A 56,365-nucleotide genomic window follows, 5' to 3' on the forward strand; every position below is an offset into this window, starting at 1 on the left:
CCAACCCGACCGTGAACTCCTACAAGCGCTTCGGTCCCGACACGCTCGCGCCCTGGCTGATCGACTGGGGGCTCGACAACCGCAGCGCCATGGTCCGCATCCCGCCGGAGCGCGGCAGCGGCGCCCGCATCGAGCTCCGCCTCGGTGACGCCAGCGCCAACCCCTACCTGCTGATCGCGGGCACGATCGGCGCCGCACTGCTCGGCGTCCAGGCAGGCGAGGAGCCGCCCGCCCCGCTGGAGGGCTACGGCTACGACACCGCCCGTTCCGCCCTGCTGCCGACGAACCTGGCCGCCGCGCTGGACGCACTCGAGGCGGACACCGCCCTGACCGGCGTCCTCGGCAAGGACTTCACCACCTCCTTCCTCACGTACAAGCGGGACGAGCTCGAACGCTTCGGCCGGCATGTCACCGACTGGGAGTTCACCGAGTACGCCTACCACCTGTGATTCCGCCGAAGGCCCGAGCCCTCGTCGCCCGTCGCCCCCGCCCAGGAGATCCACGACCATGACCAGCCCCACCGCCCCCGCCGTCCCCGTCACCCGGGCCGAACTGCGTGCCGCCCTCGACGAGCCCCTGCCGCTCGACCAGGTCGACCTCGCCGATCTCGACAACTTCGCCGACGGCATCAAACCGTGGCGGATGTTCCACACCCTGCGGCACGAGGACCCGGTGCACTGGCAGCCCGAGGAGGCCCCCAACTCCGGTTTCTGGGCGGTGACCCGGCATGCGGACATCGCTCGCGTCGACCGCGACCCGGAGACCTTCACCTCGGCGAAGTTCGTCAACCTCGAAGAAGTCGACGAGGACCAGATCAAGAAGCGCGCCTCCATCCTGGAGCTGGACGGCGTCCGCCACCGCGCCCTGCGCAGCGTGATCCAGCGCCAGTTCGGTGCGGCCGTCATCAACAGCTACAGCGACTTCCTGCGCGGGCTGACCGCGAAGACGCTGGACGCGGCCCTGGCCAAGGGCACCTTCGACTTCGTCGCCGACGTCTCCGCGGACTTCCCCATCAACGTCCTGGCCCGGCTGCTGGACATACCGCCGGAGGACAACCAGCGGCTCATCGACTGGGGCAACCGCATCATCGGCAACACCGACCCCGACTACGCGGACGTCCTCCTGCACAGCGCGGAGAGCGAGAAGTACCGCGATCTGCCCTTCCGTTCACCCGCGTCCATCGAGGTCTTCGAGTACGGCCGTGAACTCGCCCGGCAGCGGCGCGGCAAGGACGGCACGGACCTGGTCTCCAAGCTGGTCAACACCACCCCGCGCGACGGCGTCCCGCTGTCCGCGCAGGACTTCGACAACTACTTCCTGCTCCTGGTGGTGGCCGGCAACGAGACCACGCGGCACACCATCTCCCACTCCATGCTGGCCCTGCTCCAGCACACCGAACAGCTGGCCAGGCTCAAGGACGACCCGTCACTGATCCCGACGGCGGTGGAGGAGTTCCTGCGCTGGGCCTCCCCGGTCTACCACTTCCGTCGCACCGCCACGCGTGACGTCGAACTCGGCGGCAAGCAGGTGAAGGAGGGCGACAAGGTCGTCATGTGGTTCGCCTCGGGCAACCGCGACGAGGAGGTCTTCGGCAACCCCTACGACTTCGACGTCACCCGTGAGAACAACGACCACGTCACCTTCGGCAAGGGCAGCCCCCACCTGTGCCTGGGCAACCTGCTCGCCCGCACCGAGATCCGCATCATGTTCGAAGAGCTCATCCCGCGCCTCGCGGACATCCGCCTGGCCGGTGACGTCCCGCGCGTGCGGTCCAACTTCGTCAACGGCATCAAGAAGCTGCCGGTCGAGGTGACGTTGGCCTGACCGACTCCACTCCGAGTTCCGCGCGCCTCGCGACCCGGGGGCGCGCGGAGTCCTGGCTGCTTCGGCGGCTGCGCCCTTGCCTTGCTTATCGACTATCGATAGATTTCCATCGTGATTCGATTGAGGGAGGGCTGATGGGAAAGCTGACGGTGCTTGCGCTGCGAGTCGTGCTCGCGGGGCTGCTCGCCGGCTCGGTGTTCGTCCAGGCGGTGATGGTGCCGCTGCTGGCCAGTGACCTGGAGGACCTCGACGCCGACATTGCGCACCTGCGCACCCCGACCCTCCTGATCGTGGTCCTGGGGATGGTGACGGTTCAGGTCGTCCTGGTCTGCGTGTGGCGGCTGGTGACCATGGTGCGACGCGGAACGGTGTTCTCCCACGCCGCCTTCCGGTACGTGCACATCGTGATCGGCGCGACGGTGACGGCGGCGCTCCTGGTGTTCGCGCTCGGAGTGGTCCTGGCGCCGGGCGAGGCCGTGCCCCCGGGCATCGTGCTGCTGATCGGCGGGGTGGGCCTGGCGGTCCTGGGAGTTGCGCTCATCGTCCTCGTGCTGCGGATGCTGCTCGCCCAGGCGGTGGCACGCGACGTCGAGGCGGCACAGATGCAGGCCGAACTGGAAGCGGTGATCTGATGCCGATCGCCGTCGACATCGACGTGATGCTGGCCAAGCGGAAGATGTCCGTGGGCGAACTCGCGGACCGCGTCGGGATCACGCCCGCCAACCTGGCCGTGCTCAAGAACGGCCGCGCCAAGGCGGTGCGCTTCACGACCCTCGCCGCGCTCTGCGAGGTGCTCGAGTGCCAGCCGGGTGACCTACTGCGCTGGGAAGCCGACAACGCCGCGCACGACTGACGCGCCGCCAGTTTCCGGATCAGAACACGGCTGTCGCCAGCAGAGCGATCGCCGGCGGCAGGCCCTGGCCCAGGGCGCCACGCCACAGGCGTGGGAAGGAGATGACGAAGACGATCGCGGAGGCGATGAGGAACACGCACAAGTAGACGATCAGGGAGCGGCCGACGGTGGCATCGCCGGTGTGGAGGGCCACGACTCCGGCGACGAGACCGAGGCCGAGAAGGATGTTGTAGACGGCGACCCCCGAGCGCCACAGGGCGACTTCGGGTGCGTCGGCGGGGGAGGTCGTGAGGAAGACGCGGACCGCGGCACGGTCGTAGAAGAACCGTTCCAGAATTCCGACGACGAGGTGGGTCAACGCCGCGACGAGGGCGAAGACCTGTGTCACGAGGTTCACGGTCCGGAGTGTCCACCTCTTCTCCGGTCTCAGCAAGAGCGCGCGCCGGATCCCGCGCACCCTCCGCGCTGAGCGGCGAACGCCGGGGCGGCCCGCCGGGGGTGGGGCGGGCCGCCGGCACGTCCCCCAGTGTCAGCGACGGCGCGGGCGGGAGGTTCCGAGGCGGAAGCGGAACCGGTCGGCACTGCCAGCACGGATCCCGCCGCGGCGACAGCCAGGACAACTGGCCCGGCAGGGTGTCTGCGTATACGTGTACGTGTACGTGAACGCACAGCGTGTTCCTCTCAGTCGGGTATGAGCCAACTTTCGACGGGTGTGACGGCTAAAGTTCCATGTCCTGAACCCCGAACCGCTTCAGCTCATCGTGACCCGATGGCTCAGGCCCGATACACCGGAGAGCACCCGATGAGGATCCACCTCACCAGCGTCTTCGTCGACGACCAGGAAAAGGCCCTGCGCTTCTACACCGACGTGCTGGGCTTCGTGAGGAAGCACGACGTCCCGCTGGGCAAGGACCGATGGCTGACCGTGGTCTCGCCGGAAGATCCCGACGGAACGGAACTGCTGCTGGAGCCCTCCGGCCACCCCGCGGTGCAGCCGTACAAGACGGCGCTGGTCCAGGACGGCATCCCGGCCGCCTCTTTCGCCGTCGACGACGTGCAGGCGGAGTTCGGCCGGCTGCGTGAACTCGGGGTGCGGTTCACCCAGGAGCCGCTGGAGATGGGCACGGTCACCACCGCGGTGCTGGACGACACCTGCGGCAACCTGATCCAGATCGTGCACAGCGAGTAGGGCTCCGGCCCAGGCGCCCGCCGCGATCCGCTGACCGCAGCGGCGGCTGCGGGTGACGGTGCGTCAGGCCGGGCCGATGACCTTCTTGCGCAGGTGTCCGCAGACCACCGACGTCCGGACGTCGGCGAGTTCCGGGCGCTTCGTCAGCTTTTCCAGGACCACTGCGTGCAGATGGTCGGTGTCCCGGACGGCGACGTGCACCAGGAAGTCGTCGTTCCCGGTGAGGATGAAGATCGAGATGACCTCCGGTATCCCCTCGAGGAAGGCCTGGAAGGCCTCGATCACCGCAGGTGTCGGTGGGCGGACCCGTGCGGCGATCACCGCCTGCAGCCCGCGGCCGATCGCCGTGAGGTCCGCCTCCGCGTGAAATCCCGTCAGGATGCCGCTCCTGCGCAGGGAGCGGATGATATGCGCGTACGAGGAGGAGGGTCCGGTGGGCGCCGGCCCACGGTGTGGGCGGTGTGTGCGGTCATGGCGGCCGCGCTGTTCTGGAGCAGTTCCTACGCGGTGACCAAGCGGGAAGGAAGCCTTCCGGGACCGCGACCACTCGGACCACCTCGGAGGCGGGGCCCCTGCCCGTCAGGGCGCGAGGTCAGGGCCGGCCGAGGGCCTCCTTCGCCGTGCGCAGCTCGGAGGAGCGGATGAAGGCCTCGCCGCGGTGAGCCACCAGTGAGCGAGGGTCCCGGGTGCCCATGGGGAAGGGCCAGTCGCTGCCGAGGACGATGTGGTCGGCTCCGAAGGTGGTGACCGCGAGGTCCACCACGGCGGGGTCGTGGGCGAGGCAGTCGACGTAGAAGCGGCGTACGGCGGTGCGTGGGGATTCCGTCAGGTCGGGGACGCCGGGGCGGTGGGTGTCGGCGCCGCGCTGCCAGCGGCCGACGACGGCGGGCAGCAGGCCGCCGCAGTGCACCAGCACGAACCGCAGGCGAGGATGTGTGGCGAGGACGTCGCCGAAGACGAGCTGGGCGGCGGCGAGCGCTGTCTCGCCAGGGTTGCCCAGGAGGTTGGCCAGGTAGAACGGGGTGAGGCGGGGGTCGGGGGCGGTTCCGGGGTGCAGCAGCAGGGTGCGGTCGTCGGCGTCCAGGGCCTTCCACAGCGGGGTGAGCGCGGGATCGGCGAGTGAGTAGGAGCCGCCGCCGGCCGCGGCGGTCAGTCCGGCCCACCGCTCGTCGTCGCGGATGCGCGCGTACTCGTCGAGTGCGAGACCGGGGTGTTCCAGGGGGAGGTAGGCGAGCGGGGTGAGCCGGTCATGGCGGTCCAGTGCGCTCAGCAGGCCGTCGTTGACGGAACGCACCCAGTCGCGTGCCGTGTCCTCGTCGAGGTCCTGCCGGAAGAAGGGAGGCGGGATGGTGACGACCGCTTCGTCGAGGTCCGCCGCGTCGAGGTACTCCACCAGCCTGTCGGGCCGGTGGAGATCCGGTGGGCCGACCGGGTGTCCGTCGATCAACACGAGGCCGTCGGTGTTGCGAGCGTGTTCGCCGAGGTCCGGGGCGAGGTGGGTGTGCAGGTCGATGCCGGGCACAGTGACACTCCGATCGCGCGAGGTAACAGATCAGGCCAGGGCCGCCGCGCCCCGCAGTACTTCGGCGATGGCCCGGTTCGCGACCTCGCGGGCCACGCGCTGGCCGACGCTGGCGGCCGGTCCGCGGAGCGCCAGCTCGGCGGACCAGGTGACCCGACTGCCCGACTCCCCGGCGGTGAAGGCGAGTTCGATGCGCACGTCCACGGCGTGCTGGGCCCGTACGGCGTGCACCGCGAGCACCGCTCCGGACGCGTCGGCGCGTTCGGTGCGGATGCGGGTCCGCAGGGGGAGCGGGCCGAAGGGGGTGGCCGGGGTGAACAGGGCGCGCACCGCGCCGTCCGCGTCGGTCGTCACCTCGTCCAGGGTGGCGACGGCCTTCAGTTCGTCGGTGCGGCCGGCCAGCGCCGCGAGTGCGGCGCCGGACCCGGCGGTCGTGAACTCTCCGGTGAGGCGCATCAGTCCACCTTGACCTTCTCGGCATCGGCGCCGCGCAGGGCCCGGAGGACATGCTCCGGGGGGTTGTAGGAGTCGAGGATCATTCCGTGGTCGCCGACGGCGTCCTGGATCGCGGCACAGATCGCGTGCAGCGGCGCGCCGCCGCCCTCGCCCATGCCCTTGGCGCCGATCGGGGTGAACGGGGAGGGGCTCACCACGTTGTCGTAGCGCAGGCTGGGCATGTCGTACGCCGTCGCCGCGTGGTAGTCGTAGAAGTTCGCGGCCGTGAGCTGGCCGTCCGCGTCGTAGCCGAAGTGTTCGAAGAGCGCGGCCGAGATGCCGTGCGCGGTGGCCCCGTGCACCTGGCCCTCGATCACCATCGGGTTGATCGGCGTACCGCAGTCGTCGACCATCCCGTAGCGCAGGATGGCGGTCTGGCCCGTCTCCTCGTCGATCTCCAGGACGCAGGCGTGGATCTGCGTGGCGTAGGTGAGGGTCAGATTGCCGAACTTCTCTTCCAGGTCGGGCAGTTCGAACGGCGCCCGGTAGACGGCGCGTCCGACGAGGCCCACCTCGTCGGCCACCTCCGGCGGCAGGGAGCCGGGCGCGAAGTGGACGATGCCGGCGATCGCGTCGAAGGGCAGGGCGCGTTCGGCGTCGTCGCGGACCTTGGCCAGGCCGCCCTCCAGGACGATGTCCTCCGGGGCGGCGCCGAGCACCGCGCCCGCGACGAGCTGGATCTCGTGGCTGAGTTTCCTGGTCGCGTTGATGATCGCGCCGATGCCGGTGACCGCGAACTGCGAGGCGTACGAGCCGGAGAAGCCGGTCTGCGCCGACAGGGCGGAGTCACCGCCCCGGTGCACGGTGATGTCGTCGTACGTCAGGCCCAGCAGGTCGGCGACGACCTGGGCGACCGTGGTCTCGTGGCCCTGCCCGAAGGCGACGCCGCCGGTGACCGCGTACACCGTGCCGTCCGCGCCGAGCCGCACCAGGCCTCCCTCGGTGTTGCCGGCGAACGGCAGGTGCGGGTTGATCAGGCGGGCCTGCGCGAAGTTGTTGGTGCCGGAGTCGAGGGTGGAGCCGATGCCTATGCCGATGCGCTTGCCCGTGCCGCGTGCCCGCTCCTGAAGCCGTCTCGCGTCCTCGTAGTCGATCAGGTCGAGGGCCTTGCGCAGGGACAGCGGCAGGTCACCGGAGTCGTACACGCAGCCGTTGACGGTGGTGTACGGGTACTGGTTCGGCTGGACGTAGTTCTTGAGGCGGAACCCGACCGGGTCGAAGCCGAGTTTGTGGGCGGCGATGTCCATCATGCGCTCCACGACCCACATGTGCTGCAGGCGTGAGTAGCCGCGGTTGGGGTGGACGGGGCCCTTGTTGGTGTAGACGGAGCGGTAGCGGACCTTCAGATGCTTAAGCTGGTACGCGGCATTGGCGACCTGGGTCCAGATGGCGGCGCCGAGCGGCTCGTAGCGGGTGTACGCGCCCACGTCGTCCAGTGCCTCGTAGGTCAGGCCGAGGACCGTGCCGTCGTCCTGCACCGCCAGCTTGACGTCGCGGAACCAGCGTTCGTTGCCGTGGCCGCCCATGTAGTGGTGCTCGGTGCGGGTCTCGGTCCAGCGCAGCGGGCGGCGCAGCTTGCGGGCCAGAAGGGCGACCGCGGTGGCGGGCACGTACATGCCGATCTTCACGCCGAAGGAGCCGCCGATGTCCTTGCTGACGATACGGATGCGTTCGGCGGGGTGCCTCATCGCGGACGCCATCATGAGCGTGGTGATCTGCGGCATCGCGCAGCCGCCGGTGATGTGGAAGAAGTCCGTGCCGGGGTCGTACTGGGCGGTGACGACCATGCACTCCAGGGGAGTGGAGCTGAAGCGGTGGAAGTGCAACTCGTCGACGCTGATGACGTGGTCGGCGTGTTCGAGGGCGAACTCCACGTCGCCCCAGTCGTACAGGCCCTCCCACGCCACATTGGTCTTCGTCTGCGCGTGGATCACCGGAGCGTCCGGGGTGACCGCGTCGCGGGCGTCGACCACGGGCCTGAGCGGCTCGTAGTCCACGGCCACGGCCGCGGCGGCGTCTCGGGCCGCCTCGCGCGAGTCCGCGGCGACGGCGACGACCGGCTCGCCCACGAAGCGGACCACCCCTCCGCCGGCCAGGCAGCGGTCCACCTCCGGCTCGGCGCCCTCGGGCGGCCCCTGGATCTCCATGAACGGCTCGGTGAGGGACGCCGCCTCCTCCGGCAGCAGACAGCCGAGGTAGCCGGGCACCCGGGTCGCGGCCGAGACGTCGATGCCGGTGATGCGGGCATGGGCGTACGGGGAGCGGACGAAGAAGACGTGTCCGAGCCGGTGGATCGGCGTGTCGTCGCCGAACTCGCCCTCGGCGCGCAGCAGCCGGTCGTCCTCCTTGCGGGGCATGGCCCTGCCGGTCCATGCCCGGGTGCCGGTCTCGGTAGAGGTCTGGGTGGTCGTGCTCACTGTGCCTCGCCCTCCTCGTGGCCGTGGGGCTTCTGTACGTCCTGGCCGGCGGCGGCGCGGATGGCGCGGACGATGTTCTCGTAGCCGGTGCAGCGGCAGATGTTGCCCTTCAGGGCGCGGCGCACCGACCGGTCGGTGATCTCCTCGCCGGACTCCAGGAGGTCGGTGGCGGTCATCAGCATGCCCGAGGTGCAGTAGCCGCACTGCAGGGCGTGGTGTTTCTTGAAGCACTGCTGGAGGTTGTTGAGGGTGCCGTCCTCGGCGGCCAGCGAGGCGGCCGTGTCCACCTCCGTGCCGTCCGCCTGGACTGCCAGGATCATGCAGGACTTGGCGAGACGGCCGTTCCAACGGACTGTGCAGGCACCACAGTTGCCGGTGTCGCAGCCGATCTTCGGGCCGCGTTTGTCGAGTTCGTCGCGGAGCCAGTGGACGAGCAGCGTACGGGAGGAGACGGTGCCCTCCTCGGTGCGGCCGTCGACGACGACCTCGATGGCATGGACGTCGGGAGCCGGGCTCTCGACGGTTGTGTGGTCGGCGACGGTCATGCCGCGACACTCCTTTCCACCGCGTCGTCGAGCGCGCGGCGCAGCTGGACCCTGGTCATCTCCAGGCGGTAGGCGGCGGAGGCGTGTGCGTCGCCCACGGTCTCCACGTCTGCCTCGTCGAACGCGGTCAGGGCCGCGTCGGTGAGCCGGGTGTCGGCGGGGTGCCCGAGCAGTGCCTGCTCCACAGTCGCGAGCCGGAGCGGCGAGCCGGGCACCGCGCCGAGGACGACCCGGGCGTCCTCCACCCTCCCGTCGATCACGTCCAGCCGGACCACAACCCGGGCCAACGCCCAGGAATCGGCCGCGAGTTGCAGGTGCCGGTGCACGATGCGGGTGCCTTCCGGCAGTGGCTTGAGACGGACGGACATCAGCAACTCGCCCGGCCGCAGCGCGGTCGCCAGGCTGCCCGCGAAGAGCGTGTCGGCGGTGATGCTGCGCCAGCCGGCCGTCGACGTGATGTGGAACCAGGCGCCCAGCGCGGTGAGCAACGGGGGGAAGTTGTTGGTCGGGTCGTTCAGGCAGCAGTTGCCGCCGATGGTGCCCCGGTTGCGAACCTGCCTGTCCACCAGGCCCGCCGCCATGTCGGCCACCGACGGCTGGTGGTGCCGTACGACAGGGGAAGCGGCGATCTCGGCATACGTGGTGGCCGCGCCGATCACGAGCGAGCCGTCGTCGGCGACCTCGATGCCACGCAGCTCTTCGAGGCGATGGACGTCGACGAGAGCCGTCGGCTGGACCAGATCGAGCTTGAGAGCGTTGATCATGGTCTGGCCGCCGGCGAGCACGGCCGCTCCGTCGATCGCGGCGAGCAGACTCGCCGCCTCGGCCACGGACTGGGGGCGCACATAGCGCACGGGAGGAAGGATCATCGGGGCCTCACTCGGTCACAGGTCGGGGTGTTTGGCGGCCAAGTGGTAGAGGCCGGAGTGGAACACCAAGGGCTCCCCGCCGGGCGCCTCGTACGCCTCGACCTCGCCGATCACGACGACGTGGTCACCGACGTCGAGGCACTGCACCGTCCGGCACTGGAAGCGGGCGACGGTGCCATCCAGCAGCGGTGTACCGGCGATGCCCTCGGTGACGGCGCTACCGGCGAACTTGTCGTCGGCCGGAGTGGCGAACCGGCGGGAGAGGTGGTGCTGGTCGGCGGCGAGGACGTTGACCGCGAAGTGCGAGGCCGCCGTGAACGCGGGCGTGCTCGGTGCGTTCCTGCCGGGGCACCAGAGCACCAGCGGCGGGTCGAGCGACACCGAGGTGAAGGAGTTCGCCGTCATCGCCACCTTGCGGCCGTCGGCACCCCGGGCGGTGATCACGGTGACTCCGGTCGCGTACTGGCCGAACGCCCGCCGCAGGTCACGTACGTCGAGGGACGAGTCCCGCCGGGCGCCCTGCTCGGCCAGCAGCCGCTCGGTCTGGTCCGGCTCGGACCACCAGGGGTAGAGCGTGCGGGGGTCGTCGAACCCGTTCACCACCGCGCTCGCCACAGCGGGAATCCCGGCAGCCTCGGTGAGGAGCCGCCGCTGGTGCGGACGGAGTCCCTCCAGCAGGGAGTTGGTCCAGGCGACCGACCACTGGGCCCAGCCGCGCCAGTATCCGTCGAACGTGCGCCGCATCCAGGCGGGCGTGAACTCCTCGGTGCCGTGGCGGACGATGCCGTCCAGATAGTGCTCGGCCGCCTGCGCCGCGTTGTTGGAGCCCTGACCGGTGATCGGGTCGCACAGGACCACAGCGTCGGCCAGACCCAACACGTGCCGTCCGGAGGGGAGTTGGGCGACCGGACGGCGCACGGTGGGGGTGAGCCGCCCACGCAGGGCCCCGCCGTCGTCGGTCAGCCTCGCCGCCCGGCAGCGCTGGTACTCGTCGGGGAAGTGGTGCCGCAGGATCTCCAGCGAGCGGGCCAGATGCTCGTCGGGGGTGCGGACGTCGTCCCAGCAGTCCATCGGTCCGCCCGGCACGCCCTCGAAGACCATGATCTCGCAGGGCCCGGAGACCGTGAGCGCGGGGAAGGTGAAGTACTCCCCGACGCCGGGCAGGATCCGCAGGTCGAGGGCCGGCGCGCCGGGGCGGGGCTGCACACCGGTGACGTACGTGAGGGCGAGGACACGGCGCGGGCGGTCGTACGGGGAGCGCTCCGGGTCCCGCGGAAAGATCCGGCCCAGTTCGCCCTTGCCCGTCGCGACGACGACCAGGTCATGGGCGCGGGCGTACTCCTCCAGGTCCGCCACGCCCGCCGCCCGCACCACCAGCTTGCCGCCGGCCTGCTCGTAACGCTCCAGCCAGGCCGCGCACTTGACGCGCTGGTCGACGGACTGGGCGGGCGCGTCCAGCGGGGCGCTCCACAGCACCTCGGCGGCCGACTCGTCGTCCGTGACGGACAGCGTGATACCGGAGATCTGCGGGCACGTCTGCTGCCAGTCGTCCAGACCCAGCGCGCGCTCCGTACGCAGGGCCGTGTCGAACATGCACTGGCTGGACATGACCGGCCCGTGCCGGACCTCGTCCGGTCCCCGGTCGGTGACGAGGGTGACGTCGTAGCCCCGGTCCAGCAGGCCCAGGGCGAGCTGTGCGCCGGACTGGCCGGCCCCTATGACAGCGATGCTCCGCATGGCCGTACTCCCGGAGTCCGTCAGGCCGCGACGGCGGCGAGATAGGACTCGGCGGCGACCGGGTCCATGAACCAGTGGAAGAAGTCGCGCGGGTCGTCGAAGCCGTTGGTGAAGCGGCGGGCGATCCGCGGGCTGTTCGTAGCGGTGCCGAGCAGCTTCAGCACGTGCTCGGGCGGCGCGCCCAGCAGGGCGTTCGTCCAGGCGGCGACGTACTGCGCGTAGTCCCAGTACCGCTCGAAGGTCTCCTGCATGAAGGCGCGGTCGTAGGGGCGCTCGCCGTGCTCCAGGATGCTGGAGAGGTACGACGCCGCGCACTTGCTCGCGTTGTTCGAACCCTGCCCGGTGATCGGGTCGTTGAGGACCACGACATCGGCGAGGCCCAGGATCACGGCGCCGGAGGGCAGTTGCCCGACGGGCCTGCGCACGGTGGGCGGGAAGCGGCCGGCGAGGACGCCGTTCGGGTCGGTCAGCTGGAGGTCGGCGCAGCGCTCGGCCTCCCAGGGGAGGTGGGTGCGCACGATCTCCAGGGAGCGCTCCAGGTGCTGCTCGGGCGAGGTGACGCCCTGCCAGCAGTCGAGGGGGCCGCCGGGGACGCCCTCGAAGACCATGATGTCGCAGGGGCCGGTGGTGGTCAGCGCCGGGAAGGTGAAGTACTCGCCGACGCCCGGCACCATGTTGAAGCTGACCGCGGAGTATTCGTCCCGGGGCTTCATGCCGGTGACGTAGGTGAGGGCCAGGGCGCGCTGCGGGGTGTCGAACGTGGAGCGCTCGGCGTCGCGCTCGAAGAGTCCGGCGATCTCGCCCTTGCCCGCGGCGACGACCACCAGGTCCGACTCCCGGGCGTAGAACTCCAGGTCGTCCACGTCCGCGTCGCGCAGCTCCACCTTGCCGCCGCGCCGCTCGAACTCCTCCAGCCAGGCGGGCATCTTGACGCGCTGGTCGACCGAGCGGGCGGACGCGTCCAGGCGGGACGCCCAGTCGATCGCCTTGCCGCCGGTGCCGTCCGGCACGGTGAAGGAGATGCCCTGGACCGGCGGACAGTCCGCGTCCCAGCGGTCCAGGCCCAGGTTGCGCTCATGCGCCAGGGCGGTGCCGAACATGCACTGGCTGGACATGACCCGGCCCTCGCGGATCTGCTGTCCGGTGCGGTTGGACACGACGGTCACGTCGTAGCCGTTGTCCAGCAGCCCGATGCCGAGCTGGAGACCGGCCTGGCCGGCTCCGACGATGGTGATCTTGCGCATGAGGGTGGACCTCCGGTCCGGATGAAGACGGTGGGAGCGGGGCTCAGCGGGGAGGCTCGGTGAGAGAGTGAGGCGGCGGGCGCCCGGCCGGGGAAGTGACACAGGCTCTGAGCCGTCCGCGGACTATTCGGCGAGCTGGGGAATCGCGGGGACGAGGCCTTCCGGGCCGATGGCCGAGTAGCCGCCGTCGACGGCCCAGTCGGCGCCGGTGACGAAGGACGCCTCGTCGGAGCACAGGAAGGTGACGACGCGGGCGACCTCCTCGGGGTCGCCGACGCGGCCGAGCGGGTGGAAGGGCGCGGCGACCCGGTCGGTCTTCGCCCGGTCACCACCGGTGAGCTGGTCCATCACCTTGGACCAGGTCCAGCCGGGGCTCACGGAGTTGACCCGGATGTTGTCGGCCGCCAGGTCCGCCGCCATGTTGCGGGTCAGCTGGACCAGGGCCGCCTTGCTCACCGGGTACAGCCAGCGTCCGGGCTGGGCGACCTTGCTGGAGATGGAGGTGAAGTTGACTATGGCGCCGCCGCCCTGCGCGAGCAGATGTGGGTGCACGGCCCTGGCCATGAGGGCGGCACTGGCCACGTTGACGTCGAGGGCCTGCATCCATTGGTCGCGGGTCGAGACGAAACCCTCGTCCACGTACGAACAGGCCAGATTCACCAGGACGTCCAGTCGGCCGAAGGTCTCGACGGCGCGAGCGACGCAGTCGGCGACCTGGGCGTCGTCCGTGATGTCCGTCTGAACGAAGAGGACACGCTCGCCCAATTCATTCGCCAATTCCATGCCGCCGTCCTTGTCGATATCCGCGACGACGACATTGGCCCCGGCCGCGTGAAATGCGCGGACGACCGCTTTCCCGATAATGGTTGACCCGCCGGTAACAACCGCGGTCTTGACCGCCAATCCACTCATGCTGTCTCCTGGGCTTCGTCGGGAGTTGACGAAAAATTAGGCGCGGCTCCGACGGGCCGCTATCCGCAACACGCCGTTCCCTGTCCAGATCGCGCTCCCGGCAGCGGAGGCCCGGATGTCCACCAGCACGCCGATCCCGCTCGGCGCACACGAGCGCTTCCGCACCTCCGACGTGGAGGTGGCGCAGGCGCAGGTCGGCCGCGCCTTCCGTCCTCACGACCTGCGGCTGGTCGGTCGGTCGGCCCGCCTGGACGCGCGGCTGCACGGCGTCACCTTCGGCGACACCGGCCTGTACTACCTGGACTACGGCGCGGATGTGATGATCACCCCGGGTGCGCTGGAGGACTTCTACCTGGTCCAGATGCCGCTCGCCGGGGCAGCCGAGATCACGTGCGGCCGCGAGCAGATCATCTCCACGCCCCGGGTGGCTTCCGTGCCGTCACCGACGGAGGCGCTGGCGATGCGCTGGCGTGCGGGAAACCCGCAGCTGATCGTCTGGATCAGGCGATCCGCGCTGGAGGACCACCTGGGCAAACTGCTCGGCCGGCAACCCCGGATGCCCGTCCGCTTCGACCTCGGCATGGACCTCACCACGCCCGGGGCCCGCTCCTGGCTCGGCATCGTCGACCTGCTGCGACGCGACGCGGACAACACCGACGGCATGCTCGGTCAGCCCCTGGTCGTCAAGCAGCTCGAATACCTGCTGACCACGCAACTCCTGCTCACCCAGCCGCACAACTACACCCCCGCCCTGCACGGCGAGCAGCCACGCGTCGCGCCGCCCACGGTGCGTCGGGCCATGGAGCTCATCGAGGGTCATGCAGCCGAGCCGCTGACGGTGGAGGACGTGGCCGAGGCGGTGGGTGTGAGCGTGCGGGCTCTGCAGGAGGGCTTCCGCCGACACCTCGGGACGACGCCCGTGTCGTATCTGCGCGAGGTCCGGCTCGACCGGGTGCGGGCGGAGCTGACCGCCGCCTCGCCGGGCACCACGACGGTCACCGATGTGGCGTACCGCTGGGGGTTCTTCCACCCGGGACGCTTCGCCATCGCGTACAAGGAGCGGTTCGGGGAGCACCCGTCGCAGACGCTGCGCGGCTGATCGCCGTCGCGGCGACGGACCGGGCCCACGGCCCGGGGGGATGTGCGGCACCGGGCAGGGGAAGCCGCTCCGATCCGTTTCAGGCTGGGAACATTGCGGTTTCCCGCCGGGCGCCGAACGCACGCACCCTGGCGCCGAACGCCAAGCCCTGCCCCGATAACGCTCCACCCATCAGAAGCGACGCCGCGGCATGCGGAAAGTGGACGGCTATCCGCGTTTCGCGGATAGCGGTTCAATTCACGCGCACTTAATTTCTTGGCAGCCCACTGTCAGCCACCACGCGGAGATCTCTGATGAGCGGTCGTATTACTGTTTCGCCCGAGTGGCTGGTCGAATCCGTGGGCTCCGTCTTCGCCGCTGCAGGTCTCTCCGCGAGGGCCGCCGCGACGGTGGCGCACAGTCTGGTCGAAGCGGACCTCCGCGGCACCCCCTCCCACGGTGTCCTCCTCGTGCCGATGTACGTCGAGCGGCTCCGCAAGGGCTCCGTGAGCACACATGAGACCGCCGAGGTCGTGCTCGACACCGGTGCGATCGCCGTGCTGGACGGCCGGCACGCTCTCGGTCAGCTCACGGGCGACCAGGCGATGGACCTGGCCGTCGGGAAGGCCCGCACCCATGGCATCGGCGCGGTGACGGTCCGTCACGCCTTCCACTTCGGCGGCGCCTACCGCTACGCCCGTACGGCCGCGGCGGCCGGCTGCATCGGCGTCGCCGCCGCCAACACCCGCCCGCTCATGCCGGCCCCGGGCGGCGCGGCCGCGGTGGTCGGCAACAACCCACTGGCCGTCGGCATCCCCACCGGTGACGGCGAACCGATCCTGCTCGACATGGCGCTGTCCGAGGCGGCCCTCGGCAAGATCCGGCTGGCTGCCCAGGAAGGCCGCCCGATCCCGCCGACCTGGGCCACCGACAGCGAGGGCACACCGACGACGGACCCCGCCGAGGCCCTGGCCGGACTGCTCCTGCCCGCGGCCGGACACAAGGGCTACGGCCTCGCCCTGGTCGTCGACGTCCTGTCCGGTGTGCTGTCCGGTGGAGCCTTCGGAGGCGGCGTCCGCGGCCTGTACGCCGACACCACGACCCCGAACGACTGCGCGCACTTCTTCCTCGCGCTGGACGTCTCCGCGTTCGGGGAACAGGCCGGCTTCGAGCACCGCGTCGGCGAGCTCGCCGAGCAGATCACCGGATCGCCGAAGGCGCCGGGCACCGAACGGCTGCTGCTGCCCGGCCAGTTGGAGGCGGCACGACAGGCCGCCGCGCGCCACACCGGGGTCCCGCTCGACGCGAGCGTCCTCGACGCCCTGCGCGAGACCGCCTCCGGTGTGGGTGTCGCCCTGGGCGATCCCCGTTGAGCAGTACCCCCGAACCACGAGCCCGAGGAGTACCCATGCCACGTACGGTCGACGCCGTCGTCGTCGGATCCGGTGTGAACGGCCTGGTCGCGGCGGCGGAACTGGCCAAGGACGGCTGGTCGGTGACCCTGGTCGAAGGCAACACACGGCTCGGCGGATTCATCGCCACCGAGCAGCGCACCCTGCCCGGCTACCTCCACGACACCTACTCCTCCTGGCACCCGCTCTTCGTCTCCGGCGGCGCCTACGCCGCCCTCGGCGAGGACCTGCACCGCCACGGCCTGGAGTACCGCAACACGGACGGCTTCGTCACCGGCACCGTCACCGACGACGGCCGCGTGGTCCTCGCCCACCGCGACGCCAGGACGACGGCGGACGGCTTCGCCCATGTGGAGGACCGGTCCGCCTACGCGGGCATGCTCCAGCGGTTCCTCGACAACGCCGAGTCCATCGGCGCCTTCCTGGGCGGTGAGCCGCGCTCCCGCGCGATGCTGCGGCCCGCCGTGCGGATGCTCCGCCGGGAGCGTCTCGCGGGCACCGAGACCTGGCTGCGCGACACCCTCACCAGCGCCCGCTCCTACTGCCGCCGTGAGTTCACCGGCGACGAGGTGGATCTGCTGTGGGCACCGTGGCTGCTGCACGCCGGCCTCTCCCCGGACCACGCCTCCGGCGGTCTGATGCTGCCGATCCTGGCCGCCACCCTGCACGGCTTCGGTCTCCCGGTGGTGGCGGGCGGCGCCCAGAACTTCGTCCGCGCCTTCGAGGCGCTATTGACCGAACTCCGGGTCGACATCCGCACCGGACAGCCGGTGGAGCGACTGCTCCTCACCGACGGCAAGGTCACCGGGGTCGTCTGCGGCAGCGAGACCGTCCGCGCCCGCCGCGCGGTCCTCACCTCCGTGTCCCCGACCGCGCTGTACGGGGAGCTGCTGCCCGCCGGAGCCCCGGTACCGCCGGTCGTCCGTGCCCAGGCCCGCCGGTACCGCTACGGGCGCGCCGCGATGCAGGTCCACGTCGCCCTCTCCGCCCCGCTCACCTGGAACGACGACCGCCTGGGCAGCGTGCCGCTGCTGCACGTCGGCGACGGCTCGGCGAGCACCGCGATCGCCTGCGCGGAGGCCGAGGCCGGCCTGCTGCCACGTCGGCCCACAGTGGTCGTCGGCCAGCAGCACGTCCTCGACCCGACCCGGGTGCCCGAGGGCGCCGCAGCACTCTGGCTCCAGTTGCAGGAGCTGCCGTACGAGCCGGCCGGCGACTCCGCCGGCGAGCTGGACGTCACCGGTGGCTGGACCGAGGAACTCACCGACGGCTACGTCCGCCGAGTCCTCTCACGCGTGGCCCGGCACGCACCCGACCTGCCGGACAAGGTGCTGAACTGGAGCGCGATCACCCCGGCCCAGCTGGTCTCGGACAACCCGAACGCCGTGGCGGGCGACCCGTACGGGGGCTCCGCCGAACTCGACCAGAACCTGCTGTGGCGCCCCCTTCCCAGCGCGTCCCGCCACGCCACACCGCTGCCCGGCCTGTGGCACATCGGCGCCGCCACCCACCCCGGCCCCGGCCTCGGCGGCGGCTCGGGCCACCTCGTGGCACAGCAGCTCATCCGCACGAGTCGGCGTTCGCGCCCCCGCCGCTGACCCGGAACCCGTAGGAGCCCTCACCTCATGAAAGTCCTCTTCGACGCGTCGGACGAGGTCCTCGTCGTCACCGGCGGAGCCCACGGCATCGGCGCGGCCCTGGCCCGCGGCTACGCAGCCGCCGGCGGACACAGCGTGATCCTGGACGTTTCCCCCTCCGAGGAGCTGGACGGCGTCAAGGGAGTGACGCAGGTCCGGACCGACGTCTCCGACCGCGACGCCGTGCTGGCCGCCGTACGGGACGTCGTCGCCACGCACGGGCGTGTGGACGCGCTCGTCGCCGGAGCCGCCGTACAGCCGCGCACCCCTGTCGTCGACACCGACCCGGAGGAGTGGCGGCGCACGCTCGCCGTCAATCTCGACGGCGTGGTGTGGAGTTGTCAGGCGGTGCTCCCGCACATGACCGAGCGGCGGTCCGGCGCGATCCTCGTCTTCGCCTCCGGCCTGGCACACATGGGACGCGCGGAGGCCTCCGCGTACGCGGCCAGCAAGGGTGCCCTCATCCCGTTCGCCAAGTCCCTCGCGGCCGAGGTCGCCGAGCACCGCATCCGCGTCAACACCGTCTTCCCCGGCGTCATCGACACCCCGCAGTTCCGGGCCGCGAACCCCGACGGCGGCGAGCGTGAGCACTGGGCGCGCACGACAGGCATCGGCACCCCCGAGGACGTCGTCGGCCCCCTGCTGTTCCTGCTCTCCGAGGCGGCCACGATGACCGGCTCCACCCTCACCCGCGACCGGGCCTTCACGAAGGAGTGAGACACCTATGACCGAACAGCTCACTCCGGGCGACGCCGACGAGCTCCCCGTCGCCGTGATCGGCGCCGGACCCATCGGCCTGATCACCGCGCTCGGCCTCGTCCAGTACGGCGTCCCCGTCGTCGTCTTCGAAGAGGACGACCGGCTGTCCCTCGACACCAAGGCCGGCACCGTCCTGACCCGCACGCTCGAAGTCCTCCACCGTTACGGGGCGTTGAGCGAGGTGCTCGACGCGTCGCTACGGGTCGACGAGATCGGCGAGCTCGATCGCGCCACCAACACCCCCACGCTCAGCGTCCGCACCGGAGACCTGACGGAGGACACCCGCTTCCCCTTCGTCATCAACATCCCCCAGCACCACCTCGAACCCGTGCTGCGCACCACGCTGGAGAAGAAGGCACCAGGCGCGCTGCACATGAGCCACCGGCTGACCTTCTTCACCCAGCACGAGGACCATGTGGAACTCCGGTTGGAGACACCCCGCGGTGAGCGCACGGTCCGGGCGCGCCACCTGCTCGCCTGTGACGGCGGCCGTTCGCTGGTGCGCGAGGAACTCGGCATCACGGTCGAGGGCCGCACGCTCGAAGAGCGTTACATGCTGGTCGACCTGAAGGTGGACCTGGACGTCGACGAACCCCGGGACTACCCGTACCTCGCCTACTTCGGCGACCCCGAGGAATGGATGATCCTGGTCCGCCAGCCGCACTGCTGGCGTTTCCTCTACCCGCTGGCCCCGGGACGGCCCGAGCCCGACCGCGAGGAACTCGCCGCGAAAGCACGCCGGTTCATCGGCGACGTCCAGCAGTTGGAGATCCTCGGCACGAACATCTACACCGTCCACCACCGGGTCGCCGAACACTGGCACGACGGCCGGATCTTCCTCCTGGGCGACGCCGCCCACCTGATCACCCCGATGTGGGCGCTCGGACTCAACACCGGCGTGCTGGACGCCTCCAACCTGCCCTGGCGGCTCGCCTGGGTGCGGCGCGGCTGGGCCGACGAGTCGCTGCTCGAGGCGTACGAGAAGGAGCAGGCACCCGTGGCCGTGCGGGGCAGCGGCGAGATGGCCGAGGCCGCCCGCGCCTACATGGACCGCAGGGGCGGCGCGCTCGAAGCGATGACCGACGGCAACTGGGGCAACGCCTTCACACGGTCCCTGCTCGGTGTCCGGCTCGACGTGGACGGTTCCGGCGATTGGTCGATGGTGAAGAGCGGTGACCGGCCCAGCCCCGTGGCGGCGGGCGACCGTGCCCCCGACCTGCCGCTGTTCGGCACCCACAGCCAGGTGTACCTGCACGACCTGACGGCCGACTCCTTCGTCGCCCTGTACTTCACCGACACCCGCCGCCGCCCCGCGATCCCGGCCCAGAACTCCCCGGCTCTGCGCCACTACGCGGTCAGCCGCTGGGACGCCCCGCACGACTCCGGCCTGCGCGACCGGGCGCTGTTCGACCCGGGGGAGCGGGTCCGGCGCCGCTTCGGTGTCGCCGACGACACCCTCGTCCTCCTCCGCCCCGACGGCCACGTGGCCGCGATCGTGCCCTACGACCCGACGGGCGACCACGGCCGGGACCGCGCCGCGGAGCTGTACGAGCGGATCACCGGACGCCCGGTACCGCGTACTTGACGACCAGTCGGCACATCAGCACGCGAAGCGCGCGCCGGCCGCGCCGGCAAACAAAAAGGAGTTCACCCGCCATGACGACCGTCACCGCCCCCGACGGCAGCGAGGTCCGACTGTCCCCCGTCGGCCAGGAGATCGTCTTCGAGAACGAGCACGTACGGGTCTGGGAGATCACCCTGGAACCGGGTGCCGACCAGCCCTGGCACCAGCACCTCAACCCATACCTCGTCATCGCCCTCGAGGCCGCCGACAACCGCATCGACGCCCTCGCCGGCGGCGATCCCCGACTGGTTCACGAGCCCGCCGGCGGAGTCGTGTACCGCGAGCCCGGCGAGATCCACATGCTCACCAACCGCGGCACCACCCGCTACCGCAGCCGGCTGGTCGAACTGAAGGTACTCGGCGAGAACCTGACGCAGGAGCCCACGCATGACTGAGACCGCACCCGCTTTGGTGTCCCCGCCCCCGCGCCCCGACGCCATCTCCCCCGAGGAGTGGGCGGAAAACCTCTCCGAGCCGGCTGAGTACGGCGGCGAGGGCCCCGACCGTTCCCGTGAACTCGCCGCCTCGGGCCCGAACGGCGAGGCCCTCTACCGCTTCCGCGAGATCCTGCTGAACACCCAGGACCTCCAGTGGGCCGACAAGACCCTCGCCGGGCTCTCCCACAAGGCGCTGTGGCGCAACGAGGAGACCGGCGCCTCGATGTCCCTCGTCCGGTTCCAGGAGGGATCGGGCATCCCCTCGCGCCACTCCCACGCCTCGAACCAGTTCATGTTCTGCCTCAAGGGTCGCTACACCTACCTGCCGACGGGCCTCACCCTCACCGAGGGCTCCTTCTACTGGAACCCCAAGGGCAGCCTGCACGGCCCGACCCTGGCCGAGGAGGAGTCGATCCTCCTCGAGGTCTACGACGGCCCCCACTACCCCACCCAGCCCGACTGGTACAGCAGCCCCGACGACGCCCGCTGAGGAACCTCCATGCCCAAGCAAGAAGTCATCTCGCCCCAACTCGCCGTACCCAACGGTCACTTCGCCCAGGCCACGGTGATCGAGACGAGCGGCCGGCTGCTGTTCATCTCCGGCATGACGGCCCGCGCCAAGGACGGCACCGTCACCGGCGTCGGCGACATCACCGCACAGACCCACCAGGTCTGCCGGAACCTCCAGGCAGCCGTCGAGGCGGCGGGCGGCACGCTCGACGACATCGCCCGGGTCGACGTGTACGTCCGCAACATGGAGGACTTCGACGCGATCCACGCCGTGCGCAGGCAGTACTTCACCGGTGTCGCGCCCGCGTCCACGATGGTCGAGGTCTCGAAGTTCGTGAACAAGGACTACCTGATCGAGATCAACGCCATTGCATCGATAGGGAACTGAGGGACCGTCATGAAACTTGCTGCCCTCACCGTGGACGGTGTCCGGCGGGCCGGTGCCGTGCACGAGGCCGAGCAGCGTGTGGCGCTGCTGCCCCTCGCGCTCGGTACGGTCGACGACATCGTCCGCGGCGGACCCGCGGCACTCGACGAGGCACGCGCCGCGCTCCCCACCGCCCAACTGCTGTCACTGGGCGAGGTCCGCCTTCAGTCGCCACTGCACCGCTTCAACCGTGACATCCTGTGCACCGGCTGGAACTACTGGGACCACTTCGAGGAGTCCCGGGGCAAGCGCGAGGGTCAGGACCCGTCCGGCCGCCCCGAACACCCCACCTTCTTCACCAAGGGCCCGGACACCGTCATCGGCCCGACCGACGACATCGCCTATGACCCGGTAGTGTCCGCCAAGTGGGACTACGAGGCCGAGATCGCCCTGGTCATCGGCCGCGACGGCAGGTCGATCCCCGAGGCGAAGGCGCTGGAGCACGTCTTCGGTTACCTGGTCGCCAACGACGTCTCCCAGCGCGACCTGCAACGAGCGCACGGCGGCCAGTGGCTCAAGGGCAAGAGCATCGACGCCACGATGCCGCTCGGTCCCTGGGTGACGACCGCCGACGAGATCGACGACCTGGCCGGCCTCCAGGTGCAGTGCGAGGTGGGTGGCCGTCTGCTGCAGAACGCGTCCAGCGCCCAGATGGCCTTCTCCTTCGCCCGGATCATCGCCGAACTCAGCCACGGCATGACCCTGCGGGCCGGGGACGTCGTCCTCACCGGCACCCCGAGCGGCATCGGCAACGCCCGGGAGCCGCAGATCTTCCTGAGCGACGGCGACGTGGTCGTCACCCGGGTCAGCGGGCTCGGAGAGCTGCGCAACAAGGTGACGCCGACCCGGCTGACGTGATCCGCGGCGCCGGCGCGATCGACGCCACCACTTCGACAAGGAGACACCTCGATGATCGACATCGCCGCGGAACTGGGGGAGTGGTGCGCGGACGGCCGTACCTTCGCGCTGGCCACGGTCGTCGAGGTCAAGGGCAGCGCGCCCCGGCCGCCGGGCACCTGCGTCGCGGTCGACGCCGCGGGGCGAGTCCTCGGCAGCCTCTCGGGCGGCTGCGTCGAGGGCGCCGTGTACGACCTCGCGCTGGAGGTGCTGGAGACAGGGGTCCCGCACAGAGTCTCCTTCGGCTACAGCGACACCGACGCGTTCGCGGTCGGTCTGTCGTGCGGCGGGGTCATCGACGTCCTGGTGCGGCGCGTCGCGGACAAGCCCTCCCGGGAAGCCGTCCGGCTCGTACTCGACGCCCTGGCCGAGGGCCGGGCCGTCGCGCTGGCCACCGTCGTGGAGGGCCCAATGGAGCAGTTGGGCGCGGTCAGGGCCCTCACAGCCTCCGCCGCGGCAGGCGACGCACCCGCCCACCCGGACGCGGACCGGGCCGGCCGGGCCCTGCTCGCGCGCGGCTCCAACGGCACGCATCGCTTCGCCGTCGACGGCGGCTGCGACCCCATGGCATCAGGCACGCTGACCGTCTTCACCGCCGTGTACGCCTCCCCGCCCCGCATGCTGGTCTACGGCGCGATCGACTTCGCCGCCGCCGTGGCCCGCATCGGCGGCTTCCTCGGCTACCACGTCACCGTCTGCGACGCCCGCGAGGTGTTCACCACCCCGGAGCGCTTCCCCGACGCCGACGAGGTGACCATCGACTGGCCGCACCGCCATCTGCGCTCCCTGGCCGACGCGGGCGCCCTGGACGAACGCACCGTCGTCTGCGTCCTCACCCACGACGCCAAGTTCGACCTGCCCCTGCTGGAACTGGCCCTGCGGCTGCCCCTGGCGTACGTCGGCGCCATGGGCTCGCGCCGCACCCACGCCCAGCGACTTCAGGCCCTGCGCGCGACCGACCTGACGGAGGCCCAACTGGCCCGCCTCCACTCGCCCATCGGCCTCGACATCGGCGCGACCACCCCTGAGGAGACCGCGGTCTCCATAGCCGCCGGCATCGTCTCCGCCCGAACCGGCGCACCGGGACGTCCACTGCGTTCCACCGACGGCCCGATCCACCGGCACTCCGCGTCGCAGCTGGACAGCGCCCCGGGTAATGACTCCTGAGGGGGACTCGCGTCGTAGACGAGAAGGCCGTCACCGCGAAGGCGCACGCCTGGCGTCGGAGTGTGCGCCGTGAGGCGTCCGTCGTGCATCAGGTGGAGGACGAGCGCATCGCGGGCCAGGACGGCGAAGTCGGCGATCAAGCGCCGGTGGCATCGCCACCACACCGCCTCGCTGCACATCACCGCGGTGCGCTCCTCGCCCGCCTGCCGCATCAGCGCGTCCATCGCGGTGACGAACTCCGGGCTGCGGGTGTGACCGGCGTAGCCGCGGAACGACTCGTTGCGCCAGACCGTGTCCGGTGAGTCCGCCACAGGCCTGCGGAACCCGCCCAGCCGCCGCTCCCACCGGTAGGCGATGTGCTCCTCGGGCATCCACCGGGCCAGCCGCTGCCGCGACAGGTCCGGATCACGCCGACTGCCGGGCGCTGTCCTGACGTCAACGACGGCGGTGACGCCGGCCTCGCGCAGGAGCTTCGCCAGCGTTGCCCGGTCGGCAGTGCTGTGACCGAAGGTGATCAGCTCCGTGCGCGGCTTCGACATGCGGCCTACAAAGGTCGGTGGCCTACAAGGTCGGTCCGGTCATGGCCCATACACCGAGCGCACCGGTCCTCGGCCGAGTCAGCCGATGCCGGTGTCCTCGCTCCGTGGATGTCGTGGTCTCGCCACCTGCGCGGCATCCGGTTCGGCGCGCTTCTCGGCGCCCGTCTCCAGGTAGCCGGGGTCGTCGCCGGCGACCCGGCCCACGAAGACGTCGTTGGGTGTCGTTCCTGTCGTGCTGTGCCGGTCCGCCGCCTCTTCCCGCTTCCCGCCCGTGTCCTCCGGCCTGCCCGACTGGACCTCTGCGGTTCCGGCGGGCGTGGCGGGCTCGGTCGAGCGGCCCCACAGATGTTCGCGGACCCATGACCACAAAGACATGGTGCCTCCCGGTCAGGAGGTGAGTGCCGACGCCGACGGCGTACCCATCAGTGCCGTCGGCATGCAGCACCGCACCGAGTTCATGGGGACGAGCTTCGTCCTTGCCCCGTCCGGGCGGTTCCCGTTCGGGCCGCCGAATGGGCGGCCGCCCTTGTGCTAGACGACTGGTCTACTTGGGTGCTATGGTTCATGCATGCCGGTCACCACACGGAACACAGACACCCGTCGGATCATCCTCGACACCGCCCAGGGGATCATGGCCCGCAAGGGCTATTCCGCCGTCGGTATAAACGAGGTTCTCGCGGAGGCCGGCGTACCGAAGGGGTCCTTCTATCACTACTTCGCCTCGAAGGACGCCTTCGGTGAAGCGATGCTGAGGAGCTACTTCGCGGACTACCTCGCGGACATGGACGTTATTCTCGCCCGGTCCGGCCGGTCGGCAGCCGAGCGGCTGATGGCCTACTGGCAGCAGTGGCGGGAGACGCAGAGCGTCGAGGAGTGCCAGGGCAGGTGCCTGGCTGTGAAACTCGGCGCCGAGGTCGCGGACTTGTCCGAGTCGATGCGTCTGGCTCTGAAGGAAGGCACTGGCGCCATCGTCGACCGCCTCGAGCAAACCATCACCAGCGGCCTGGAGGACGGATCTCTCTCGGTCGACGGTGAGGCCCGCGACGTCGCGCAGGCGCTGTACGACATGTGGCTCGGTGCGAGTGTGATGGCCAAGATCCATCGCAGCCTGGCGCCGCTCGACACCGTCACCACGGTGACCCGCAATCTTCTGCACCTGTAGAAGGCCCGTGTCCCATGCCCGCCCCGGGCATGGGAGCTCATTTCGACCGTAATAGTAGACTGGTCTACTCAGACAAGGAGTGTGTCATGAAGGTTCTGATCGTTCTCACCTCGCACGACGAGCTGGGGGACACCGGCCGCAAGACGGGGTTCTGGCTGGAGGAGCTGGCGGCGCCGTACTACCGCTTCAAGGAGGCCGGCTGGGCGATCACGCTCGCCTCGCCCAAAGGCGGGCAGCCGCCGCTGGACCCCAAGAGCAACGAGCCCGGCTTCCAGACCGACGACACCCGCTGCTTCGAGGCCGACGCTGAGGCGACCAAGGCACTGGCCAACACCGTGCGTCTCGATGCGGTGGCGGCCGGTGACTTCGACGCGGTCTTCTACCCCGGCGGGCACGGACCGCTGTGGGACCTGGCCGAGGACGCCGCCTCCGCCCGGCTGATCGAAACGACCCTGCGCTCGGGCAAGCCGGTGGGACTGGTGTGCCACGCACCGGGCGTCCTGCGGCACACCGTCAACGAGGACGGCACCCCATTGGTGCACGGCAGGAACGTCACTGGCTTCGCCAACTCCGAGGAAGAGGCCGTCCAGCTCACCGAGGTCGTCCCCTTCCTGGTCGAGGACGAACTCACCAAGCTCGGAGGCGTCTACTCCAAGGCCGGCGACTGGCAGCCCTACGTCCTGACGGACCGTCTGCTGATCACCGGGCAGAACCCCGCCTCCTCCGCCCCCGCGGCCGACGCCCTGATCGAGCTGGTCACCAAGGGCGGTGTGTGAGCGCCTACGTCGTCATGCTCCGCGAGCGCGTGAGCGACCCGGCCGAGCCGGCTCTCTACGCCGGCTCGGCCCGGGCGGCCCGGGCAGGCCACCAGGTGACACCGGTCGTCGGACACGGGGCGATCGGTCGTCGTCGGCAGCGGAACAGGAGCCCGAGGCCGCGGACCGGTGCCGCGGTCTCGGGCAGTGCGGCGGGAGTCGCTCGCAGCCCAAACTCAACCTGACCGAGGGACGGCAGATCACCAAATCGTGCGCGAGCGGTCTGGTCCATGACTGTGTCATGGTTTGTCATGAAGTGACTGCGGCACTCGGGTCACGCGCGGCGTGTGTGTGACCCCTTCCGAGGTGACCAACGCTGTGTGACATGCACCGGCCGGGCCCATCGAGATCCAGTCAGTCCGGCAGCGGGCGGAACAGAAGGCGATCGATGACGACGATCGGCGTGGAAGAGGAGTACATGCTTCTCGACCCGGTCACGGGCCTGCCGGTACCCCTGGCCGACAAGGTGCGCGCCGCCGCGGGACTTGGACTTCTCGTGGCCGACCAGGAGGTACAGAGCGAGCTGCTGCAGGCGCAGGTCGAGGTGGCCACCCCGGTGTGCGGCACGCTGGAGGAGGCCGGAGGACACCTGCTGCGGCTGCGGCACGCCGTGGGGGCGGCCGCCGAGACGCACGGCTGCCGCATCGCGGCCTGCGCCACACCCCCGATGCGCCACGGCCACCCCGTGGCCGTCACCGACCGGGCCCGTTACCGGGCCATGCTCACCCAGGCGCCCCAGCTGGTGGCGGAGCAGCTGGTCAACGGCATGCACGTCCATGTCGCGGTACCGAGCCGGGAGACGGGCGTGCAGGTCCTGAACCGGATCCGCGTCTGGCTGCCGACGCTCACGGCCATGTCGGCGAACTCCCCGCTGTGGGACGGCCGCGACACCGGCTTCGCCAGCTGGCGCACCATGATCTTCAGTCGCTGGCCGGTCAGCGGCATGCCCCCGTACTTCTCCGACGTCGCCGACTACGACCGGCGCGTGCAACAACTGCTGGACAGCGGTGCGATATCGGACACCGGTCAGTTGTACTGGCAGGCCCGCCTCTCGGCGCGGTATCCCACCGTAGAGGTGCGGTGCCTGGACGTTCAGCTGGGCGCGGATGACGCGGTGATGCTCACGGGGCTCGTCCGGGCCCTGGTGGATACCGTCCTGGCGGAGGTGACCGCCGGTGCTCCGGCGCTCGACTGCGCCCCGGAACTGCTGCAGGCGAGCATGTGGCACGCCGCCCGCCACGGCCTGAGCAGTACCCTTGTCGACCCGATCGGCCGACCACGCCGGGCCGGCGACGTCCTGTACGAGCTCCTGCGGTACGTCACTCCCGCGCTCGACGCGTCCGGCGACAGCCGGCAGGTGACGGCCCTGCTCCACCGGCTTCTGCAGAACGGGACCGGCGCGGACCGGCAACGCGCCGCGTTCGCCGAAGGCGGCCTGCGGGCAGTCACCGACCTGGTCATCGCCCAGAGCACCATGCCTTGACGCCGCCGGCCGAGGGATGCCGGTCGGCGAGCACCTGGCGCGCATCTCGGAAGGAGTCAGGCATGGACGGCTCAGGCCCTCCAGGCCCCCCGTCCCAGGTGTTTCCCCCGGCCTTCAGGACGCTCGGGCAGGCCCGGGCCCTGGTCCCGGCCAAGGCTCCACGGGCCCGTCGAGCGAGCACGGCCGGATGAGGTGGATTGCCGGGGGAATCGCACGCCGCCCGCGGCCGCGCTTCGACGGCTGGATCGCGGGCATGGGCACCTCCTCCGGCACGCGGATCGTGCTCGGACACTGGCAACGGTCACCGTTCGGACCGTTCAGCGACGTGATGGCGGAACGCCCCGACGGAAACAGGCTGCTGCTGGCCCCCACGCAGCAGACAGCGGACTTCATCAGCGGCACCTACGTCTTCGACACGGTGCGTGTCGTCCCGGTCGACGTGAGTGTCAAGGACGACACCTGGACCGTCACCGCGGGGCCGCTCGACCTGCGCTTCACCACCGGCCGGCGACGGCTTCTGGGCCTTGTGCTGCATGCCGTTCCAGGAGTCCTCGCACGCAGTCCGGCATGGAGCGCGCTCACGGACCCGCCCGCCCGCCTGCTGCTGCCGGGCGTGCGCACCCGCGGCAGCGCCGGTGGGGGCCGTCGCGAGTGGTACGGCGCCCGGGACCTGCGCCCGATCCGTGCGGTGTCGGCTTCCTGGGAAGGTGCGGACCTCGGGGCCATGGCACCGGTGGAACCGCCCGTGCTGTTCGGATTCGGTTCGGTGCCGAGGAACCCCGCCGTCACCCGAGTCACGACGGTGGTGGCGCTCGGCCCGGAGTAAGGACCCGCGGCACGGGGACACCTGGCCCGACCACGCCTCCCTTGGGGCGCCCCCGGTCCACGCCTCCCCGTGGGGTGCCGCCGACCACGGGCCCCCGGTCCACGCCTCCCCGTGGGGTGCCGACTATGGGCCCCCGGTCCACGCCTCCCCGTGGGGTGCCGACTATGGGCCCCCGGTCCACGCCTCCCCGTGGGGTGCCGACTATGGGCCCCCGGTCCACGCCTCCCCGTGGGGTGCCGCCGACCAACACCCTGCCTTGCGGCGCAGGCCGTCTCTTGAGGATGCGTGCGGCGAGCCGGCATGAAAGGACCCCGCCTCGCCGTTCCGGCGGACGGGGTCCTCGGGGTCACTCGGTTACGGGTTGCTACATGCTCCGGCCTTGAAGCCAGGATGCGGGTTCCCCTGCTGGCCCGGGACACACTGTTTGTCGCCCGGTCCCGGAGGGTCGGCCATGGCGGGGGCCGCGGCCGCGAACCCCGCGAAGCCGGCCAGCAGGAGCGCTGCCAGTGCCCTGCGGATCTTCATGGCTTTCTCCTCTGCGCTGGCGTTACCTGGCTTTCAAGGCTAGGGAGCACTTCCCCAGGGCATCAAGGAAATACAGGAGAAACAGGAAAAACAAGACAAAACACGGTACGAAGCGAGTGGGGTCCTCCCCGCCGGGTCGTGCGCTGCAGCCAGCCGTCGGCGCGCTCCTCCAGGACGAACCCCGCCTGCTCGGCCGCGCGCCCCATCCACGGCGGCGCCCCACGGGAGACGTGAAAGGGCGCGGCGCCCCACGGGAGACGTGGGGCGCCGGGGTCACGCCCCGTAAGCCTGCCCGCGGGGCAGGGGTCCGAGGTGGGCATGGCGGCCGGGGCGGACGGCGGCATGGCGTTGTCCGGGGCCGGGGCCGTTGCGGGCGGCGAGCGCGTCGGCGACGGCCCCGGTGGCGAAGGCGTAGACGGCCTTGTGCAGGACATCCATCGACGAGTTCCTTGCGGGGCCAGGTGGGGGGTGGGGCACCGACGCCGGTCGCGTTCTCGAGGATCTGGTCGTTGGTGAGGCGGACGACCGTGAACTCGGCGGAGACGGCCGGTCCGCGCAGTCCTGTCTGGGCCATGATCGACCGCAGCACCCCGAGGAGGGCGGCCTGGCCGAAGTGCATGGCCCAGTTGACCGGCAGCGGCTGTGTGCCGGGCCGTTCGGGCAGGCCGGTCAGCCGCTGGAGAACCCGCGCGGGGACATGGGAGTCGGGCCGGCCGGTGATTGGGTGCCCGTGGTCAGGGGAGTCCTTCTCGCTCGGGGCGCGTCCCGGTGAGCGCCGGTGCGCGGCGAGTACCCCGACTCCGTTGCGCTATCTGCCCGATGCGGACCCGGGCCGACGCCGGCCGACCCGGGCCGACGCGGGCAGCCCGCACAGTGCACAGCGGCACAACCCGGCTACCGCCAAGGCTGACGTGGTCCGATCAGCTGTCCCTGCCCATTGCCTTGCGGACGGCGTCGCGGGTCCGGTCGATCACGGCTGCCATGGGGCCGACGGCGATGTTCTGCGCCGCGGTCTCCACTCCCGGATGCGGGCGGGTGGGCGCCATCGCCTCAGCCGCCCGGACAGCCGTGGCCATCATGGAAAGCTGCTGTGCTCCGGCGCTCTCGCGCAGCCTGGGGAATTCGTACTGCTCCTCGGAGGCCGCGTGCTGCAGCACCTCCGCGCGCAACTCCCGAAAGGCGGGCATGAACCCGGGGTCGTCGGGGCTCATGTCATCGAGCCGGCTCAGCTTCTCCTTCGCCGCCCTCTCTTCCTCCAGACGGTCGTCGACCACCTGCTCACCGTCCTTCAACAAACGGCGGGCCGAGGGGTGGACCACCTCTTCCTCGGCGGTCTCATGGACGGCCAGGAAGCGGACGAGTCTGCGGAACGCCTCCGCCCGGTCGCCGGCGCGGGCGTTCTCGACTTCGGCGAAGAGGTCACGGATGTGGTTGTGCTGCTGCATCAGCAGCGTCACGACGTCGTCGTCCTCGCCGGCGTCGTCGAGGTCGGGCATGGCGTCGGTCAAGATGTCCTCCATGAGGTGCGGTGCCGAGTGCGTCGGCCCGGAGCATCGGCCAACTGGGCTCGTCCAGGTTCTCCCTGGTGACGGGCACCCGCGACCGCTCGGGCCCGAACGGCGGAATCGAACGGCGGCATCGAAGCCACAAAGGCCGTGGGAACGCCTTGACTTCGCGTGGGTCGGCGAACCCCTGAGTCGTGGCGGCCACGGGGGGTACCCGGACCGGGCTCGCGGGAGTGTCTCGGGGCCGTGAAGGAGGCTTCGTGACCGTGCAAGTGGGAGCCACTACCACTGACCTCCGCCGGTGCGGACCGCACAGGCGGACGGCGGACCGTCCGGGCACGCCATGAACCGGAGAACCGGGAGCCGGCCGGCCGGGGTGGCCATGGGCACGCACGACCGGATCGCCGAGCTGCGCCGCATCGCCCGGGAACGCTTCGGGTGGACCGACCTGGCCCCCGAGCAGACGGAGGCGATGGGAGCCCTGCTCGAGGGGCGCGACGTGCTCGTCGTCATGCCCACCGGTTCCGGCAAGTCGGCGATCTACCAGGTGCCGACCGTCATGCTCGGCGGCCCCGCCGTCGTGGTGTCGCCGCTCATCGCCCTCCAGCGCGACCAGGTCGCCGGACTGCGGGAGAGCGCGGCGCCGGACGCCGTGGCTGTGAACTCCGCGCAGCCGGAGTCGGCCACCGACAGGGGCTGGAGGGCGGTCCGGGAGGGCGATGCCGAGTACCTGTTCCTGTCACCGGAGCAGCTCGCCAAGGACAGTGTTCTGCAGCGGCTGGGTGAGCTGCGCCCCTCACTATTCGTCGTCGACGAGGCCCACTGCGTCTCCGCCTGGGGGCACGACTTCCGCCCCGACTACCTGGCTCTCGGGGAGGCCGCCGAACGGCTGGGCCGCCCACCCGTGCTCGCGCTGACGGCAACGGCCGCGTCGCCGGTCCGGGCCGACATCGTCGAGCACCTGCACATGCGCGACGCCCATGTCGTGACCACCGGAGCCGACCGGCCCAATATCCACCTGGCGGTACACAACTTCACCGACGACGCCACCAAACGCGCCGCCGTCTCACACTGGACGGCCGAGGCACGCGCCCCGGGCATCCTCTACACGGCCACCCGCAAGGACGCCGAAACATACGCCGCGCGACTACGGGACGACGACGGCGTGGACGCCGAGGCGTACCACGCGGGGGTGAAGGCAGCGGACCGGCGCCGCATACACGACGGCTTCATGACCGGCAGTCCCGCCGTGGTCGTGGCCACCTCGGCGTTCGGGATGGGCATCGACAAACCCGACGTACGGTTCGTGGCCCACGCGTCCGTCCCGGAGTCGCTTGACTCCTACTACCAGGAGATCGGTCGCGCCGGCCGGGACGGGGAGCCGGCCCGCGCGGTGCTGTTCTACCGCCCCGAGGACCTGGGGTTGCAGAAGTTCCTCACCGCTCGGGTGCTGGACACCGAGGGACTGGGCAGGATCATGACCACACTGCTCGGCCAGGACGTCCCCGTGAGCCGTAGCCGGGTGGCGCAGTCGTGCGGCCTGTCCCGTCGGAGAACCACCGATCTGCTGAACCTGCTGGAAGAGGCCGGGGCGGTGACCGTCGAAGGCAGGCGCCGCGCGGTTCGGGCGCTTCCCGGTCGGACGCCGGACGAGGCCGCCGAACGGGCAGGGGAGGTGTTCGAGCGGCGGCGCCGGACGGACCGGTCGCGGATCGAGATGATGCGCGGTTACGCGGAGACGCTGTCCTGCCGCCGCCAGTACCTCCTGGGCTACTTCGGCGAACAGCTCGACGAGCGGTGCGGGCGGTGCGACGGGTGCGACCGGTGCGACGAGGACCATGACCGCCGCGCCGAGGCCGGGCACCGGGAATCCGCCCCCGCCGCCGGGCACCGTGCGCCGTACGAGCCGAACGACAGGGTCCGCCACAGCGAATGGGGTGCGGGCACGGTCATGCGCACGGAGGAGGACCGCGTCGTCGTGCTGTTCGAGCAGGTCGGCTACAAGACGCTGTCCCTCGCGGCTGTGGAGGAGCACGACCTGCTGACCGGACCCTGAGCCGCAACGCACCGCGACCGCACTGCCACCGCGACCGCACCGCACCGGGACCGCGCCGCACCGCCCGCCCCGGCACCGGGAGGTGGTTCTTCGTCAGTGGGCCCTGAGCACATCGAGTGCCGCGAGAGCCACGTGGAATTCGGTGCGCTGTTCGCCGGACTCCAAGTCGCAGTCGAGGAGACGCTCGATGGTGCGCAGCCGTTGGTACAACGTTTCGCGGGAAAGGCCGCCCCGGCGAGCAGCGGTGGTCTTGTTGCCGGCGGCGTCGAGGTAGTGGCGCAGGGTCGTCAGCAGCTCGCTGCCGTGCCGGGTGTCGTGATCGACGAGTCGCCCGAGCCGCTGTTCGGTGTACTCCTGGATCCGGGTGTCCTCGCGGAGGGCGTACAGCAGGCGGCGCAGGCCGATGTCGGACAGCTCGTGGAAGGACCGGTCCGGGGGGAGGGGCTGGCCGGGCGGGGTTGCCTCGGCGACGCGGACCGCCTCGCGGAAGGAGCGGGCGGTGTAGGAGAGGTCGGTGACCTCCGAGCCGACACTCACGACTGCTTGCGGGGCCAGGCCCGATGCGGTGCTGCACAGGCGTTCCACGACGGGGCGCCAGGGTTGGGAGGGCCGCAGGGCCAGCAGGATGCCGAGGCGGTCGGGGGCCAGTTCGCCGACGAGGGCCGGGATGCCCGCCGTCCGGAGTTCCTGGAACAGGCGGGTCTCTGGCTCGGTTCCCCCATGGCCTGTGCCGAGGTCCACGAGGGTCACGACGAAGCGACTCCGATCGGTCGGCAGGCCCAGTGCGGCGCAGCGGGTGCGGGCGTCCGCGGGGGAGCGGTGGCGCTGTTCGACCAGGTCGCGCAGGACGTTCCGGTGAGCGGTGCGTTCCCAGGAGGTGGGGTGGATGAGGCGGGCCACCGTGAGGGCCATCGCCGTTCGCTCCAGGACGGTGATGTCCTCCGGCCCGAAGGTCGGCCCGTCAGTGCGGTCAGTACTGTCACGGCGGTCGGTGCGGTCGGTTCGGTCATGGCGGCCCGGGAGCATGGCCACCCGGCCCCAGCGCTCGCCCTGATACTCGACGGGCGCCGTGAGCCAGCCCTCCGGGCCGCGTATCGCCGTATGGTCGCCGGGCCCGGTCGCCCGGGAGCGCTGCTCCCAGCCGGCGAGTGCCTCCTCCACCGTGCTTCCGGACGGTTCGCAGATCAGCGCCTGGTGCACGAGGTTCTCCAGAACGACCGTGCGGCCGCTCATCTCCGCCGCCGCGCTCAGCACGTCCTCCGGTCCGGCACCGCGCAGTGTCAGGGCGGTGAACGCCTCATGGATGTGCTGGGTGCGGCGCATCGCTTCCGCCTGGTTGCCGAGCAGGAGCGCGTGCACGACCTGGGTGACCTCCAGGAAGTTGACGTCTTTGGCCAGGGTGACGAGGGGGAGTCCACGCAGGTGGCAGGCGTCGACGAGCGCGTCCGGCGGGCGGTGGTAGCGGCGTACGAGTTCGATGACCAGCGCCGCGGCCCCGATGTCGGCGAGTTCGTCGACGTACCGGCGCACACCGGCCGCGTCGTCCGGCAGGGGCATTCCCGTGGTGAGGACCAGTTCACCGCCCTTGAGGAAGGACGCGGGGTCGGTCAGTTCGGTGATGTGGACCCATCTGACCGGCCGGTCCAGGTGTGGCACACCGGTGACGACCTGGGGCTGTCCGGCGGCCAGGACGGGAAGGGCCAGGACGTCGGCCACGGTGAGCGGACGGGCGGGCCCGTTGGCGGCGGGGTGGTTGTCGTTCACGGGTCTCCCAATGGGTCCCCTGCTCGAGCGGAGGCATGAGCTCGGGGGAGTGCCCGGCCACTGTGACAAGCGCCGCTGACCTGCGCAAGGGGCGTGGCGCGACGGTCCAGGGGGAGCACGGGCAGTGCATGTGGGCCGGCCGGGTTGACACAACGTCCGGACACCGCCTCCCGGCTGGACAGATCACGTATTGGCGCTGCCCGGGGCCGCCGAGATGCTCGGGAGACACAGAAAACCGAGCACCAGACAACCGAGCACCAGACAACCGAGCAACATCCGAGCAACAGACATCCAGAACGCGACATCCGAGACACACACATCGCGGACCGAGGCCGGGAGACGAACATGACCGCACTGTCGCCGCACCTTCGCCAGGCCACACCTGTGGTGGCGGCCCGGGGCGAGGGCGTCCACCTCTACGGCGAGGACGGCCGCCGCTACCTCGACTTCACCGCCGGCATCGGCGTCACCAGCACCGGGCACTGCCATCCGAAGGTCGTCGCGGCGGCCCAGGAGCAGGTGGGCACGCTCGTCCACGGCCAGTACACGACCGTCATGCACCAGCCGCTTCGCCGACTGGTCGAGAAGCTCGGCGAGGTGCTGCCGGAAGGCCTGGACAGCCTGTTCTTCACCAACTCCGGCAGCGAGGCCGTGGAGGCCGCGCTGCGGCTGGCCCGGCAGGCCACCGGCCGCCCGAACGTCCTGGTCTGCCACGGCGGTTTCCACGGCCGTACCGTCGCCGCCGCCTCCATGACCACCTCCGGCACCCGCTTCCGGTCCGGTTTCTCCCCGCTGATGAGCGGCGTCGTCGTCACTCCCTTCCCGGCGGCCTACCGCTACGGCTGGGACGAGGAGGAAGCCACCCGCTTCGCCCTCAAGGAGCTGGACTACACGCTCCAGACGATCTCCTCGCCCGCCGACACGGCGGCGATCATTGTCGAGCCGGTGCTCGGCGAGGGCGGCTACGTGCCCGCGACCCGCGCCTTCCTGGAGGGCCTGCGGGAGCGCGCGGACCGCCACGGCTTCCTGCTCATCCTCGACGAGGTGCAGACCGGAGTCGGCCGCACCGGCCGCTTCTGGGGCCACGAGCACTTCGGCGTCACCCCGGACATCCTGGTCACCGCCAAGGGTCTGGCCAGCGGCTTCCCCCTGTCCGGCATCGCGGCCTCCGAGGAGCTGATGACCAAGGCGTGGCCGGGCTCACAGGGCGGCACGTACGGTGCCAACGCCGTCGCCTGCGCCGCGGCCTGCGCCACCCTCGACGTCGTGCGCGACGAGAAGCTCGTCGAGAACGCCGAGGCGATGGGCAAGCGGCTGCGCCACGGTCTCGAGGCGGTGGCCGACCGGACCCCCGGCATCGGTGATGTACGCGGCCTCGGGCTCATGCTCGCGACCGAGTTCGTCACCGAGGACGGCAGCCCGGACCCCGAGACCGCCGCGCGCGTGCAGCGCGCCGCCGTCGACGAGGGACTGCTCCTGCTGCTGTGCGGGGCCTGGAACCAGGTCGTACGCATGATCCCGGCGCTGGTCATCGACGAGGCGGCGGTGGACGAGGGCCTCCAGGCGTGGGCGACCGCGGTGGAGGCCGGCACGGGGGCGTCACAGCGATGACGGACTCCCTCCCGCGCCTGGTCGACGAGCTCGCCCGTACCGCTCCCGGCCTGCGGATCGAGACCGGTGCGGGAGGGACCGGCCCGTACGCCTACGACGCCTCCAACTACCGGGTCCCGCCGCAGGCGGTGGCCTTCCCCCGCAGTGCCGACGACGTGTCGGCCGTGCTGCGTGCCTGCCGCCTGACGGGCACCCCCGTCACCGCACGAGGCGGAGGCACCAGCATGGCCGGCAACGCCATCGGGCCCGGCATGGTCCTGGACTTCTCCCGGTACATGAACAGGATTCTGGACATCGATCCGGAGGCGTGTACCGCGCGGGTCGAGGCCGGCGTGGTCCTCGACGCCCTCCAGAGCGCGACGATCCCATACGGGCTGGCTTTCGGCCCCGACCCGTCCTCGCACAGCCGCTGCACCCTCGGCGGGATGATCGGCAACGACGCGTGCGGCAACCGGTCGGTGCGGCACGGGCGCACCAGCGGCCACATCGAGGCCCTGGAGATCGTGACGGCCGACGGCGTACGGGCTGTCGCCGACCGCACCGGACTGCGCGCGGCCGACCCGGGCGACACGGACGCGGGCCGGCGTGTCGCCCGCCTCGAAGCGGACGTACGCCGACTGATCGACGCCCATCTGGCGCCGATCCGCACCGAGTTGGGCCGCATCCCGCGCCAGGTCTCCGGCTACCAGCTGCACCACCTGCTGCCGGAGAACGGCTTCGACATGGCCCGCGCTCTGGTCGGCACCGAGGGCTCCTGTGCGGTCGTCACCGCGGCGACGGTCCGCCTGGTGGCGACCGCACAGGCTTCGACGCTCCTCACTCTCGGCTACGACGACGTCGTCGACGCCGCCGAGGACGTCCCCGAGATCCTGCGCTGGAGTCCCACCGCCGTGGAGGGCATGGACGAGGCGATCGTCGCCACCATGCGTGCCCGGCGCGGCGCGGACTCCGTCACCGGACTGCCGGAGGGACGTGCCTGGCTCTACGTCGAACTCGACGGTGACGACCAGGCGGCGGTCGACGCCCGCGCCGCCGAACTGCTGGACGTGCTCAAGGCGCAGGGCCGGATGACCGGCGGTCGGGTCGTTCGGAGCCCGGCCGAGCGGCGTTCGCTGTGGCGGGTCCGTGAGGACGGGGCGGGGCTCGCCGCCCGTCTGGTGGACGGCGGGGAGTCCTGGCCCGGCTGGGAGGACGCGGCGGTCGCTCCCGAGGACCTGGCCGCCTACCTGCGTGATTTCCGCAAGCTCCTGGCTTCGCACGGCCTGACCGGCGTGCTGTACGGGCACTTCGGCGCGGGTTGCGTCCATGTGCGCATCGACTTCGACCTGGCCACGGACACCGGCCGGGCCGTGACCCGCCGGTTCCTCTCCGAGGCCGCCGCCCTGGTCGTCGAGCACGGTGGCACGCTGTCGGGTGAGCACGGTGACGGACGGGCCCGCGGCGAGCTGCTGGAGGTCATGTACAGCCACCGGTTGATCCGGGCGTTCGCCGAGTTCAAGGAGGTCTTCGACCCCGAGGGACTGCTCAACCCCGGCGTCATCGTGGCGCCGGCCCGGCTCGACGCCGACCTCGCACTGCACACCCCCGAGCTGCTGCCCGTCGACACGCTCTTCACGTTCCCGCACGACCAGGACGGCTTCGCGGGCGCCGTACGCCGCTGCGTCGGCGTCGGCCGCTGCCGCGGCGACGCGGGCGGCGTGATGTGTCCCAGCTACCGGGCGACGGGCGAGGAGAACGACTCGACCCGGGGCCGGGCTCGCCTGCTCCAGGAGATGGTGCGGGTCGGGACCGTACAGGAGGGCTGGCGCTCGACCGAGGTGCGTGACGCCCTCGATCTGTGCCTGTCGTGCAAGGCGTGCTCCAGCGACTGCCCCGTCGGCGTCGACATGGCCACGTACAAGGCGGAGTTCCTGCACCAGCACTACAAGGGCAGGCTCCGGCCCCGCTCCCACTACTCGCTGGGCTGGCTGCCCCTGACATCGGCCCTCACCGGGTACGCGGCCCGCCCCGTCAACGCCCTGCTGCGCGGCCCGCTCGGCAAGCTGCTCGCCCGCCTCGGAGGCGTCACCACGCAGCGCCGGATCCCGGCTTTCGCCTCCCGGCGATCGCTACGCCGGGCCCTGCGCACGGCGAGGACCGGTGAACCGGCGAAGACGCTGCTGTTCGTCGACAGCTTCACCCGCGCCTTCCGGCCCGAGGTGGCGGGAGCGGCGAGCCGCGTACTCGCCGACGCCGGCATCCCCTGCACCGCGGAGGACGGCCTGTGCTGCGGCCTGACCTGGGTCAGCACCGGCCAGCTGTCCGTCGCACGCCGCATCATGGCCCGTACCGTCGCCCGCCTCGACAACGGCGACGACCGGCCCATCATCGTGGCCGAACCGAGTTGTGCCGCAGCCCTCAAGCGAGACGTGCCCGAACTCCTCGGCACCCGCGCGGCCCGTCGCGTGGCGGACCGTGTCCACACCCTCACCGGGGCCCTGACCGACCTCGCCGCGCCCGGCTGGTCGCCCCCACGGCTGCCGGACAACGTCGTCCTGCAGACCCACTGCCACGAATACGCCACCTTCCAGGGCCGCCACCCGCGCGACCTGCTCGGCCGCCTCGGCGTACGGAAGGTCGACGAGGCGGAGGGCTGCTGCGGACTCGCCGGCAACTTCGGCTTCGAGGCACAGCACTACGACACCTCGATGGCCGTCGCCGACCTGGCCCTCAAGCCACGCCTCGACGGCATCGGCCCTGACGCACCGGCCGTCGTCGTGGCCGACGGCTTCAGCTGCGCGACCCAGATCGACCACCTCGCCGGAGACCGAGGCATCCACGCCGTGCACCTCGCGGAACTGCTCGACCCCGCCGCCGACCGACCAGGAGAATCCTCATGACCGACACACCCACGCAGTTGTTCATCGGTGGCGCCTGGGTGGACGCCGCGGACGGCGCCACCATGCCCGTCGACGATCCCGCTACCGGCGAGATCCTCTGCCACGTCGCCGACGCCGGCGCCAAGGACGCCCGGCTCGCGGAGGACGCGGCCGTGCAGGCGCAGCAGGAGTGGGCTCGTACAGCACCTCGGGCGCGCAGTGAGATCCTGCGCCGCGCGTACGAGATCATCCTCGAACGCACCGACGAGCTCGCGCACCTGATGACGGCCGAGATGGGCAAGCCGCTCGCCGAGGCCAGGGGAGAGGTGGCGTACGCGGCGGAGTTCTTCCGCTGGTTCTCCGAGGAAGCCGTCCGCATCGACGGCGGCCTCGGCACCCTGCCGGACGGCCGCAACCGGATGCTGCTCTCCCGCCGCCCGGTGGGCCCCTGCCTGCTGATCACCCCATGGAACTTCCCGCTGGCCATGGGCACCCGCAAGATCGGGCCCGCGATCGCGGCGGGCTGCACGATGGTGCTCAAGCCGGCCCCCCAGACCCCTCTCTCCAGCCTGGCCCTCGCCGCGATCCTCCAGGAGGCCGGGCTGCCGGACGGCGTGCTGAACGTCGTCACCACCTCCCGTGCGGGGGAGGTGTGCGAACCGCTCGTGCGCGGCGGGCGGATTCGCAAGCTCTCCTTCACCGGCTCCACGGGGGTCGGGCGGCTGCTGCTGGCCCAGTGCGCCGACGCTGTCGTACGGACCTCGATGGAGCTGGGCGGCAACGCGCCGTTCATCGTCTTCGAGGACGCCGACCTGGACAAGGCCGTCGACGGCGCCATGGTCGCCAAGATGCGCAACATGGGCGAGGCGTGCACCGCCGCGAACCGCTTCTTCGTGCACCGGTCGGTCGTGGAGGAGTTCGGGCGGCGCCTGGCCGAGCGGATGGGCGCGCTGGTCGTGGGCCCGGGCACCCGGGACGGCGTCGACGTCGGCCCGCTGATCGACACCGCCGGGCGGGCCAAGGTCGAGGAACTGGTCGCGGACGCGGTGGAGCGCGGCGCGCGGGTGCTCGTCGGCGGCCGTAAGCCCGAGGGCCCGGGCTGCTTCTACCCGCCGACCGTGCTGACGGATGTCGCCGCCGACAGCCGCCTGATGGACACGGAGATCTTCGGCCCCGTCGCGGCGATCCTCACCTTCGACGACGAGGACGAGGTCGTCCGCCGCGCCAACGACACCCCCTGGGGTCTCGTCGGCTACGTCTTCACCGAGGGACTCGACCGCGCCCTGCGCGTGAGCGAAAGCCTGGAGGTGGGCATGGTGGGCCTCAACACCGGCCTCGTCTCCAACCCCGCCGCGCCCTTCGGTGGCGTCAAGCAGTCCGGGCTCGGCCGCGAGGGCGGCCGGGTCGGGATCGACGAGTTCCTGGAGTACCAGTACCTCGCGGTGCCCGTGCGATGACGGTGGCGGCCCTGCCCTGACACGCGTCCCGTCGCGCGCCACGCGGGCCACCCCGCGCCCGGTCGGCCTGTCCTCCTGGCCGGGCGTGGGGTCGCGGGGGCCGCGCTCTCAGCGCAGGTGGCGAGCGGTGATCTCCGCCGCGGTGTCGGTCACCAGTCGCCCCAGCTCGGCGAGCCGGCGGGGCTCGAAGCGGGAGTCGGGCAGGGAGACGGCCACGGCGGCCAGCGGCACGCCGTCACCGTCCAGGACGGGTGCCGCGATGGCGCAGACGCCCTGGAGGTACTGGTTGTGGTTGACGGCGTAGCCACGGTCTCTGACGCGCCGGAGCTCCGCACGTAGCTCCACCGGGTCGGTGATGGTCTCCTTGCCGTAGCCCTCGAGTGTGCCCGCCGCGACCTCGTCCACCTCGGACTTGGGCAGATGCGCGAGGACCGCGTGCCCGGCGGCCGTGGCGTGCAGGGGTGAGGTGTCGCCGATGGCGTGGTAGGTCCGTACGGCGTGGTCGCAGTCGACGCGGTCCACCACGACCATGCACTGCAGTGCGTCGGGCACCGACAGGTGGATGGTCTCGTTCAGCGCGTCGCGGAGCCGGGTCATGGGCTCGCGCGCGGCGGCGAACAGGCTGGATCCCTGCAGGGCGGCCGGTCGTACGGCGAGGATGCGGGCGCCGATCTCCCAGCGGGTGGTGTCCTTGCGGTTCGCCCGCAGCCAGCCCGCCTCGTTGAGCGTGACCAGGGTCCGCTGCACGGTCGATTTGGGCAGGCCGAAGAGCCTCGTCAGCTCTCCCACGGTCACAGGCTGGTGCTGGGCGACCGCTTCCAGGATGCGCAGCGACCTGGTGACGCTCTTCATCTCCATTCGATTCCCCGTTCAGTTGTCCGGCTTCGTCGTGCTCACGTTCGTGACTCCCTTCTGGAGCCTCGGCGCGATCGTGCCGGATTCTAGCATGGCGTTCCACAATATGGCATACAGTCCGGATCCTGCCCGGGCCGGGCCTGCCCCCGGTGGGGCGCACGTATGGTCGCCGCAGACAGCACTGAGGGCCGGCCCCCGCGCTGGTGCGTGGGAGCCGGCCCTGACCGGCGCGGGGGCTTTCGGGCCGCCGCCTTCCTTTCAGACGCCCGCCAGGCGCCCGGTGATCTCCGCGGCCGTCCCGACCACCAGGTGACTCCACTCGGGTACTCGGTCCGCGTCGTACCGGGAGTCGGGCATGGAGATGGCCACGGCGGCCAGCGGTGTTCCGCTCTCGTCGAGCACGGGCGCGGCGAGGGCGCAGACGCCTGGGCGGTACTGGTTGCGGTTGACCGTGTAGCCGTCCGCGCGGATCCGGTCCAGCTCGGCGCGCAGTTCGTCGGAGTCGACGGGGGTCGTGTCGCTGAAGCGTTCCAGTCCGCGCGCGATGAGTTCCTCGAGGTCCTGCTTCGGAAGGTGGGCGAGTATGGCGCGCCCGACGGCCGTGGCGTGCAGGGGTGAGGTGTCGCCGATGTTGTGGAAGGTCCGTACGGCGTGGTCGCAGTCGACGCGGTCCACCACGACCATGCACTGCAGTGCGTCGGGCACCGACAGGTGGATGGTCTCGTTCACCGCGTCCCGAAGGCGGATCATGGGCTCCCGGGCGGCGGCGAACAGGCTGGATCCCTGCAGGGCGGCGGGTCGTACGGCGAGCACGCGGGCGCCGATCTCCCAGCGGGTGGTGTCCTTGCGGTTGGCCCGCAGCCAGCCCGCCTCGGCCAGCGTGACCAGGGTGCGCTGCACGGTCGACTTCGGGAGGCCGAAGATCTTCGTCAACTCCCCTACGGTTACCGGCTGATGCTGGGCGACCGCTTCCAGGACCCGCAGCGACCTGGTGACGCTCTTCATTTCCATCCGGTTTCCCCCACTTAATCCTCGGAATTTCTTGTGGACACCCTCTTGACTCCCCTCCGTGCCGCTGTCATTGTCTGTGCCAGATTCTAGCACAGCGTTCCACAATGTGGCACGGCTCGCGGAAGAAAGATCCGAAGAAGTGGGCCGGACCTGCGAGACGCGGCCGTTGAGAGCCCTGGGCCTGACGAGGGGGCCCGGCCCCCGTCCAAAACATCGCGAATCGAACACCTCACGCCGGGGTGCCCAGCATGCGCCCCGGCGATACGAAAGGAAAGTCCTGTGTCAGCTGCCAGGAAGCGCGTCGCCGTCGTCGGTGTCGGAACGATGGGCAGCCAGGCCGCCTGGCGCCTGGCCGCCCGTGGCGCCGAGGTCGTCGGATACGACCGGTACGCTCCCGGCCACGACCGCAGCGCGGCCGGCGGTGAGACCCGGATCTTCCGCAGCGCACACTTCGAGGACTCCCGGTACGTCCCGCTCCTCAAGCACGCCGACGCCCTGTACGAGCAGCTCCAGCAGGAGACCGGCCGCGAACTGCGCCGCCTGACCGGATGCCTGCTGATGGGGCCGACCGAGCACCAGCAGATGGCCACCGTCCTCGAGTCCATCGCCGAGCACGACCTCGACCACGAGGTGCTCGACGCCGAGGCCCTCGCCAAGCGCTTCCCGCAGTACCGGCTCGAGGACGGTGACGCGGCCGTGCTCGACCGCCGCGCCGGCTTCATCCGCCCCGAGCTGACCATTCAGACCGCCGCCCGCCGCGCCGAGCAACTGGGCGCCGTCATCCACCGCTACACCACGGTCCGCGAGATCGTCCCCGTCGCGGGCGGCGTGGAGGTCCGCACCGACGCCGGCAGCGAGCGCTTCGACGCGGCCGTGGTCACCCCGGGCCCCTGGGTGGGCGACCTGCTGCCCGACCTGCCGTGGGAGGTGGACATCCGCCGCCTGGTCAGCGCCTGGTTCGTGCCCACCACCGACGCCTGGTTCGGCGAGGAGCGCCCTGCCTTCATCCGGACCGCGCCCACCCACTGCTACGGCCTGCCCTCCCCGGACGGCATCTCGGTCAAGCTCGGCCTCTCCCAGGCCCTGCACCGCCCCGCGGGCGACCCGAACAAGCTGGACCGGACCGTACAGCCGGAGGAACTGGAGATCTTCGCCGAGCTGATCGGCCGCCACCTGCCGGACCTGCACCCCGACCCGACCCGCCTGTCCGTCTACATGGAGGGCTACACCAAGAGCAGCCGCCCGCTGGTCGGCCCGCTGCCCGGCGCCGAGAACGTCGTCCTGCTCGCCGGCTTCTCCGGCCACGGCTTCAAGCTCGCGCCCGCTTTCGGAGACATCGCGGCCGACCTCGCGCTGGACGGAGTCTCCCCGCAACCCATCGACTTCATCTCCACCGTCGGCCGCACCGCGGCCTGAGCCCGCCCCGACAAACCTTCGGTGACCACACACGGCCGCGCCGCGGCCTGAGTCCGAACGAGGTAAGACATGACCCTGAGCATCGGCCCGCTGCGGGCCGAGCCCGGCCAGAAGACCCGCGGGAGCCTGCCCGCCGACCTCGGCTCCACGACGGTGGAGGTGCCCCTGATCCTCGTCAACGGATCCCGTCCCGGCCCAAGGGTGGTGATCACCGGCGGTGTCCACGGCGGCGAGTTCATCAGCCTCGACGCCACCACCCGCCTGGCCGGGCTGCTGGAACCGGACCAGGTCGCCGGCCAACTGGTGATCTGTCCCGTGGCCAATCCGCCGGCCGTTTACGGGGGCAGGCTCAACGTCTCCCCGCTGGACGGCGTGAACATCAACCGCGTCTTCCCCGGCGACAAGGACGGCGGCCCCACCGACCGGATGGCGGCCTGGCTGTTCGAGCACCTGATCGACGGCGCCGACGCCTATGTGGACCTGCACAGCGGCGGCATCGACCAGCATCTGCTCGACTTCGTCGGCTACCGCCTGACCGGCGACGACGAGCTCGACGCGAAGAACAAGGCGATGGCCCACGCGGTCGGATACGAGCTGGTCATCTTCGGCACCAGCGCGGACGGCGGCAACAGCCACGCCGCGGCGAACCGTCAGCGTATCCCCGCGATCCTCGTCGAGACCGGTCAACTCGGCGACCGCGACCCCGCCACCGTGCGCAGGCTGCTCGACGCCTTGTACCGGATCCTGCACCACCTCGGCGTCATCGAGGCGTCGGAGCACGTCAAGCCGGCGACCGTACAGCCGCGCGACTGGGTCTGGACGGGCGAGGTCGCCTCCCAGGTCACCGGTCTGTGGTATCCGGACGCGGTCACCGGTGACGAGGTCACCGAAGGACAGACCATCGGCCGCATCATCGACCCGATCGAAGGCGCCGAGCACAAGGTCACCGCCACCGCCACCGGAAAGATCATCTACGGCATGAACGGACTCTCCGTCCGCCCCGGCACGGAACTCGCCGCCATCGCCACTCCGCACCACTGACGGGCCGCACGTTCGCCCGTTGATTCCCCCTGTCCCACCGAGCTGGTCCCCCATTGCGCTACTTCCAGGAGATTGTCATGAGTGATGCCGTGATCGGTCGTAGAGCGCTTCTGCGCGGAGCAGGCGGCCTCGCCGCCCTCGCTGCTCTTCCCTCGCTCGCCGCCTGTGGCACAGGCACCAGCCGGTCCGTCGGCGGTGGCGGTAATGGCGGCGGCAAGACGGTGGTCGTCCGTGACAGCGGCGGTTCCTACGGCGCGGCCCTGCAGAAGGCGATCTACACGCCGTTCACCCAGGAGACCGGCATCCAGGTCAAGGTGCTGAACCTGGACGACGCCCCGCTGCTGGCCCAGATCAAGCAGGGCCGCCCGCAGTGCGACCTCATCAACAACTCGATGATGTCCCACACCAAGTACCTGAAGCAGGACGCGCTGGAGGCGCTGGACCTGGAGCGGGTCAAGAGCGTGAAGAGCGCGAAGATCCCCGAGAACCAGATCACCGACCATGCCATCGGCAGCAGCTTCTACGGTCAGTGCATCGCGTACCGCACGGACGCCTTCGGCGGCAGGAAGCCGGAGTCGTGGGCGGACTTCTTCGACACCAAGGCGTTCAAGGGTGCCCGCGCGATGGTCCACCCGGACGGTGACCTGCCCGAGCTGGAGTTCGCGCTGCTGGCCGACGGTGTGCCGATGGACAAGCTGTACCCGCTCGATGTGGACCGCGCGTTCAAGGTGCTGACCCGGCTGCGCTCGAACATCAAGAAGTTCTGGGACAGCGGCCCGCTGCCCGGTGTGCTGCTCAGCCGCGAGGAGGTGACGATGTCCACCGTCTGGGACGGCCGGATCGCCGATCTGCAGAAGCAGGGCGTCCCGGTGGAACGTCAGCTCAACGGCATGCGCCGCCAGTTCCAGGGCTATGCCATAGCCAAGGGCGCGGCCAACGTGGACAACGCCTACCAGCTCATGGACTTCTCGCTGCGTGCCGAGAGCCAGGCCAACCTGGCCAAGGCCTTCCCGTCGAACCCGTCGTCTCCGCTGGCCTACGAAAAGCTCACCGAGGCCGAGCGCAACGCGCTGGCGGGTGCGCCGCAGTACTACGACAAGGGTTTTGACGCGGATGTCGACTGGTGGCTGAAGAACGAAGCGGCCGTCACCAAGCGCTGGCTGGAGTGGGCTCGTGGCTGAATTCGGTGTTGCCACACCGTCTGTCAAGGTGGCCGGCGTCACGCCGGCCACCGCGACCGGCAAAGCGCTGTCGGTAGTGGCCCTGCGCAAGACGTACGGGGACGTCGTCGCTGTTGACGAGGCGTCCATGGAGATCGCGGCCGGGGAGTTCGTCACCTTCCTCGGCTCCTCGGGGTCGGGCAAGACCACGACGTTGATGATGATCGCCGGGTTCTGCGAACCCGACTCCGGCACCATCACCGTCGGCGGCCGCGACGTCACCCGCCTCGCGCCGCAGAAGCGGGGCCTGGGCTTCGTCTTCCAGCAGTACCTGCTCTTCCCGCACATGACGGTGCAGGAAAACGTCGCCTTCCCGCTCACCCTGCGCGGAGTGGGCAAGGACGAGATCCGCAAGCGGGTCGGGGAGACGCTGGAGATCGCCGGCCTGTCCGGGTTCGGCGGCCGCAAGCCGCGCGAGCTGTCCGGCGGTCAGCAGCAGCGGGTCGCCCTGTGCCGGGCGCTGGTCTACCGCCCGCCGGTCATCCTCATGGACGAACCGCTCGGCGCCCTGGACAAGAAGCTGCGCGACCAACTGCAGGTCGAGATCAAGACCATCCAGCAGGAACTCGGCCTGACCGTCATCTATGTGACGCACGATCAGGAAGAGGCGCTGGTCATGTCCGACCGCATCGCGGTGATGCGCAACGGCCTGATCGAGCAGTTCGACACCCCGAGGGAGCTGTTCGAACGGCCCAAGACCCCGTTCGTGGCGGACTTCCTCGGCGCGGCCAACTTCCTGCCCGGCCGCGTGGAGAAGCACGACGGCGAGCACACCCTGGTGCGCCTGGACAACTCCGGTGGCCTGATCACGGCGCGCCGTCATCAGCTCGCCCCCGGCACCGAGGTCAAGGTCGCCGTGCAGCCGGGCCGGCTGCGGGCCTGTGCCACCGACGACGGCTTCTGTACCGGCACGGTCGAGACCGCCACCTACGTCGGCACCCTGGTCCGTGCGGGCGTGCGCATCGACGGCAAGGAGGCGCCGCTGCTGCGCCTGGAGGTACCGGCAGGCCGGGGCCCCGTCGCCGGCGAGCGGGTCGGGATCACCACCGACCCCGAGGACGTCAACCTCTTCGCCGACGAACAGGGCGGGTGAGCCATGGCCGCCCTCACCGCCACCACTCCCGCGCCTGCCCGGCCGCGCAAGCTCCTCGCCTCACGCAGGACCCGGGTCGGGATCCTCTACGCGCTGCCGGTCGTCGTCTATCTGCTGCTGCTGTTCGTCTACCCGATCTTCAGCACGCTGCTGCTGAGCCTGAAGGACGCCGACGGATCGTTCACCCTGCACTGGTACGCCGACGCCCTCTCCGGCGTGAACCTGTCGGTGTTGTTCACCACGCTCAGGATCTCCGCCGAGACCGCCGTGCTGAGCCTGGTCTTCGGGTTCGTCCTGGCCCAGGCGATCACCCGGCTCAAGCCGCTGTGGGCGGGACTTGCGATGCTGGTCGTGGTCGTCCCGCACTTCATCAGCGCCCTGGTACGCACCTACGGCTGGATCATCATGCTCGGCGACAAGGGCATGGTGAACGAGACCCTGGCGTGGGCGCCGGGGGCGCCGTTCCAGCTGCTCTACAACGAGTTGGGTGTGGTCATCGGCACCACGTCGATGATGCTCCCGTACACGGTGCTGCTGCTGTACGGGGTGATGCGTGGTGTGGACCGGCGCCTGCTGGCGGCCGCGGCCAGCATGGGCGCGGGCCGGGTGACGATCTTCTGCCGGGTGTACCTGCCGCTGGTCGGCCCCGGGCTTGCCAGTGCCGGACTGCTCAGCTTCATCCTCTCGCTGGGCTACTACATCACCCCCGCCCTGATGGGCGGACCCAACCAGACGATGATCGCCACCCTCATCAACCAGCAGGTGACCAAGGAAAACCAGTGGAACGGCGCGGCTGCGCAAGGCGTCATCCTGCTGCTGCTCACCCTCGCCGGACTGCTGCTGGTCAAGCTCGTCAGCTCCCTCGGCGCGAGCCGTAAGAAGAGGAGTGGGTCCTGATGGAGCTGCGCAAGAGTCTCGCCGGGCGGATCGCCCTGACCGCCGTCGCCACCGTGATCCTTTTGTTCCTGGCGCTGCCGATCGTCGTCATCCTCGTCACCTCCTTCAGCAACAACGCCTTCGCGGCCTTCCCGCCCGAGGCATGGACGCTGAACTGGTACAAGGCCCTGTTCGCCGACGGCAGCAAGTGGCCGGCCGCCATGTCCCTGAGCGCCCTGGTCGCCGCCCTGAGCACCGTCTTCTCCCTCATCATCGGTGTCACCGCGGCGACCGCCCTGGTCCGCAGCGAACTCCCGCTGCGCTCGGCGGTCTTCGCCCTGGTCCTGGGACCGCTGGTCATCCCGCAGATCGTCACCGCGCTGGGGTTGTTCCTGCTGTTCGAGCCGGCAGCGATGCTGGGCAGCCCGATCGCCATCGCCCTGGGACACACCGTGCTCGCCTCGCCGATCGCGGTGCTGATCCTGATCGCGACCCTGCGCGGCATCGACGAACGCCTGGAGGACGCCGCCGCGAGCATGGGCGCCGGACGGCTGACGATCGCCCGGAAGATCACCTTCCCCCTGGCCGCGCCGGGAATGATCGCGGCGGCGATCTTCTCGTTCATCACCAGCTTCGACGAGTTCTACATCTCGCAGTTCCTCTCCTCGGTCGACACCGTCACCCTGCCGGTGCGGGTCTACAACTCGCTCACCTTCGAGATCGACCCCAGCGTGACCGCGGTCAGTGCGCTCCTCACTGCCTTCGCGATCCTCGCCCTCGGCCTGGTGGCCCTGGTGCGCTGGATCGGCTCCGGCCGGCAGGGCTCCCTGCTCTCGGTCGAGAACACGGCAGGCGTCGCCACCCCCGGAGGCGAGACCGTATGACCGTCGCCACCGCTCAGCCGACCGCCGCCACCGCTCAGCGGCACCTGCTGCTGAACATGACCGCCAACGGATCGCTCGGCCCCGAGGGCGAGGACCTCCTCGTCGTGCGGCGAGGGGAGGGCCCGTACGTCGAGGACGCGGACGGCAGACGCTACATCGACGGCCTGTCAGGGCTGTACTGCTGTCAGCTCGGCTACTCCTACGGTCCCGAATTCGCCGAGGCCGCCGAACGGCAACTGCGCGAGCTGTGCTACAGCCCGCTGTGGACCGGCTCCGCGCACCCGGCGGCGATCGAACTCGCCGAGCGGCTGTCCCGGATCGCCCCGGTGGACATCGAGCACACGTTCTTCTCGAGCGGTGGCGCCGAAGCCGTCGAGACCGCGTGGAAAATCGCCCGCCGGTACCACGCCCTGCGCGGGGAGCCGGGCCGCACCAAGGCCATCGCCCGGCGCGGCGCCTACCACGGGCTGACGGTGGGCGCCCTGTCGCTCACCGACGACCCCGGCCTGACGGAGCCGTACGGTCCGCCGGCGATCGACACCCGGTTCGTGTCGAACACCAGCCGTTTCGGTCTCGCACCCGAGTTCGCGGACGACGAGGTGTTCACGTCGTGGCTGCTCGCCGAGCTGGAGGCCACGATCCTGGCCGAGGGCCCGGAGACCGTCGCCATGCTGATCGCCGAGCCGGTGCAGAACCGGGGCGGATGCATCACCCCGCCCAAGGGTTACTGGCAGGGGTTGCGGGCGCTGGCCGACCGGTACGGCTTCCTGCTCGTCGCCGACGAGGTGATCACGGGCTTCGGCCGGGTCGGCGAGTGGTTCGGCGGTGACCTCTACGGGGCCCGCCCGGACATGGTCACCGTCGCCAAGGGCATCACCTCCGGATACGCCCCGCTGGGTGCGACTTTGGTCGGCACCAAGGTCACCGAGGTCATCAACCGGCCCGGTGAGGTGCTCAACCACGGCTACACCTTCGCCGGGCACCCGCTGAGCGCGGCCATCGCCCTGCGCAACCTCGAGATCATGGAACGGGACCGGATTCTGGACAACGTCCGCGGTCTCCAGGGCGAGTTGGCGCAGCGCATGGCGGCTCTCAAGGACCTGAGAATCGTCGGCGACGTCCGCGGCACCGGGTTCTTCTACTCCTGCGAACTCGTCGGCGACCTCGACGGCGGCGGCTTCAGCGACCCCGCCCGCGCCGAACTGATCGTCGACCTGATCCCTCGCCGGCTGCGCGAGGCCGGCCTGCTGGCCCGCGTCTACAACCGCTCCGCGCCGCTGGTCCAGATCGCGCCCCCGCTGATCAGCGACCGGGCCGTCCTCGACCGTATCGCCGCGATCATCGCCGGCACCCTCGCCGAGGCGTCCGTTCGCATCTGATCCACGTTTTGGGAAGGAACCACATGTACTCCATCGGTCCCCTGACCGTCGCCCCGGGCGAGCGCGCCCAGGGCCTGATCCCGGTCGGCAGCAGCAGCTACGGCGTGGAGCTCGGCATTCCGCTGATCGTCGTCAACGGCGTGCAGGACGGTCCGGTCCTGTGCGTGGACGCGGGCGTGCACGGCGACGAGTACGACGGCCAGGAGGCGATCCGCCGGGTCCTCGCGGAGATCGACCCGGCCACCCTGCGCGGCACCGTCGTCGGCATCCCCTGCCTGAACACCCCCGCCTTCGAGGCGGCGGCCCGCGCCAGCGGCATCGACCACCTCAACCTCAACCGCATCTTCCCGGGCGACGCGGAGGGCTCGTACTCCCAGCGGCTGGCCGCCACCTTCGTCGAGAAGGTCGTCCCCGTCGTCGACGCCGTGGTCGACCTGCACACCGGCGGCGCCTACGGCGAGATCGCCCCGCTCGTCATCCTCCAGGGCGGTTACGAGGACCTGGCGACGGACATCGCCCTCGCCGCCGGGCACGAGCTGGTCTGGAAGGGCGGCAAGTGGGGCGGCACGGTCCGCCACCCCGTCCTCGAAGCCGGCAAGCCCGCCATCACCATCGAGTGCGGTGGCGCCACGTACCGCGAGGCCAACGTCGAGCACCACATGAACTCGATCCGCAACATCCTGCGCAGCCTCAAGATGATCGACGGCGAGGCCGTGCTGCGGGACACCTACACGACCGTCTCCGGCACCTTCGCCCGGTCCGCCGCCGGCGGCTTCTTCGTCGCCCGCGCCGAGCCGGGGGAGACCTGCAAGGAAGGCGACCTGATCGCCACCATCACCGACCACTACGGCAACACGCTGGAGGAGGTCGTCGCCCCGCAGGAGGGCATCGTGCTCTGGGTGCGCCGCATCCGTACGGTCCGTCCGGGCGACGAGGTCGTCATCTTCGGTGAGGTCCTCGGGGAGATCCGGCCGTGAGCGCTGAACTTGAGCTGACCGAGCTGCTGATCAACGGCAAGCAGGTCCCGTCGGCCGACGGGCGCTCCTTCACCGTCGTGGACCCGTCCGACGGGACGGCGATCGCCCAGGTGGCTCTGGGCGGCAAGGCGGACGTGGACCAGGCGGTGGCGGCGGCGAGAGCGGCCTTCACCTCCCCCGAGTGGGCCGGGATGCGTGCCGCCGACCGGGGCCGGATCCTGTACCGGATCGCCGAGGCCATCCGCTACCAGGGCGAACGTCTGGCGCGGCTGGAGAGCCAGGACGTCGGCAAGCCGCTCCGCCAGGCCAAGGCCGATGTCGAAGCCGCGGCCCGCTACTTCGAGTTCTACGCGGGCGCCGCCGACAAGCTCGGCGGCACGACGATCCCGCTCGGCCCCGGCCTGATCGACTACACGGTCCGTGAGCCGATCGGTGTCTCCGGCCAGATCATCCCGTTCAACTACCCGCTGCAGAACACCGCGAGGGGCTCCGCCCCCGCGCTGGCCGCGGGCTGCACGGTGGTGCTCAAGCCGTCGCCGGAGGCGCCGCTCACCCCGCTGGAGATCGGCAGGATCGCCCTGGAGTGCGGTCTCCCGCCGGGCGTCCTGAACGTCGTCCCCGGCGACGGGGAGACGGGCGCGGCCCTCGCCGGCCACCCCGACATCAACCAGGTCACCTTCACCGGCTCGGTGCCCACCGGCATCAAGGTCGCCCAGGCGGCCGCGGCCAACGTGGTGCCTTCCGTAACGGAGTTGGGCGGCAAGTCGCCGGTCGTCGTCTTCGCGGACGCCGACTTCGACCTCGCGCTGACCGCCGTCGCGGCCTCGGCCTTCGGCAACGCGGGCCAGACCTGCTCGGCGGGCACCCGGCTGCTGCTCCAGCGCGGCGCCGAGGAGTTCCTCGAGAAGCTGGTCGCGCACGCCGCGTCACTGCGCGTCGGCCCGGGGCTCAGCGACCCGGACATCGGTCCGCTGGTCGCCGCCCGGCAGCGCGACCGGGTGCTCAGCTACCTGGACGTGGCCCGGCAGGAGGGCGGGACGGTCCGCGTCGGCGGTGCCCCGTCCGACCCGGCGCTGGCCGACGGCTACTTCGTCGCGCCGACTGTCCTGACGGGCCTGACGAACGACGCCCGGTGCGCCCGGGAGGAGATCTTCGGCCCCGTCGTCACCGTCATCGAGTTCGACGAGGTCGAGGAGGCCCTGGACATCGCCAACGACAGTCCGTACGGCCTGGCCTCCTACGTCTGGACGCGTGACATCGACAAGGCGATGCGGCTGGCCGAGGGCATCCGGGCCGGTCAGGTCTACGTCAACGCCACCGGTGTCGGCACCGGTGTCGAGCTCCCCTTCGGCGGCTACAAGCACAGCGGCTGGGGCCGGGAGAAGGGCCTGGCAGGGCTGGACAGCTACCTGCAGACCAAGAACGTCTGCATCGGGTTCGGTAGCAGGTCATGAGGTACCGCATCCTGGGCGGGCGTGGCCCGGCCGTGTCCGTCGTCGGTGTCGGCGGCAACAACTTCGGCTCCCGCCTCGACGAGGAGGGCACGAAGGCCGTCGTCCACGCGGCCCTGGATGCCGGGATCACCCTGTTCGACACGGCGGACATGTACGGCGGGTCCGGCGAGAGCGGCAGCGGGCCCGGCGGCTCGCGCGGTGACGGCGAACGGCTCCTGGGTGCCGCCCTGAAGGGGCACCGGGACCACGTCGTCCTGGCCACCAAGTTCGGTATGGAGATGGGCCCCGAGGCCGACCTGTACGGCCGGCGGGGCGCCCGCCCCTACATCCGGAACGCCGTCGAGGCGTCCCTGCGTCGGCTCGGCACCGACCGGATCGACCTGTACCAGTACCACGAGCCGGACGGCGTCACCCCGCTGGAGGAGACCGTCGCCGCGCTCCGGGAACTGGTGGAGGAGGGCAAGATCCGCTACATCGGCTGCTCCAACCTCCAGGCCGGCCGGCTCACGGACGCCTTCGTGTCCACGCAGGCCCGTTACCACCTGCTCGACCGCAGTGTGGAGCAGGACCTGACCCCCGCCTGCCTGCGCCACGGCGTCGGCCTGCTGCCGTACTACCCGCTGGCCAACGGCCTGCTCAGCGGCAAGTACCGGCGCGGCGAGCGGCCCCCGCCCGGCAGCCGTCTGTCGTGGCGGCAGGGCTGGCTCACCGACGCGGCCCTCGACAAAGTGGAGGCGCTCACCGCGTACGGCGCCGAACGCGGCCTGACCCTCCTCCAGGTCGCCGTCGGCGGACTGGCGGCCCTGCCCGCCGTCGGCTCCGTCATCTGCGGCGCCATGAACCCCGAACAGGTCACCGCGAACGCTGCGGCGGCCGACTGGATCCCCCACGCGGCCGACCTGGCCGCCCTGGACGCGATCGTCACCCCTGGCGAACGCGTCGTCTGAGTCCCCCACTCCCTCTGGAAATACGCGAGACTGAGGCTGAACACCATGCGAGAGATCGTCACTTTCGACGCCTATGCAACCCTGATCAACTTCGAGCTCGGCCCCACGACCCTGAAGGTTCTCGAGGACCGGCTCGACCTGGACAACCTGGATGTCGACGAGTTCCTCGACGACTTCCGCGTCATGCGCTTCCAGGCCGTCCTGGAGGCCTACCGGCCTTACCACGAGGTCCTGTGCTCCAGCCTGCGCAACGCCATGCGCCTGCACGGCCTGGAGTACCGCGAGACCGACGGCGAGGCCCTCGTGGACGCCGTCCCCACCTTCGGCCCCTGGCCGGAGGTCCCGGAGGCCCTGCGGAAGCTGAAGACCAAGTACGAGATCGCCATCATCTCCAACTCCGACGACAACCTGATCGCGCGGAACGTCGAGAACATCGGCGTCGAGTTCGACTACGTCATCACCGCCCAGCAGGCCGGCGCCTACAAGCCGGACCGCCAGACCTTCAAGCACGCCTTCCGGACCATGGGTGTCGAGTCGTCGCAGGTCATTCACGTCGCCCAGGGCTGGGAGTACGACCACATCCCGACCCGCGACCTGGGCCTGAAGCGCCGGGTGTGGATCAACCGCTACGGCCGCAAGGGCAGCGCCGACTACCAGCCGTACGACGAGCTGCCCGACCTGTCGGGTCTGCCGAAGCTCCTCGGCTGCTGACCGACGGCACACCGGCGACACAGGACTGAGAACACAGAGGACGCACGCCATGAAGCAGATCCCCTACTGGATGGACACAGCCCCCGCCCTCCCCGACCGTTCCGGGAAGGACCTGCCCGACGAGGCGGACGTGGTGGTGATCGGCGGCGGCCTCACCGGCCTGTCCACCGCTTACCACGCCGCCCGCAAGGGTGCCCGGGTCGTCCTCGTCGAGAAGGACCAGGTCGGTTCGGGCGCCTCCGGGCGCAACGGCAGCCACTGCAACCCCGGCATCACCATCAGCCCGGCCCAGGCCCGCAAGCGCTACGGGCAGGAGCGTGCTCGCGAGCTCTACGACGCGTTCCGCGACGCTGTGGACCTCGTCGAGGAGATCGCGGTCGAGGAGAACATCGACTGCGACTTCCACCGTGCCGGGCGCCTCGGCGCGATCGTCAAGCCCCAGCACTTCGAGGGCCTGCAGGCCAAGCAGCGCGACCTGGCCGAGAACTTCGGCCACGAGACGGTCGTCCTGAGCAAGAGCGAGCTGCGCGCCGAGCTGGGCACGGACTACTACCACGGCGCCCTGCTCGACCCGCTCGGCGCAGCCGTGCACGTGGGCAAGTTCGTCGTCGGCCTGGCAGACGCCGCCGAGCGTGCCGGTGCCGAGATCCACGAGCGCAACGCCGCCACCGGCCTCACCCGCCTCCCTGGCGGCGGCTTCTCGGTGGAGACCCTGCACGGCACCATCCGTGCCAAGCAGGTCATGGCGGCGACGGACGCCTACACCGACAAGTCGATGCCGTGGTTCCGCAAGCGGCTGATCAACGTCGGCAGCTTCATCATCGTCACCGAGCCGCTGGGGGAGGCGCGCGCCAAGGAACTCATCCCCAACGGCCGCCTGCTGGTCGCCCAGAAGAACGTCGGCAACTACATCCGTCTCACCCCGGACAACCGCCTCGCCTTCGGCGGCCGGGCCCGATTCGCCCCCTCCAACCCGGCCTCCGACATCAAGAGCGGTGAAATCCTCAAGCGGGAGATGACCGAGATCTTCCCGCAGCTCGCGGGGGTGCGCATCGACTACGTCTGGGGCGGCATGGTCGGCTTCTCCTGGGACCGCATCCCGCACGCCGGCGAGGTCAACGGCCTGTACTACTCCATGGGTTACTGCGGCCATGGCGTCCAGATGGCCACCTACATGGGCCGCGCGGTCGCCGAGATGATGGACGGCCGCCCGGACGCCAACCCGCTGCGCGGTTTCGGTTTCCCGAAGGTCCCCGTCCCCTTCTACAACGGCACCGCCTGGTTCCTGCCGTTCGGCGGCGCCTACTACAAGGCGAAGGACAAGTTCCTCTGAGCCGACGCCGGCCCGATGCCGACGCCGATGTCGGTGACACTGCGGGGACTTTCCGCGAAGCGGTCGTGGGAAGTCCCCGCAGAGTCGCCGCCGCCTCCCCACCGCCTCACCCCACGCCTCAACCCCCTCAACCCGCCTCGCCCCGCTCCGAGAGAAGGCCCGTACCGCCATGACTGCCGCCGCAGCCACCCGCAGCGAGCACGACCTGCTCGGCGACCGCGACGTCCCCGCCGAGGCGTACTGGGGGATTCACACCCTGCGCGCCATGGAGAACTTCCCCATCACGGGCACACCGATCTCCGCGTACCCGTACCTCGTCGAAGCCCTGGCCGCGGTGAAGGAGGCCGCCACCCTCGCCAACGAGGAACTGGGCCTGCTGGAGCCGGGGAAAGCGGCCGCGATCGTCGCGGCCTGCCAGGAGATACGCGCCGGAAAGCTGCACGACCAGTTCGTCGTCGACGTCATCCAGGGCGGCGCCGGCACCTCCACCAACATGAACGCCAACGAGGTGGTGGCGAACCGGGCGTTGGAGTTGCTGGGCCACGCCAAGGGCCAGTACGAGCACCTGCACCCCAACGAGGACGTCAACCTCGGCCAGTCGACCAACGACGTCTATCCGACCGCCGTGAAGATCGCGACGGTGTTCGCGGTGCACGGCCTGCTCAGGGCCATGCTCGTACTCCAGGACGCCTTCGCCGCCAAGGCGGTCGAGTTCCGGGACATCCTCAAGATGGGCCGCACCCAGCTCCAGGACGCGGTGCCGATGACGCTCGGTCAGGAGTTCTCGGCCTACGCGGTCATGATCGAGGAGGACCGCAGCCGGCTCTCCGAGGCCGTGGAGCTGATCCACGAGATCAACCTCGGTGCCACCGCGATCGGCACCGGCCTCAACGCCCCAGCCGGCTACGCCGAGTCGGCCCGCCGCCATCTCGCCGGGATCACCCGGCTGCCGCTGGTCACCGCCGCCAACCTGGTCGAAGCCACCCAGGACTGCGGCGCGTTCGTCCAGATG

Annotated in this window: 52 protein-coding genes and 2 pseudogenes (2 of these 54 running past the window's edge); 37 read left to right on the plus strand and 17 right to left on the minus strand. The window is 70.7% G+C overall.

Annotated elements, in window-relative coordinates; genetic code table 11:
• The 4 genes from EF387_RS15835 to EF387_RS15850 all read left to right on the plus strand — a co-directional run.
• Window positions 1-449 carry the end of a glutamine synthetase family protein gene (locus tag EF387_RS15835; protein WP_128377180.1) on the plus strand. 916 nt of this gene lie to the left of the window's left edge, so 449 of the gene's 1,365 nt are visible here — the last part of the coding sequence; its start codon lies beyond the left edge, outside the window; the stop codon is at window positions 447-449.
• Between the two features lie 58 nt (window positions 450-507).
• Window positions 508-1,824: a cytochrome P450 gene (locus EF387_RS15840; RefSeq protein ID WP_128377181.1), complete on the plus strand. Its 1,317-nt coding sequence runs from the start codon at window positions 508-510 to the stop codon at window positions 1,822-1,824.
• A 134-nt stretch (window positions 1,825-1,958) separates the two neighbouring features.
• The gene (locus EF387_RS15845; RefSeq protein WP_128377182.1) at window positions 1,959-2,456 is read left to right on the plus strand and encodes a DUF2975 domain-containing protein; all 498 of its coding nucleotides are present in this window, start codon (window positions 1,959-1,961) and stop codon (window positions 2,454-2,456) included.
• Complete coding sequence (locus EF387_RS15850) at window positions 2,456-2,677, plus strand: helix-turn-helix domain-containing protein (protein WP_128377183.1); 222 nt, start codon at window positions 2,456-2,458, stop codon at window positions 2,675-2,677. Before EF387_RS15845 ends, EF387_RS15850 begins: the two co-directional genes overlap by 1 nt.
• 19 nt (window positions 2,678-2,696) lie before the next feature.
• Here the strand turns inward: EF387_RS15850 and EF387_RS15855 are convergent, their stop codons facing one another.
• The gene (locus EF387_RS15855) at window positions 2,697-3,074 is read right to left on the minus strand and encodes a DUF1304 domain-containing protein (protein ID WP_128377184.1); all 378 of its coding nucleotides are present in this window, start codon (window positions 3,072-3,074) and stop codon (window positions 2,697-2,699) included.
• Between the two features lie 319 nt (window positions 3,075-3,393).
• Between EF387_RS15855 and EF387_RS50015 the strand changes: the two are divergent.
• Together EF387_RS50015 and EF387_RS15870 are read left to right on the plus strand one after the other, a co-directional pair.
• Window positions 3,394-3,483, plus strand: a pseudogene (locus tag EF387_RS50015) (transcriptional regulator); the annotation flags it as partial.
• Complete coding sequence (locus EF387_RS15870; protein WP_128377321.1) at window positions 3,480-3,866, plus strand: VOC family protein; 387 nt, start codon at window positions 3,480-3,482, stop codon at window positions 3,864-3,866. The pseudogene EF387_RS50015 and the gene EF387_RS15870, both read left to right, overlap by 4 nt.
• A gap of 63 nt (window positions 3,867-3,929) precedes the next feature.
• Here the strand turns inward: EF387_RS15870 and EF387_RS15875 are convergent, their stop codons facing one another.
• The 9 genes from EF387_RS15875 to EF387_RS15920 all read right to left on the minus strand — a co-directional run bounded on the left by EF387_RS15875 (window position 3,930) and on the right by EF387_RS15920 (window position 13,607).
• Window positions 3,930-4,187, minus strand: a complete 258-nt coding sequence (locus EF387_RS15875; protein WP_238431537.1) for an Lrp/AsnC ligand binding domain-containing protein — start codon at window positions 4,185-4,187, stop codon at window positions 3,930-3,932.
• A gap of 271 nt (window positions 4,188-4,458) precedes the next feature.
• Window positions 4,459-5,388, minus strand: coding sequence for an amidohydrolase family protein (locus tag EF387_RS15885; RefSeq protein ID WP_128377188.1), 930 nt, complete (start codon window positions 5,386-5,388; stop codon window positions 4,459-4,461).
• Between the two features lie 30 nt (window positions 5,389-5,418).
• The gene (locus EF387_RS15890; RefSeq protein ID WP_128377189.1) at window positions 5,419-5,844 is read right to left on the minus strand and encodes an SRPBCC domain-containing protein; all 426 of its coding nucleotides are present in this window, start codon (window positions 5,842-5,844) and stop codon (window positions 5,419-5,421) included.
• Window positions 5,844-8,300 (minus strand): xanthine dehydrogenase family protein molybdopterin-binding subunit, encoded by a 2,457-nt coding sequence (locus tag EF387_RS15895; protein WP_238431538.1) that lies wholly within the window; start codon window positions 8,298-8,300, stop codon window positions 5,844-5,846. Before EF387_RS15895 ends, EF387_RS15890 begins: the two co-directional genes overlap by 1 nt.
• A complete protein-coding gene (locus EF387_RS15900) occupies window positions 8,297-8,845 on the minus strand; it encodes a (2Fe-2S)-binding protein (RefSeq protein WP_128377190.1) in 549 nt (182 codons plus the stop codon). The genes EF387_RS15895 and EF387_RS15900 overlap by 4 nt, the downstream gene beginning before the upstream one ends.
• A complete protein-coding gene (locus EF387_RS15905) occupies window positions 8,842-9,714 on the minus strand; it encodes an FAD binding domain-containing protein (RefSeq protein WP_128377191.1) in 873 nt (290 codons plus the stop codon). The genes EF387_RS15900 and EF387_RS15905 overlap by 4 nt, the downstream gene beginning before the upstream one ends.
• Window positions 9,715-9,729: 15 nt before the next feature.
• A complete protein-coding gene (locus EF387_RS15910) occupies window positions 9,730-11,451 on the minus strand; it encodes a styrene monooxygenase/indole monooxygenase family protein (RefSeq protein WP_128377192.1) in 1,722 nt (573 codons plus the stop codon).
• 20 nt (window positions 11,452-11,471) lie between these two features.
• Window positions 11,472-12,695, minus strand: coding sequence for a styrene monooxygenase/indole monooxygenase family protein (locus tag EF387_RS15915; protein WP_128377193.1), 1,224 nt, complete (start codon window positions 12,693-12,695; stop codon window positions 11,472-11,474).
• A 123-nt stretch (window positions 12,696-12,818) separates the two neighbouring features.
• Window positions 12,819-13,607: an SDR family oxidoreductase gene (locus EF387_RS15920; RefSeq protein ID WP_128377194.1), complete on the minus strand. Its 789-nt coding sequence runs from the start codon at window positions 13,605-13,607 to the stop codon at window positions 12,819-12,821.
• Window positions 13,608-13,722: 115 nt separating this feature from the next.
• Here EF387_RS15920 and EF387_RS15925 point away from each other — a divergent pair, with 115 nt between their 5' ends.
• From EF387_RS15925 to EF387_RS15970, 10 genes are all read left to right on the plus strand, one after another.
• Entirely contained in the window at window positions 13,723-14,706 is a 984-nt protein-coding gene (locus EF387_RS15925; protein WP_128377195.1) for an AraC family transcriptional regulator, read from the plus strand.
• Between the two features lie 293 nt (window positions 14,707-14,999).
• On the plus strand, window positions 15,000-16,058 hold the full coding sequence (locus EF387_RS15930) for an Ldh family oxidoreductase (RefSeq protein ID WP_128377196.1): 1,059 nt from the start codon (window positions 15,000-15,002) through the stop codon (window positions 16,056-16,058).
• Between the two features lie 35 nt (window positions 16,059-16,093).
• The gene (locus EF387_RS15935) at window positions 16,094-17,695 is read left to right on the plus strand and encodes a phytoene desaturase family protein (RefSeq protein ID WP_128377197.1); all 1,602 of its coding nucleotides are present in this window, start codon (window positions 16,094-16,096) and stop codon (window positions 17,693-17,695) included.
• Window positions 17,696-17,722: 27 nt separating this feature from the next.
• Window positions 17,723-18,451, plus strand: coding sequence for an SDR family NAD(P)-dependent oxidoreductase (locus tag EF387_RS15940; protein ID WP_128377198.1), 729 nt, complete (start codon window positions 17,723-17,725; stop codon window positions 18,449-18,451).
• 7 nt (window positions 18,452-18,458) lie between these two features.
• Complete coding sequence (locus EF387_RS15945; protein ID WP_128377199.1) at window positions 18,459-20,078, plus strand: FAD-dependent monooxygenase; 1,620 nt, start codon at window positions 18,459-18,461, stop codon at window positions 20,076-20,078.
• A 71-nt stretch (window positions 20,079-20,149) separates the two neighbouring features.
• Window positions 20,150-20,512 (plus strand): cupin domain-containing protein, encoded by a 363-nt coding sequence (locus EF387_RS15950; protein WP_128377200.1) that lies wholly within the window; start codon window positions 20,150-20,152, stop codon window positions 20,510-20,512.
• Window positions 20,505-21,044: a cupin domain-containing protein gene (locus EF387_RS15955; RefSeq protein WP_238431539.1), complete on the plus strand. Its 540-nt coding sequence runs from the start codon at window positions 20,505-20,507 to the stop codon at window positions 21,042-21,044. Before EF387_RS15950 ends, EF387_RS15955 begins: the two co-directional genes overlap by 8 nt.
• A 9-nt stretch (window positions 21,045-21,053) precedes the next feature.
• Window positions 21,054-21,452, plus strand: coding sequence for a RidA family protein (locus EF387_RS15960; RefSeq protein WP_128377201.1), 399 nt, complete (start codon window positions 21,054-21,056; stop codon window positions 21,450-21,452).
• Window positions 21,453-21,461: 9 nt separating this feature from the next.
• On the plus strand, window positions 21,462-22,349 hold the full coding sequence (locus tag EF387_RS15965; RefSeq protein ID WP_128377202.1) for a fumarylacetoacetate hydrolase family protein: 888 nt from the start codon (window positions 21,462-21,464) through the stop codon (window positions 22,347-22,349).
• A 51-nt stretch (window positions 22,350-22,400) separates the two neighbouring features.
• Window positions 22,401-23,555: an XdhC family protein gene (locus tag EF387_RS15970; protein ID WP_128377203.1), complete on the plus strand. Its 1,155-nt coding sequence runs from the start codon at window positions 22,401-22,403 to the stop codon at window positions 23,553-23,555.
• Window positions 23,556-23,557: 2 nt separating this feature from the next.
• On the opposite strand, the pseudogene EF387_RS15975 reads toward EF387_RS15970, so the two are convergent.
• Both EF387_RS15975 and EF387_RS15980 read right to left on the minus strand, forming a co-directional pair.
• Window positions 23,558-24,094, minus strand: a pseudogene (locus EF387_RS15975) (DUF488 domain-containing protein); the annotation flags it as partial.
• 78 nt (window positions 24,095-24,172) lie between these two features.
• The gene (locus EF387_RS15980; protein WP_202918276.1) at window positions 24,173-24,469 is read right to left on the minus strand and encodes a hypothetical protein; all 297 of its coding nucleotides are present in this window, start codon (window positions 24,467-24,469) and stop codon (window positions 24,173-24,175) included.
• Between the two features lie 193 nt (window positions 24,470-24,662).
• Between EF387_RS15980 and EF387_RS15985 the strand changes: the two genes are divergently transcribed.
• The 4 genes from EF387_RS15985 (at window position 24,663) to EF387_RS16000 (ending at window position 28,380) form a co-directional block, all read left to right on the plus strand.
• Entirely contained in the window at window positions 24,663-25,256 is a 594-nt protein-coding gene (locus tag EF387_RS15985) for a TetR/AcrR family transcriptional regulator (protein WP_128377204.1), read from the plus strand.
• Between the two features lie 86 nt (window positions 25,257-25,342).
• Complete coding sequence (locus EF387_RS15990) at window positions 25,343-26,032, plus strand: type 1 glutamine amidotransferase domain-containing protein (RefSeq protein WP_128377205.1); 690 nt, start codon at window positions 25,343-25,345, stop codon at window positions 26,030-26,032.
• A 427-nt stretch (window positions 26,033-26,459) separates the two neighbouring features.
• Window positions 26,460-27,554 (plus strand): carboxylate-amine ligase, encoded by a 1,095-nt coding sequence (locus EF387_RS15995; RefSeq protein WP_128377206.1) that lies wholly within the window; start codon window positions 26,460-26,462, stop codon window positions 27,552-27,554.
• A 187-nt stretch (window positions 27,555-27,741) separates the two neighbouring features.
• Window positions 27,742-28,380, plus strand: a complete 639-nt coding sequence (locus EF387_RS16000) for a hypothetical protein (protein ID WP_128377207.1) — start codon at window positions 27,742-27,744, stop codon at window positions 28,378-28,380.
• Between the two features lie 798 nt (window positions 28,381-29,178).
• Here the strand turns inward: EF387_RS16000 and EF387_RS48355 are convergent.
• The gene (locus tag EF387_RS48355) at window positions 29,179-29,343 is read right to left on the minus strand and encodes a hypothetical protein (RefSeq protein WP_238431540.1); all 165 of its coding nucleotides are present in this window, start codon (window positions 29,341-29,343) and stop codon (window positions 29,179-29,181) included.
• Between the two features lie 482 nt (window positions 29,344-29,825).
• Window positions 29,826-30,401, minus strand: a complete 576-nt coding sequence (locus tag EF387_RS16010; RefSeq protein WP_420802579.1) for a hemerythrin domain-containing protein — start codon at window positions 30,399-30,401, stop codon at window positions 29,826-29,828.
• Between the two features lie 391 nt (window positions 30,402-30,792).
• Here EF387_RS16010 and EF387_RS16015 point away from each other — a divergent pair, with 391 nt between their 5' ends.
• Window positions 30,793-32,466: a RecQ family ATP-dependent DNA helicase gene (locus EF387_RS16015; protein ID WP_128377324.1), complete on the plus strand. Its 1,674-nt coding sequence runs from the start codon at window positions 30,793-30,795 to the stop codon at window positions 32,464-32,466.
• A gap of 93 nt (window positions 32,467-32,559) precedes the next feature.
• Here the strand turns inward: EF387_RS16015 and EF387_RS16020 are convergent, their stop codons facing one another.
• Complete coding sequence (locus EF387_RS16020) at window positions 32,560-34,230, minus strand: PucR family transcriptional regulator (protein WP_128377209.1); 1,671 nt, start codon at window positions 34,228-34,230, stop codon at window positions 32,560-32,562.
• A 345-nt stretch (window positions 34,231-34,575) separates the two neighbouring features.
• Between EF387_RS16020 and EF387_RS16025 the strand changes: the two genes are divergently transcribed.
• Genes EF387_RS16025 through EF387_RS16035 form a run of 3 tightly spaced genes read left to right on the plus strand, consistent with a single transcriptional unit; the run spans window position 34,576 to window position 40,156 of the window.
• The gene (locus EF387_RS16025; RefSeq protein WP_128377210.1) at window positions 34,576-35,841 is read left to right on the plus strand and encodes an aspartate aminotransferase family protein; all 1,266 of its coding nucleotides are present in this window, start codon (window positions 34,576-34,578) and stop codon (window positions 35,839-35,841) included.
• Window positions 35,838-38,720: an FAD-binding and (Fe-S)-binding domain-containing protein gene (locus tag EF387_RS16030; RefSeq protein WP_128377211.1), complete on the plus strand. Its 2,883-nt coding sequence runs from the start codon at window positions 35,838-35,840 to the stop codon at window positions 38,718-38,720. The genes EF387_RS16025 and EF387_RS16030 overlap by 4 nt, the downstream gene beginning before the upstream one ends.
• Window positions 38,717-40,156 (plus strand): NAD-dependent succinate-semialdehyde dehydrogenase, encoded by a 1,440-nt coding sequence (locus EF387_RS16035; RefSeq protein ID WP_128377212.1) that lies wholly within the window; start codon window positions 38,717-38,719, stop codon window positions 40,154-40,156. Before EF387_RS16030 ends, EF387_RS16035 begins: the two co-directional genes overlap by 4 nt.
• A gap of 108 nt (window positions 40,157-40,264) precedes the next feature.
• Here EF387_RS16035 and EF387_RS16040 read toward each other — a convergent pair whose 3' ends face one another.
• Both EF387_RS16040 and EF387_RS16045 read right to left on the minus strand, forming a co-directional pair.
• Entirely contained in the window at window positions 40,265-41,008 is a 744-nt protein-coding gene (locus EF387_RS16040) for an IclR family transcriptional regulator (protein WP_128377325.1), read from the minus strand.
• 261 nt (window positions 41,009-41,269) lie between these two features.
• Window positions 41,270-42,016 carry an IclR family transcriptional regulator gene (locus EF387_RS16045; RefSeq protein WP_128377326.1) on the minus strand — a complete coding sequence of 249 codons (747 nt, stop codon included), beginning with the start codon at window positions 42,014-42,016 and terminating at the stop codon, window positions 41,270-41,272.
• 285 nt (window positions 42,017-42,301) lie between these two features.
• Between EF387_RS16045 and solA the strand changes: the two genes are divergently transcribed.
• The 13 genes from solA to aspA all read left to right on the plus strand — a co-directional run.
• On the plus strand, window positions 42,302-43,438 hold the full coding sequence (gene solA, locus EF387_RS16050) for an N-methyl-L-tryptophan oxidase (protein WP_128377213.1): 1,137 nt from the start codon (window positions 42,302-42,304) through the stop codon (window positions 43,436-43,438).
• Between the two features lie 69 nt (window positions 43,439-43,507).
• Complete coding sequence (locus tag EF387_RS16055) at window positions 43,508-44,479, plus strand: succinylglutamate desuccinylase/aspartoacylase family protein (protein ID WP_128377214.1); 972 nt, start codon at window positions 43,508-43,510, stop codon at window positions 44,477-44,479.
• A 77-nt stretch (window positions 44,480-44,556) separates the two neighbouring features.
• Window positions 44,557-45,660, plus strand: a complete 1,104-nt coding sequence (locus EF387_RS16060) for an ABC transporter substrate-binding protein (protein WP_128377215.1) — start codon at window positions 44,557-44,559, stop codon at window positions 45,658-45,660.
• Complete coding sequence (locus tag EF387_RS16065; protein ID WP_128377216.1) at window positions 45,653-46,792, plus strand: ABC transporter ATP-binding protein; 1,140 nt, start codon at window positions 45,653-45,655, stop codon at window positions 46,790-46,792. Before EF387_RS16060 ends, EF387_RS16065 begins: the two co-directional genes overlap by 8 nt.
• Before the next feature lie 3 nt (window positions 46,793-46,795).
• Window positions 46,796-47,689 (plus strand): ABC transporter permease, encoded by an 894-nt coding sequence (locus tag EF387_RS16070; protein WP_128377217.1) that lies wholly within the window; start codon window positions 46,796-46,798, stop codon window positions 47,687-47,689.
• On the plus strand, window positions 47,689-48,552 hold the full coding sequence (locus tag EF387_RS16075) for an ABC transporter permease (protein WP_238431542.1): 864 nt from the start codon (window positions 47,689-47,691) through the stop codon (window positions 48,550-48,552). The genes EF387_RS16070 and EF387_RS16075 overlap by 1 nt, the downstream gene beginning before the upstream one ends.
• Complete coding sequence (locus tag EF387_RS16080) at window positions 48,549-49,931, plus strand: aminotransferase class III-fold pyridoxal phosphate-dependent enzyme (protein ID WP_128377219.1); 1,383 nt, start codon at window positions 48,549-48,551, stop codon at window positions 49,929-49,931. The genes EF387_RS16075 and EF387_RS16080 overlap by 4 nt, the downstream gene beginning before the upstream one ends.
• Window positions 49,932-49,954: 23 nt before the next feature.
• Window positions 49,955-50,908 (plus strand): succinylglutamate desuccinylase/aspartoacylase family protein, encoded by a 954-nt coding sequence (locus EF387_RS16085; RefSeq protein WP_128377220.1) that lies wholly within the window; start codon window positions 49,955-49,957, stop codon window positions 50,906-50,908.
• Window positions 50,905-52,362: an aldehyde dehydrogenase family protein gene (locus tag EF387_RS16090; RefSeq protein ID WP_128377221.1), complete on the plus strand. Its 1,458-nt coding sequence runs from the start codon at window positions 50,905-50,907 to the stop codon at window positions 52,360-52,362. The genes EF387_RS16085 and EF387_RS16090 overlap by 4 nt, the downstream gene beginning before the upstream one ends.
• Window positions 52,359-53,309, plus strand: coding sequence for an aldo/keto reductase (locus EF387_RS16095; protein ID WP_128377222.1), 951 nt, complete (start codon window positions 52,359-52,361; stop codon window positions 53,307-53,309). Before EF387_RS16090 ends, EF387_RS16095 begins: the two co-directional genes overlap by 4 nt.
• Window positions 53,310-53,354: 45 nt before the next feature.
• Window positions 53,355-54,020 (plus strand): haloacid dehalogenase type II, encoded by a 666-nt coding sequence (locus tag EF387_RS16100; protein WP_128377223.1) that lies wholly within the window; start codon window positions 53,355-53,357, stop codon window positions 54,018-54,020.
• Window positions 54,021-54,069: 49 nt separating this feature from the next.
• A complete protein-coding gene (locus EF387_RS16105; protein WP_128377224.1) occupies window positions 54,070-55,353 on the plus strand; it encodes an NAD(P)/FAD-dependent oxidoreductase in 1,284 nt (427 codons plus the stop codon).
• Between the two features lie 169 nt (window positions 55,354-55,522).
• Window positions 55,523-56,365: the 5' portion of an aspartate ammonia-lyase gene (gene aspA / locus EF387_RS16110; RefSeq protein WP_128377225.1), read on the plus strand. 573 nt of this gene lie beyond the right edge of the window; only the first 843 of its 1,416 coding nucleotides appear in the window; the start codon lies at window positions 55,523-55,525; the stop codon falls past the right edge of the window.

It is taken from the genome of Streptomyces cavernae (assembly GCF_004023625.1).
Taxonomy (GTDB): Bacteria; Actinomycetota; Actinomycetes; order Streptomycetales; family Streptomycetaceae; genus Streptomyces; species Streptomyces cavernae.

Excerpts from the sequence above, each read along its gene's own strand:
- EF387_RS15840 (WP_128377181.1), top strand. The coding sequence starts at position 508 with ATGACCAGCCCCACCGCCCCCGCCGTCCCCGTCACCCGGGCCGAACTG.
- EF387_RS15845 (WP_128377182.1), top strand. The coding sequence starts at position 1,959 with ATGGGAAAGCTGACGGTGCTTGCGCTGCGAGTCGTGCTCGCGGGGCTG.
- EF387_RS15850 (WP_128377183.1), top strand. The coding sequence starts at position 2,456 with ATGCCGATCGCCGTCGACATCGACGTGATGCTGGCCAAGCGGAAGATG.
- EF387_RS15870 (WP_128377321.1), top strand. The coding sequence starts at position 3,480 with ATGAGGATCCACCTCACCAGCGTCTTCGTCGACGACCAGGAAAAGGCC.
- EF387_RS15890 (WP_128377189.1), bottom strand. The coding sequence starts at position 5,844 with ATGCGCCTCACCGGAGAGTTCACGACCGCCGGGTCCGGCGCCGCACTC.
- EF387_RS15900 (WP_128377190.1), bottom strand. The coding sequence starts at position 8,845 with ATGACCGTCGCCGACCACACAACCGTCGAGAGCCCGGCTCCCGACGTC.
- EF387_RS15905 (WP_128377191.1), bottom strand. The coding sequence starts at position 9,714 with ATGATCCTTCCTCCCGTGCGCTATGTGCGCCCCCAGTCCGTGGCCGAG.
- EF387_RS15910 (WP_128377192.1), bottom strand. The coding sequence starts at position 11,451 with ATGCGGAGCATCGCTGTCATAGGGGCCGGCCAGTCCGGCGCACAGCTC.
- EF387_RS15915 (WP_128377193.1), bottom strand. The coding sequence starts at position 12,695 with ATGCGCAAGATCACCATCGTCGGAGCCGGCCAGGCCGGTCTCCAGCTC.
- EF387_RS15920 (WP_128377194.1), bottom strand. The coding sequence starts at position 13,607 with ATGAGTGGATTGGCGGTCAAGACCGCGGTTGTTACCGGCGGGTCAACC.
- EF387_RS15925 (WP_128377195.1), top strand. The coding sequence starts at position 13,723 with ATGTCCACCAGCACGCCGATCCCGCTCGGCGCACACGAGCGCTTCCGC.
- EF387_RS15930 (WP_128377196.1), top strand. The coding sequence starts at position 15,000 with ATGAGCGGTCGTATTACTGTTTCGCCCGAGTGGCTGGTCGAATCCGTG.
- EF387_RS15935 (WP_128377197.1), top strand. The coding sequence starts at position 16,094 with ATGCCACGTACGGTCGACGCCGTCGTCGTCGGATCCGGTGTGAACGGC.
- EF387_RS15940 (WP_128377198.1), top strand. The coding sequence starts at position 17,723 with ATGAAAGTCCTCTTCGACGCGTCGGACGAGGTCCTCGTCGTCACCGGC.
- EF387_RS15945 (WP_128377199.1), top strand. The coding sequence starts at position 18,459 with ATGACCGAACAGCTCACTCCGGGCGACGCCGACGAGCTCCCCGTCGCC.
- EF387_RS15950 (WP_128377200.1), top strand. The coding sequence starts at position 20,150 with ATGACGACCGTCACCGCCCCCGACGGCAGCGAGGTCCGACTGTCCCCC.
- EF387_RS15955 (WP_238431539.1), top strand. The coding sequence starts at position 20,505 with ATGACTGAGACCGCACCCGCTTTGGTGTCCCCGCCCCCGCGCCCCGAC.
- EF387_RS15960 (WP_128377201.1), top strand. The coding sequence starts at position 21,054 with ATGCCCAAGCAAGAAGTCATCTCGCCCCAACTCGCCGTACCCAACGGT.
- EF387_RS15965 (WP_128377202.1), top strand. The coding sequence starts at position 21,462 with ATGAAACTTGCTGCCCTCACCGTGGACGGTGTCCGGCGGGCCGGTGCC.
- EF387_RS15970 (WP_128377203.1), top strand. The coding sequence starts at position 22,401 with ATGATCGACATCGCCGCGGAACTGGGGGAGTGGTGCGCGGACGGCCGT.
- EF387_RS15980 (WP_202918276.1), bottom strand. The coding sequence starts at position 24,469 with ATGTCTTTGTGGTCATGGGTCCGCGAACATCTGTGGGGCCGCTCGACC.
- EF387_RS15985 (WP_128377204.1), top strand. The coding sequence starts at position 24,663 with ATGCCGGTCACCACACGGAACACAGACACCCGTCGGATCATCCTCGAC.
- EF387_RS15990 (WP_128377205.1), top strand. The coding sequence starts at position 25,343 with ATGAAGGTTCTGATCGTTCTCACCTCGCACGACGAGCTGGGGGACACC.
- EF387_RS15995 (WP_128377206.1), top strand. The coding sequence starts at position 26,460 with ATGACGACGATCGGCGTGGAAGAGGAGTACATGCTTCTCGACCCGGTC.
- EF387_RS16000 (WP_128377207.1), top strand. The coding sequence starts at position 27,742 with ATGAGGTGGATTGCCGGGGGAATCGCACGCCGCCCGCGGCCGCGCTTC.
- EF387_RS48355 (WP_238431540.1), bottom strand. The coding sequence starts at position 29,343 with ATGGATGTCCTGCACAAGGCCGTCTACGCCTTCGCCACCGGGGCCGTC.
- EF387_RS16010 (WP_420802579.1), bottom strand. The coding sequence starts at position 30,401 with ATGCCCGACCTCGACGACGCCGGCGAGGACGACGACGTCGTGACGCTG.
- EF387_RS16015 (WP_128377324.1), top strand. The coding sequence starts at position 30,793 with ATGGGCACGCACGACCGGATCGCCGAGCTGCGCCGCATCGCCCGGGAA.
- EF387_RS16025 (WP_128377210.1), top strand. The coding sequence starts at position 34,576 with ATGACCGCACTGTCGCCGCACCTTCGCCAGGCCACACCTGTGGTGGCG.
- EF387_RS16030 (WP_128377211.1), top strand. The coding sequence starts at position 35,838 with ATGACGGACTCCCTCCCGCGCCTGGTCGACGAGCTCGCCCGTACCGCT.
- EF387_RS16035 (WP_128377212.1), top strand. The coding sequence starts at position 38,717 with ATGACCGACACACCCACGCAGTTGTTCATCGGTGGCGCCTGGGTGGAC.
- EF387_RS16040 (WP_128377325.1), bottom strand. The coding sequence starts at position 41,008 with ATGAAGAGCGTCACCAGGTCGCTGCGCATCCTGGAAGCGGTCGCCCAG.
- EF387_RS16045 (WP_128377326.1), bottom strand. The coding sequence starts at position 42,016 with ATGAAGAGCGTCACCAGGTCGCTGCGGGTCCTGGAAGCGGTCGCCCAG.
- EF387_RS16055 (WP_128377214.1), top strand. The coding sequence starts at position 43,508 with ATGACCCTGAGCATCGGCCCGCTGCGGGCCGAGCCCGGCCAGAAGACC.
- EF387_RS16060 (WP_128377215.1), top strand. The coding sequence starts at position 44,557 with ATGAGTGATGCCGTGATCGGTCGTAGAGCGCTTCTGCGCGGAGCAGGC.
- EF387_RS16070 (WP_128377217.1), top strand. The coding sequence starts at position 46,796 with ATGGCCGCCCTCACCGCCACCACTCCCGCGCCTGCCCGGCCGCGCAAG.
- EF387_RS16075 (WP_238431542.1), top strand. The coding sequence starts at position 47,689 with ATGGAGCTGCGCAAGAGTCTCGCCGGGCGGATCGCCCTGACCGCCGTC.
- EF387_RS16080 (WP_128377219.1), top strand. The coding sequence starts at position 48,549 with ATGACCGTCGCCACCGCTCAGCCGACCGCCGCCACCGCTCAGCGGCAC.
- EF387_RS16085 (WP_128377220.1), top strand. The coding sequence starts at position 49,955 with ATGTACTCCATCGGTCCCCTGACCGTCGCCCCGGGCGAGCGCGCCCAG.
- EF387_RS16095 (WP_128377222.1), top strand. The coding sequence starts at position 52,359 with ATGAGGTACCGCATCCTGGGCGGGCGTGGCCCGGCCGTGTCCGTCGTC.
- EF387_RS16100 (WP_128377223.1), top strand. The coding sequence starts at position 53,355 with ATGCGAGAGATCGTCACTTTCGACGCCTATGCAACCCTGATCAACTTC.
- EF387_RS16105 (WP_128377224.1), top strand. The coding sequence starts at position 54,070 with ATGAAGCAGATCCCCTACTGGATGGACACAGCCCCCGCCCTCCCCGAC.